Source organism: Nocardioides sp. Leaf374 (assembly GCF_916862475.1).
Taxonomy (GTDB): domain Bacteria; phylum Actinomycetota; class Actinomycetes; order Propionibacteriales; family Nocardioidaceae; genus Nocardioides; species Nocardioides kribbensis.
The window spans coordinates 1-41827 of record NZ_CAKASO010000038.1 but is presented as its reverse complement, the minus strand read 5'-3'; the positions used below and the strand labels follow the sequence as shown (position 1 = coordinate 41827).

At 74.6% G+C, this 41827-nt stretch carries 35 protein-coding genes; 7 read left to right on the top strand and 28 right to left on the bottom strand.

Annotated features, from left to right (window positions below):
- From LPA27_RS15440 to LPA27_RS15415, 6 genes are all read right to left on the bottom strand, one after another.
- Nucleotides 1–677: TetR/AcrR family transcriptional regulator (locus LPA27_RS15440; protein ID WP_228943007.1), on the bottom strand; the 677-nt coding region annotated here is incomplete at its 3' end.
- 147 nt (nucleotides 678–824) lie between these two features.
- A complete protein-coding gene (locus LPA27_RS15435; RefSeq protein ID WP_228943006.1) occupies nucleotides 825–3446 on the bottom strand; it encodes an ABC transporter permease in 2622 nt (873 codons plus the stop codon).
- Complete coding sequence (locus LPA27_RS15430; RefSeq protein ID WP_228943005.1) at nucleotides 3443–4165, bottom strand: ABC transporter ATP-binding protein; 723 nt, start codon at nucleotides 4163–4165, stop codon at nucleotides 3443–3445. Before LPA27_RS15430 ends, LPA27_RS15435 begins: the two co-directional genes overlap by 4 nt.
- Nucleotides 4162–4365 carry a hypothetical protein gene (locus LPA27_RS15425; protein WP_228943004.1) on the bottom strand — a complete coding sequence of 68 codons (204 nt, stop codon included), beginning with the start codon at nucleotides 4363–4365 and terminating at the stop codon, nucleotides 4162–4164. Before LPA27_RS15425 ends, LPA27_RS15430 begins: the two co-directional genes overlap by 4 nt.
- Nucleotides 4362–4979, bottom strand: coding sequence for a PadR family transcriptional regulator (locus LPA27_RS15420; RefSeq protein ID WP_228943003.1), 618 nt, complete (start codon nucleotides 4977–4979; stop codon nucleotides 4362–4364). The genes LPA27_RS15425 and LPA27_RS15420 overlap by 4 nt, the downstream gene beginning before the upstream one ends.
- Nucleotides 4980–5147: 168 nt before the next feature.
- On the bottom strand, nucleotides 5148–8198 hold the full coding sequence (locus LPA27_RS15415) for a S8 family serine peptidase (protein ID WP_228943002.1): 3051 nt from the start codon (nucleotides 8196–8198) through the stop codon (nucleotides 5148–5150).
- 541 nt (nucleotides 8199–8739) lie between these two features.
- Here LPA27_RS15415 and LPA27_RS15410 point away from each other — a divergent pair.
- Nucleotides 8740–9498: an SDR family oxidoreductase gene (locus LPA27_RS15410; protein ID WP_228943001.1), complete on the top strand. Its 759-nt coding sequence runs from the start codon at nucleotides 8740–8742 to the stop codon at nucleotides 9496–9498.
- Here the strand turns inward: LPA27_RS15410 and LPA27_RS15405 are convergent.
- The 9 genes from LPA27_RS15405 to LPA27_RS15365 form a co-directional block, all read right to left on the bottom strand.
- Complete coding sequence (locus LPA27_RS15405) at nucleotides 9482–9931, bottom strand: DoxX family membrane protein (RefSeq protein ID WP_228943000.1); 450 nt, start codon at nucleotides 9929–9931, stop codon at nucleotides 9482–9484. The two genes, LPA27_RS15410 and LPA27_RS15405, sit on opposite strands and share 17 nt — an antisense overlap.
- A gap of 33 nt (nucleotides 9932–9964) precedes the next feature.
- Nucleotides 9965–10696 carry a histidine phosphatase family protein gene (locus tag LPA27_RS15400; protein WP_228942999.1) on the bottom strand — a complete coding sequence of 244 codons (732 nt, stop codon included), beginning with the start codon at nucleotides 10694–10696 and terminating at the stop codon, nucleotides 9965–9967.
- Nucleotides 10696–11832, bottom strand: coding sequence for a phosphotransferase family protein (locus tag LPA27_RS15395; RefSeq protein ID WP_228942998.1), 1137 nt, complete (start codon nucleotides 11830–11832; stop codon nucleotides 10696–10698). Before LPA27_RS15395 ends, LPA27_RS15400 begins: the two co-directional genes overlap by 1 nt.
- Entirely contained in the window at nucleotides 11829–12620 is a 792-nt protein-coding gene (locus LPA27_RS15390; protein ID WP_228942997.1) for an SDR family NAD(P)-dependent oxidoreductase, read from the bottom strand. Before LPA27_RS15390 ends, LPA27_RS15395 begins: the two co-directional genes overlap by 4 nt.
- On the bottom strand, nucleotides 12617–13882 hold the full coding sequence (locus tag LPA27_RS15385) for an acyl-CoA dehydrogenase family protein (protein ID WP_228942996.1): 1266 nt from the start codon (nucleotides 13880–13882) through the stop codon (nucleotides 12617–12619). Before LPA27_RS15385 ends, LPA27_RS15390 begins: the two co-directional genes overlap by 4 nt.
- A 264-nt stretch (nucleotides 13883–14146) precedes the next feature.
- Nucleotides 14147–15751 carry a hypothetical protein gene (locus tag LPA27_RS15380; RefSeq protein ID WP_228942995.1) on the bottom strand — a complete coding sequence of 535 codons (1605 nt, stop codon included), beginning with the start codon at nucleotides 15749–15751 and terminating at the stop codon, nucleotides 14147–14149.
- A complete protein-coding gene (locus LPA27_RS15375) occupies nucleotides 15726–16463 on the bottom strand; it encodes an ABC transporter ATP-binding protein (RefSeq protein ID WP_228942994.1) in 738 nt (245 codons plus the stop codon). The genes LPA27_RS15380 and LPA27_RS15375 overlap by 26 nt, the downstream gene beginning before the upstream one ends.
- Nucleotides 16464–16664: 201 nt before the next feature.
- On the bottom strand, nucleotides 16665–18872 hold the full coding sequence (locus LPA27_RS15370; RefSeq protein WP_228942993.1) for a 3-hydroxyacyl-CoA dehydrogenase NAD-binding domain-containing protein: 2208 nt from the start codon (nucleotides 18870–18872) through the stop codon (nucleotides 16665–16667).
- 86 nt (nucleotides 18873–18958) lie between these two features.
- On the bottom strand, nucleotides 18959–20170 hold the full coding sequence (locus tag LPA27_RS15365) for an acetyl-CoA C-acetyltransferase (RefSeq protein ID WP_056905176.1): 1212 nt from the start codon (nucleotides 20168–20170) through the stop codon (nucleotides 18959–18961).
- A 240-nt stretch (nucleotides 20171–20410) separates the two neighbouring features.
- Here LPA27_RS15365 and LPA27_RS15360 point away from each other — a divergent pair, with 240 nt between their 5' ends.
- Both LPA27_RS15360 and LPA27_RS15355 read left to right on the top strand, forming a co-directional pair.
- Entirely contained in the window at nucleotides 20411–21151 is a 741-nt protein-coding gene (locus LPA27_RS15360) for a MerR family transcriptional regulator (protein ID WP_056905175.1), read from the top strand.
- Between the two features lie 103 nt (nucleotides 21152–21254).
- Nucleotides 21255–22148 (top strand): NAD(P)H-binding protein, encoded by an 894-nt coding sequence (locus tag LPA27_RS15355; protein ID WP_056865025.1) that lies wholly within the window; start codon nucleotides 21255–21257, stop codon nucleotides 22146–22148.
- 250 nt (nucleotides 22149–22398) lie between these two features.
- Here LPA27_RS15355 and LPA27_RS15350 read toward each other — a convergent pair whose 3' ends face one another.
- The 9 genes from LPA27_RS15350 to LPA27_RS15310 all read right to left on the bottom strand — a co-directional run bounded on the left by LPA27_RS15350 (nucleotide 22399) and on the right by LPA27_RS15310 (nucleotide 31899).
- A complete protein-coding gene (locus LPA27_RS15350) occupies nucleotides 22399–23028 on the bottom strand; it encodes a CPBP family intramembrane glutamic endopeptidase (protein ID WP_228942992.1) in 630 nt (209 codons plus the stop codon).
- A gap of 274 nt (nucleotides 23029–23302) precedes the next feature.
- On the bottom strand, nucleotides 23303–24721 hold the full coding sequence (locus tag LPA27_RS15345) for a DEAD/DEAH box helicase (protein WP_228942991.1): 1419 nt from the start codon (nucleotides 24719–24721) through the stop codon (nucleotides 23303–23305).
- A 238-nt stretch (nucleotides 24722–24959) separates the two neighbouring features.
- Nucleotides 24960–25154 carry a CsbD family protein gene (locus LPA27_RS15340; protein ID WP_056865028.1) on the bottom strand — a complete coding sequence of 65 codons (195 nt, stop codon included), beginning with the start codon at nucleotides 25152–25154 and terminating at the stop codon, nucleotides 24960–24962.
- A 183-nt stretch (nucleotides 25155–25337) separates the two neighbouring features.
- Nucleotides 25338–26846: a flavin-containing monooxygenase gene (locus tag LPA27_RS15335; RefSeq protein WP_228942990.1), complete on the bottom strand. Its 1509-nt coding sequence runs from the start codon at nucleotides 26844–26846 to the stop codon at nucleotides 25338–25340.
- A gap of 144 nt (nucleotides 26847–26990) precedes the next feature.
- A complete protein-coding gene (locus LPA27_RS15330) occupies nucleotides 26991–27740 on the bottom strand; it encodes a glutamine amidotransferase (RefSeq protein WP_193661795.1) in 750 nt (249 codons plus the stop codon).
- Nucleotides 27741–27800: 60 nt separating this feature from the next.
- Nucleotides 27801–28961, bottom strand: a complete 1161-nt coding sequence (locus LPA27_RS15325) for a CaiB/BaiF CoA-transferase family protein (protein WP_324251265.1) — start codon at nucleotides 28959–28961, stop codon at nucleotides 27801–27803.
- A gap of 366 nt (nucleotides 28962–29327) precedes the next feature.
- Nucleotides 29328–30056, bottom strand: coding sequence for an amino acid ABC transporter ATP-binding protein (locus tag LPA27_RS15320; protein WP_416383246.1), 729 nt, complete (start codon nucleotides 30054–30056; stop codon nucleotides 29328–29330).
- A gap of 65 nt (nucleotides 30057–30121) precedes the next feature.
- A complete protein-coding gene (locus LPA27_RS15315; RefSeq protein WP_056865031.1) occupies nucleotides 30122–31000 on the bottom strand; it encodes an amino acid ABC transporter permease in 879 nt (292 codons plus the stop codon).
- Nucleotides 30997–31899, bottom strand: coding sequence for a transporter substrate-binding domain-containing protein (locus LPA27_RS15310; protein WP_193661793.1), 903 nt, complete (start codon nucleotides 31897–31899; stop codon nucleotides 30997–30999). The genes LPA27_RS15315 and LPA27_RS15310 overlap by 4 nt, the downstream gene beginning before the upstream one ends.
- Before the next feature lie 150 nt (nucleotides 31900–32049).
- Here LPA27_RS15310 and LPA27_RS15305 point away from each other — a divergent pair, with 150 nt between their 5' ends.
- Nucleotides 32050–32604, top strand: coding sequence for a PadR family transcriptional regulator (locus LPA27_RS15305; RefSeq protein WP_228942988.1), 555 nt, complete (start codon nucleotides 32050–32052; stop codon nucleotides 32602–32604).
- A complete protein-coding gene (locus LPA27_RS15300) occupies nucleotides 32601–34655 on the top strand; it encodes an FAD-dependent oxidoreductase (protein WP_228942987.1) in 2055 nt (684 codons plus the stop codon). The genes LPA27_RS15305 and LPA27_RS15300 overlap by 4 nt, the downstream gene beginning before the upstream one ends.
- A 541-nt stretch (nucleotides 34656–35196) precedes the next feature.
- Here the strand turns inward: LPA27_RS15300 and LPA27_RS15295 are convergent.
- Complete coding sequence (locus tag LPA27_RS15295) at nucleotides 35197–35730, bottom strand: TetR/AcrR family transcriptional regulator (RefSeq protein WP_228942986.1); 534 nt, start codon at nucleotides 35728–35730, stop codon at nucleotides 35197–35199.
- A 347-nt stretch (nucleotides 35731–36077) separates the two neighbouring features.
- On the bottom strand, nucleotides 36078–36956 hold the full coding sequence (locus LPA27_RS15290) for an SDR family oxidoreductase (protein WP_228942985.1): 879 nt from the start codon (nucleotides 36954–36956) through the stop codon (nucleotides 36078–36080).
- A gap of 219 nt (nucleotides 36957–37175) precedes the next feature.
- Between LPA27_RS15290 and LPA27_RS15285 the strand changes: the two genes are divergently transcribed.
- Nucleotides 37176–38321 carry a MalY/PatB family protein gene (locus tag LPA27_RS15285; RefSeq protein ID WP_228942984.1) on the top strand — a complete coding sequence of 382 codons (1146 nt, stop codon included), beginning with the start codon at nucleotides 37176–37178 and terminating at the stop codon, nucleotides 38319–38321.
- A gap of 25 nt (nucleotides 38322–38346) precedes the next feature.
- Nucleotides 38347–39771 carry a UDP-glucose dehydrogenase family protein gene (locus LPA27_RS15280; RefSeq protein WP_267477220.1) on the top strand — a complete coding sequence of 475 codons (1425 nt, stop codon included), beginning with the start codon at nucleotides 38347–38349 and terminating at the stop codon, nucleotides 39769–39771.
- A gap of 24 nt (nucleotides 39772–39795) precedes the next feature.
- On the opposite strand, the gene LPA27_RS15275 is transcribed toward LPA27_RS15280, so the two are convergent.
- Nucleotides 39796–40725 carry a hypothetical protein gene (locus tag LPA27_RS15275; RefSeq protein ID WP_056865036.1) on the bottom strand — a complete coding sequence of 310 codons (930 nt, stop codon included), beginning with the start codon at nucleotides 40723–40725 and terminating at the stop codon, nucleotides 39796–39798.
- The coding region (locus LPA27_RS15270; RefSeq protein ID WP_324251264.1) for a hypothetical protein at nucleotides 40722–41827 on the bottom strand (1106 nt) is incomplete at its 5' end. The genes LPA27_RS15270 and LPA27_RS15275, both read right to left, overlap by 4 nt.

Below are 41827 nucleotides of genomic sequence, written 5' to 3'. Positions count from 1 at the left end.
GCTGGCACGCGGCTTCGTCGTCGACGGCGTGCTCGACCCGGGTGCCGTGCTCGAGGTGCTGGGCCGCGAGCGGGGGCCAGGGTGGCGTCGAGGGTCAGCGACCACTGGTCGAGGATGCGGGCGCGGCGGCGGGTGTCGTCGGTGATGGTGTCGGCGAGGCCGAGCCCGCGCACGAGGTCGAGGGTGGCCTGCACGAGCTCGCGGGTGCCGGGCTGCTCCTCGTCGGCGTCGAGCAGCTCGACGGTGAGGCGGTGGGCGTCGCGGCCCACCCGCTGCTCCAGCGGTGCGACGGCGGCGAGGAGGGTGGCGTCGGTGCGGGCCGCCACCCACAGCTCGAGGGCCGCGGTGAAGACCGGCGAGGTGAAGTGGTCGCCGAGCATGGCCAGCACGGCGCGGGTGCGGCGGCGCCCCGTGGGCAGGGCGGCCGCGGCCGCCGCGAGCTCGGCGCCGCGCACCTCGGTGAGGTGCTCGACGGCGGCGACCACGAGCGCGTTCTTGGAGGGGAAGTGGTGCAGCTGGGCGCCTCGGCTGACCCCGGCCCGCTCGGAGACCAGCGTGGTCGTGGTGCCGGCGAAGCCGCGCTCGACGAGCAGCTCGACCGTGGCCTCGAGCAGCCGCGCCCGCATGGCGCGGGTGCGCTCCTCCTGCGGCACGCGCGTCGAGGTGGTCTGGGTCACGCCACCACCCTGCCTGCGGACCCAACAAACAGTCAAGCCTGACTTTTTCTGCGGTCCACCCGTCTTGCTGACCGTTGCGACCACTACCCGACAGTCAGGACGGTCGGGTGGTGGTCGCAACGGTCGGTAACACGAGGGCGTGCGGCCTCAGTCGAGCCGCGCCACCAGGGGCAGCCGCGAGCGGGCGGTGAGGCCGACCACCGCGGCGGTGAGCAGCGGCAGGCCGAGCACGACGCCGGTGACCAAGAGCCACGGCACGTCGAGGTAGGTCGCCGGACCGCCGGTGGTCCCGCTGCTCCCGGGCCCGGTGAGCGGGTAGGTGATGGCGACGCCGGGGATCGCCCCCACCAGCGCTCCCAGCACCGCGCCCACCAGCCCCACCACGAGGGCGTACGCCGCGGCGATCGCGCGGCGGGTGCGCGGGCTGGCCCCCACCGCCGACAGCGTGGCCAGGTCGGGCCGGGCGTCGGAGAGGGCCAGGAACGTCGCCGTCAGGGTGCCGCCGAGCATGAGCACCGCTCCCAGCGCGGCCAGGATGAGCTGCACGACCACCGTCTCCTCGTCGGCGACGTAGCCGCGCTCGACGTCGAGGGAGGCCTGTCCGGGCAGGGCGGTCAGCGCCTCGCCGACGCTGCGCTCGGCGGCCTCGGTGATCGGGGCGTCGACGACGAGGCCCGTGACCCGGGTGCGACCACCGAGGCGGTCGGCCACGGCGGGTGCGACGACCGCGTCGACCGGGGAGTAGTCGCCGTCGACCTGGACGTAGGTGCCGGCCACCTCGAGCCGCTGGCGGTCCACGACCCGCCCGCGTCCGGAGTACTCGGCGGTCCTGAGGACCACCCGGGCGCCGTCGACGGCCTCCGAGGCGAAGGCCACGACCCCGCCGGAGGCGAGCACCCGCGAGGCGCGGTCGGCCTCGGTGGCGTCGATGCCCGGGAGGCCGGGCGGGAGGCGGTCGGCGACCAGGGTGGCACTGGCGAAGGGGCCGCCGACCGACACGAGGAGCGGGTCGCTGTCACCCGGCTGCGCGACCTCGAGCTGGCGGAAGCCGCGCCCCTCCACCGGCAGGACCAGCGCCTGCACCGTCGAGACGTCGTCCTCCGGGACGGTCCGGGCGACCGCGTCGCGGTAGGCCGGCCAGTCGACGCCGCCCCCGTAGGCGGTGACGAGCCCGTAGCCGTCGGCGAGGCTCGGCTGGTAGGTCTCCTGGTTCTGGTGCTCGTCGCTGCTCACCGCGATCCCGAGCGCGACCACCCCCGCGACGGTCGCGGCCACGGCCGCGACGGCCGGCACCGTGCGGGTGCGGTGGCGTGCGGCGTCGCGCGCCGCGAAGCGCAGCGGCAGGGGCAGCCGGCCCGCCAGGCGCGACACGGCGAGCACGACCACCGGCACGAGCAGGATCATGGCCAGCACCGAGACGATCGCCGAGGCGGCGATGGCGATCTCGCCGCCCCCGGAGGCGCCGTACGCCGCTCCCGCGACGCCGACCCCGAGCAGCACCAGGCCCAGCAGCGGGGAGCGCCGCGAGGCGCGGGTGTCGCCGCGACGCCCGGCCAGCACGGCCACGACGTCCTGGCGCGAGGCGATCCAGGCCGGCACCGCGGCGGCGAGCAGTGCGCTGAGGGTGCCGAAGGCCGCGATGCCCGCCAGGTGCAGCCAGGTGACGTCGAAGGGGCCGAAGCGGGTGGTGGAGAAGCCCTGGAGGACCGGGGTGAGCGCCACCGCCGCCAGCAGGCCGAGGCCGAGGCCGAGCACCGCGCCCAGGGATCCGAGCACCACGCCGGTGGCCAGCACGACCCGGCGCGCCTGCCCGGGCACGCCGCCGGCGGCGGCGATGAGGGCGAGGGTGCGCGACTGCCGGCGGGCGCCGACGGCGAAGGCCGGTCCGGCGAGCAGCACCACCTCGATGAGCACCATCACCACGACGAGCGCGAGCACGGTGACGGTGGCCTCGTCGATGCCCTCGTCGAAGCCCCGGATCTCGGGGGGCAGGGCCGACTCCGGCGGAGGGTCGGTGACGACGGCGCGCGACAGGACGGTGGCGCCAAGGGCGTTGAGGGCGCGCACCTGCTCCCAGGTGACCGCGGCTCCGCCGATGAGCAGCGTGCTGCCGGCGCCCTGCCCCTCGACGGCGGCCGGTCGCGCCCACGCCATGGGGAAGCCTCGGCCCTGGGCCGACTCCACGACCCCCACGACCTGGAGGCGGGTGCCGCCGGCGAGCTCGAGCTCCTCGCCCACGCCGGGGCCGCGCTCGGCGAGGTCGGCGTTGACGACGACCTCGCCGTCGGTGCGGGGCAGCCGGCCCGAGACGGGCTCCACCAGCCCGCGGGTGAGCGGGTCGAGCAGGTCGGTGCCGGTGAGCTCGACGTAGGTCTGCCCGTCGTCGGTCGCGGCCCGCGTGGACTCCGTCTCCAGCTCCACCGCCGGCAGGTCGCTCTCGCCGAGCACCCGCTCGACGTCGGCGAGCGTCGCCAGGCCGGGCTCGCGCCTCGGCCCCACGGCGCTCACGCCGGTGTCGGGGTCGGCGTCCTGCACCGCCTCGCGGGACCCCGGCGCCAGCGAGACCCGCGCCTCGGCGGTGCCGAGGCGCCGCTCGAGGCCCTCGACCCCGGAGACGCTCTGGGTGGAGTAGAGCGTGTCGGCCGCGGCCACCCCCATCACGGGCAGCGCGATCATGACGAGCACGAGCAGGCTGCGCCCCTTGGCCCGCCGGGCGTCGCGCCAGGCCAGGCGCAGCGGCAGCCGCCAGCCCGCGAGGGGCCCCCTCACCGGTGCGCGCCCTGGTCGAGCAGGGCGTCGACGGGCGTGGCGCCGGAGTCGTCGACGACGACGCCGTCGCGCAGGAAGACCACCCGGTCGGCCCAGGCGGCGTGGCGGGCCTCGTGGGTGACCATGACGCCGGCGGCGCCGGCGTCGCAGCGGGCGCGCAGCAGGCGCAGCACGTCCTCGCCCGACTCGGTGTCGAGGGCGCCGGTCGGCTCGTCGGCCAGGATCAGCCGCCGCTCGCCGACCACGGCGCGCGCGATGGCCACGCGCTGCTGCTGGCCTCCCGACATCAGGTCGGGGAAGCGGTCGGCGAGCTCGCCGATGCCGACCTCCTCCAGCGCGGTGCGCGCGGCCGCGCGGGCGGCGCGGGTGCGCACGCCGTCGAGCTCGAGCGGCAGGGCGACGTTCTCCACGGCGGTCAGGGCAGGGACGAGGTTGAAGTCCTGGAAGACGTAGCCGATCGAGGTGCGGCGCATGCGGGCGCGCGCCTTGGCCCCCATCGCCCCGAGGTCGGAGCCCTCGACGCGCACGGCGCCGTCGGTGGGGGTGTCGAGACCGCCGGAGAGGGTCAGCAGGGTCGACTTGCCGGAGCCCGAGGGCCCCATCACCGCGACCAGCTCACCGGCGTGGGCGGCGAAGGAGACCGCGCGCAGCGCGTGGACCTGCAGGTCGCCCTCGCCGTGCACGCGCGAGACGCGGTCGAGCTCGAGCACCGCGCTCATCGCACGGCCACCCGTCCACGGGCTCCGCGCGTGGCGCGTGGGCAGGCCGCCAGCCGGCGGGCGCTCTGCGCCAGCCACCGGTCCTCGGCACGGCGCAGCACCACGGCCTGCTCGGCCAGGAGCACGCCGGGCCGGGGCGCCGCGGGCGCGGCGGCGGTGGGGGCACCCGGTCGGGTCGACCGCGACGACGCGGCGCTCATCGCAGGGCCTCGCCCTCGACGCGGGCGTCGGCCGACCGGTCGGCGGCCGACGGCTCGGGGCGCTCGAGCGCGGCGCGGCGCAGCCGGGCCTCGCAGTGGTCGAGCCAGCGGATCTCGGCCTCGGAGGCGAAGACCAGGGAGTCGAGCACGAGGCTCCAGGCGAGGTCGACGCGCGGCGCCTCGCCCTGACGACCACCGGGGCCGGCCTGACCGGCCTGGCGCTTGAGGCGGGTGTAGTCCTGCAGCGCGCGCATCGTGGCGCTGCGCTGCTGCTGGATCACCGCGCCGACGTCGACGCCTGGCACGGTGACCGCGAGGGCGAGCTTGATGGCCAGCTCGTCGCGCGGGGGCTGGGTGCGCGCCACGGGGGTGGTGAACCACGCCGCCACCTCCTCGCGCCCCGCCGGGGTCAGGCGCCACCGCTCGTGGCCCTCCGCGTCGGCGCCGGCGGCCTCGACCAGTCCGTCGCGCTCCAGGCGCGTCAGCGTGGTGTAGACCTGCCCGACGTTGAGCGGCCAGGTCGACCCGGTGCGCTGCTCGAACTCCGTGCGGAGCTGGTTGCCGTACATCGGCTCCTGCTCCAGCAGCGCCAGCAGCGCCTGCTTGACCGACATGGGGACCTCCTCGTGGTGGGCGCACCCCGCGCCCTACTCGGTATGTATACCACGTATGCATACCGGGTATCCAGCACGCGGCGCACGCCCGGAAACACCCGACGGCCGCCCCGCAGGTGCGGGACGGCCGTCGGGTGGTGCTGGGTGCTGCTCAGCGGTGCGGGTGGATCACGGCGTGGCCGTGGTGACCTCCAGCAGCGTGGTGATGCCGGTGTCGCCGTAGAGCACGCGACCGAGGTAGCGGGCGTCGGCGTCCAGACCGGTCCAGGCCAGGGAGTACGTCGACTCCTCGCCCGCGGTGACCTCGAGCGGGTCCGGGGTCGCGGTGAGCGAGCCCTGGGCCGCGGTGCCGAGGTCGTAGACGTCCATCCGGAAGTCCATCGGCGAGCCCTGCGGGCCGGAGGCGAAGCCGTCCACGAAGACCGCGACGGCCGGGGAGTCCGGAGCCTCGATGGTCACCGACTCGTCGGCCGAGCCGGTCGCCGAGACGACCTGCGCGCCGACGGCGGCCGAGCACTCGGCGTTGGTCGGGATGACGGTCAGGTCGAGGTCGGCGAGGTCGTCGGCGGCGTCGACGTCGATGCGCAGCAGGGGGCTGCCCTCGGTGACGGGCACGCAGTAGGCCGCCGAGTCGTTGACGGCCACGGAGTCCTCGACCGAGTCGGCCTGGGCCAGACCCTGGGTGGTGAGGTCGATCGTGCCCGTCGTGCCGCTGGTCACGGTGACGTCGACGTCGCTGTCGGCGCCCTCGCCGGTGACGACGGCCGGGGCGTCGAGCGCGACCGGCTTGAGAGCGACCGGCATGCGGGCCGAGGTGGTGCCGGTGAGCTTGACGAAGCCCTTGGCCCAGCGGTTGAGCTCCACGCCGTCCTTGGCGGTGAAGGTGATCACGAGCTTGCGCTTGACGCCGGCCTTGCCCGCGCTGAAGGACTTCTTGCTGACCTTCGTGGTGAAGCCCGGCACGCTGGCCGAGACCTTCCAGGTGCCCTTGCCCTGCGTGGTGACGGTGCGGGTGAAGGTCGTGCTCTGGACCACCGCGTGGTCGGCCATCGAGGGGATGTTGACGGCCTTGGCCTCGACCGGCTTCACGCCGGTGTCGAAGCCCTGGTCGGCGATGAGGCCGTACCACTGCCGCGAGGTCGAGGTGACGAAGAGACCCGGGCGGAACATCGAGGCCGGGGTGACCTGGCCGGCGCCCTGGGCGAAGGCGTCGCGCGAGGCCTTGTCGCCCGCGGTGCGGGTGCTGGTGGCGGTGGTCATCATCGCCGACTGGACCATCTGGGGGGTCCAGGTCGGGTTCTCGGCCATCAGCAGCGCGCCGAGACCGGCGATGTGCGGCGCGGCCATCGACGTGCCGGAGTAGAGGTCGAAGTCGCGGTCGCTGTTCGACGGCGGGGCGACCGCGGCGAGCACGCTCTGGCCGGGGGCGGAGATGTCGGGCTTGAGGATGTCGCTCTCGTTGGCGTTGGCCGGGCCCCGCGAGGAGAAGCCGGAGACCTGGGGCAGCGCCGCCGAGGGCAGGTCGGTCTGGTTGCCGGGCAGCAGGGCCGCGGTCGGCGCGTCGGTGTCGAGGTAGGCCTCGATCGCCGGCAGGTCGGTGCTCTGCAGGTGCACGGTCGGCACGGGGTGCAGGTCGGCGTCGAGGCTGCTCTCGGCCGGGTTGACCAGGATCATGCCGACGCCGCCGGCGCGGGCGACCTCCGTCGACTTCTCGACGCGGCCGTAGGTGCCGCGCAGGCAGACCACGACGGCGCCGTCGACGGCGGCCTCGTCGAGGCTGTCGGGGGCGCACAGCCCGGCCTCGGCGGCGTCGCCGCCGGCGACTCCCGCCTCGGCCGCGTCGACCAGCGGGGTCTGCTCCGGGACGCCGGTGCCGTCGATCATGGCGCCGAGGTAGCGGGTGCCGTCACCGAGCTCGACGGTGCCGTCGAAGTTGCGGTACGTCGACGCCGCCACGGTGGTCAGCCAGGGGCTGTTGTGGGCGACGGTCGACTCGGTCGGGCCGCTGTTGCCGGCCGAGGCGGCGACGAAGACGCCCGCGTCGGCCGCACCGGCGAAGGCGATCTCGACCGGGTCGACGACGGTGTCGGTCGCGCCGGAGATCGAGAAGTTGATGACGTCGACGCCGTCGCGCACGGCGTCGTCGATCGCGGAGAGGATCGCGTCGGTGTAGCAGCCGCCGGTGTCGGGGTCGGTGTCCTCCCAGCAGACCTTGTAGGAGGCGATCGAGGCGCCGGGCACCATGCCGGTGACCTCGCCGAACTCGATGCCGTCGACGCTCACGTCGTCGACGACGTTGCCGGCCGCGGTGCTCGCGGTGTGGCTGCCGTGGCCGCCGCCGTCGCGCGGGGAGATGAACTCGCCCTCGGCGACCTCCTCGGGGGGCACGGTGTCGACGAAGGTGTCGGGGTAGTAGCGCGCGCCGATGATCTTGGTCGAGCAGTCGCTGAGGTCCCAGTCGTCGCCGGTGCCGGTCTCGCAGGCGCCGCGGAAGGTGCCGCCGTCGGCCTTCTTCATCGTGGTGTTGCCCAGCGGGTCCATCCGCGCGGCCCACGGGCCGGTCGGGGCGCCGCTGAGCTCCTCGCCGGAGAAGGAGGGGTTCTCGGGCCAGATGCCGGTGTCGAGGTCGCCGACGACGATGCCGGAGCCGGCGTTCGCCTGGGTGCCGTGCTTGGCCCAGACGCCGCTCTTGCCGTACATGCCGAGGGTCTGCGCGGTGTTCTGCGGGACCGCGTCGGGGGTGCGGGCCTCGACCGGCACCAGGGCGTAGACGTCCTTGGCCGCGGCCAGCGCGGTGGCCTGCTCGCCGGTGAGCTGGGCGGCGAAGCCGTTGGTGGCGGTGGTGTAGCTGCGCGTCACGGTGGCGTCGACCGCGGCCGCGACATGGCGCTGCTGCTTCTCCAGGAACGTGCGGTAGGCCGTCGCCGCGCCGGAGCGCGGGTCGAAGCTGCGGCCGGCGGCCGGCTTCGTGGGCGCGAGGCCCTGGATGCCGCCGGTGTAGGCCGCGGCGCTGGGCTGCTGCATGAGCACGATGTAGCGACCGGCCTCGTAGGCGTCCACGGCGGCCCGGTCGAGCTTCTTGATGCCGCCGGCGCTGTCGGCGGCCTGGGCGGGTGCGACGGTCGAGACCGTCGCCACCAGCCCTACCGCGATCGCGCTCGCGGACACGACGCCCAGTGCGCGCTGGCGCGCACTGCGACGGGCGTGAAGATTCGTCACGAAAACTCCCTCACTCCGAGACGACCACGTGCCGACACCCGATGTTCCGGCAAATGACGCGGCCAGAAGACACCTGAATCCATCCGACCGGGTGATGTCAACGGCCCCGGCACCATGGGTTCGAACCGTGTCTCATCCGAGACCTTGCGTGGCCCGGGTCACTCCGACGGCTCCGCGGGGCTGGTGGGGCGGTGCCGCGGGCCGCGGGTTTCGCCAGCCGGCCGGTGAAACCCGCACCTGTCGGCCCACGCGTCGGCCGACAGGTGCGGGTCCGGGCCGACAGGTGGGGCTGCCGTGGCTGGTGGGGACGCACGCTCGAGCCCAGCCCCGCGCGACGGCATGGCTGCCCGGCCCGGGCCGACGGGTTCCGGGGCGTCCGCGGGTTTCGCCAGCCGGCTGGCGAAACCCGCACCTGTCGGCCCACGCCTCGGCCGACAGGTGCGGGTCCGGGCCGACAGGTGGGGCGGAGGTGGCGAGTGGGGCTGCGGGTACGCCGGAGCCGGTGGCGGTCGGTGGGGGGTGCTGCGCCAGACTCGGGGCCATGCCGACCACCCTGATCACCGGCGCCTCCTCCGGGCTCGGCGCGGAGATGGCCCGCCAGCTCGCCGCCCGCGGGCACGACCTCGCCCTGTGCGCCCGGCGCACCGACCGCCTCGAGCAGCTGCGCGAGGAGGTGCTGGCCGCCCACCCCGGGCGGCGTGTCGAGCTGCGCACCCTCGACGTCACCGACCACGACGCCGTGCCGGCCGTGGTGGAGGACTTCCGCGCCACCTTCGGCCACCTCGACCGGGTGGTGGTCAACGCGGGGCTCGGCAAGGGCGCCGCGCTCGGCACCGGTCGCGCCGACGTCAACCGCGAGACCGCGATGACCAACTTCGTCGGCGCGCTGAGCCAGGTGGAGGCGGCCATGGCCGTCTTCCGCGCCCAGGAGGCCGGCCACCTGGTCGTGGTCTCCTCGATGTCGGCCATGCGGGCGCTGCCGAGGTCGATGACGACCTACGCCGCCACCAAGGTCGGCGCGGCGTACCTCGCCGAGGGAGTGCGCCACGAGCTGCACGGCACGCCGCTGGCCCGCACGGTCAAGGTCACCGTGCTCTACCCCGGCTACATCGCCTCGGAGATGAACGACCAGGTCGCCTCGTCGACCCCGCTCATGGCCTCGACCGAGAAGGGCGTGCGGGCGATGGTGGCCGCCATCGAGAAGCAGGTCGACTCCGCGTGCGTGCCGCCGCTGCCGTGGGCCCCGCTGTCGCTGGTGATGAAGCACGCGCCGCTCGGCGTGCTCAAGCGCCTGGTCTGACCGGGCCCTCCCCGGCACCCCGTCGGCGTCCGACGAGCTCGACCAGGATCCCCCAGCCGCCGGTGCACCACAGCGCCCAGGCGACCAGCGGCGGCTGGAAGAACAGCCGGGCCAGCCGCGCACCGTCGGTCTCGAGGCCGAAGGCGTCGGCGCCGGTGAGCCACTGGCTCACGTTGCCCGGGAAGACCGCGACGAGGAAGGTCGCGACGACCAGGCCGACCTGCGCGCGCCGCCGCCCGCGCGCCAGCAGCAGCGCCGCGCCGAGGACCAGCTCGACCACCCCGGAGACCAGCACCACCGCCTCGCGGGCCGGCAGCCACGGCGGCACCTGGGCGAGGAACGCCTCGACGTCGACGAGGTGGGCCACCCCGGCGACCAGGAGGAACGCCCCGAGCACGAGCCGCGCCGTGCGGCGTACCCACGCGGTCCTCACGGGTCGCCCGTCACGAGCCGGTCACCGGAGGCCTCACCGGTAGGTGAGCGAGTCGCCGGAGACGTGCGGGTGCTCGTTGAAGGTAAGCAGGCGCGGCCCGGTCGACCCGACCACCACGCGGGTCACCCCCGTGTTGACGCACACGGTGTTGAACCGGCTCCAGGCCCGGGCCAGCCGCGCCTCGTCGGTCTCCTCGGGGTCGACCAGCGCGGCGCAGGCCGCGGCGATCGCGCCGCCGGAGGTCACGACCAGCGTCGTGCCGCCGCTCCCGGTCGCCGCGGCGGCGGCGGTCAGCGCGCCGCGCACCCGGCCCAGGAACTCCCCCCACGACTCCGGGTACGCCGCCCCGTCGGCCCCCGGCTCGCCCGCGGTCCAGCGCCGCGTCGCCTCCATGAAGGCGGTCTGGAAGGCGCGTCGGTCCCTCCACGCGTCGTCGCCCAGCAGGTCGGGGTGGGCGCCCACGACGCCGAGGTGGTCGAACTCGTCCCAGCCGGCGTCGACCGTGACCCCGGGGGCCTCGGGTGTCCCGGGGGGCTCGGGGGTCCCGGTGTCACCGCTCCCCCGGCCGGCGCCGTCGACGAGCGCCTCGAGGGTCTCGCGGTGCCGGCGCATCGACCCGCGCACCAGCGCCGTGGGGCGCGCGCCGGCGGCGGCCAGCGAGGCCCCCAGCAGGCGGCCCTGCTCCCACCCCGTGGGCGAGAGGACGTCGTAGTCGTCGGCGCCGAAGCTGGCCTGGCCGTGCCGCACGAGCAGCAGCAGACCCATCAGGCCCCGGCCCCGGCCCCGGCCCCGGCCCCGGCCCCGGAGTCGGGCCCGGCCCCGGCGTCGGCCTCGCCGACCAGCCGGCGGCAGCGGGCCTCCAGGTAGGGGACGACCTGGCCCAGCACGGCGTACGACTCGTTGGTGGTCTGGCCGGTGGCGTAGCGGTACCAGATCTGCTGGGCGATCACCGCGAGGCGGAAGAGGCCGAAGACCTCGTAGAAGGTCCAGTCGCGCGCGCTGAGGGTGCGGCCGGTGCGCTCGCAGTAGCGGCGGGCCAGCTCCTCGCGGGTCCACATGCCCGGCGTGGTGGTGGGCTGGCGGCGGAAGAGCTGGAAGAGCTCGTCGTCGTCGGCCTGCACCCAGTAGGCCGAGGTGCAGCTGAGGTCCATCATCGGGCAGCCGACGGTGGCCAGCTCCCAGTCGAGCACACCGGCGACCTCGAGGTCGGGGCCGAGCACGAGGTTGTCGAAGCGGTAGTCGTTGTGGATCAGCACCCGCCCGGCGTCGGGGGGCTGGTGGGCGTCGAGCCAGCCGGTGACGTCGGACCAGTCGCCGGTCTCCTCGGTGCGCGCGTCGGCCAGGCGGCGGGTCCAGCCGGAGACCTGGCGGGCGACGTAGCCCTCGCCACGGCTGAGCGCGGCCAGCTCGGGCACGGCGTCGACGTCGACGGAGTGCAGGTCGACCAGCACGTCGAGCGCGCGGCGGCACAGCGCGTCGGCGGTCTCGGGAGCCACCGGGCGCAGCTGCTCGGGGAAGTCCTGGCGCAGGATCGTGCCCTCGAGGCGCTCCATGACGTAGAACTCCGAGCCGATGACCGACTCGTCGTCGCAGTGGCCGACCTGGGGCGCGATGTAGGGGAAGACCGGCGCGAGGGCGGCCTGGATCCGGTGCTCGCGACCCATGTCGTGGGCGCCCTTGGCCTTGCGGCCCACCGGGGGCCGCCGCAGGATCAGGTCGGGGCCCTCGGCCATGCGCAGCAGGTAGGTCAGGTTGGAGGCGCCGCCGCGGAACTGGCGCACCTCCGTGATCGGCCCGCGCCCCAGCCAGCGCTCGACGGCCGCGGTGTCGAAGGCGTCCTCCTCGCGCAGGGCCTTGGCGGGGTTGCCGTCCGGGGCGGGCGCGTCGGTGGGGGTGCTCACGGTGCGTTCCTCTCGAGCTTGGCCGCCTGGGCGCGCATGACCTGGTCGTAGCCGGCGCGGTCGTGCTGCTTGAGCGCCCACGCGTCGCGGGCGGGCTGGTCGGGCACGATCAGCTCGGCGCCGGCGTCGAGGCCCTCGAGCACGGCCGCGGCGATGTCGGCGGCGGTGATCGAGGAGCGCTCCACCAGCCGCGCCATCGTGGCGCCCAGCGCGGCGTCGGCGCCCTGCAGGGAGTCCATCAGGTTGGTGCGGAAGTACGACGGGCAGACCGCGTGGGCGCTGACCCCGTGGCCGGCCAGCTCGTGGCCGGTGGTCTCGGTGAGCGCCACCACCGCGGCCTTCACCGCGTTGTAGGACGCCATGCCGGCCGGGTGGACCAGGCCCGCCAGCGAGGCGACGTTGACGATCGCCCCCGACCCCTGCCGCTTGAGCAGCGGCACGAAGGCCCGGGTGCCGCGCACGGCGCCGAAGAGGTTGATCTCGAAGATCCAGTGCCACTCCTCGAGGGTGGCCACGTCGAGCCGGCCGCCACCGGCCACGCCGGCGTTGTTGACCAGCACGTCGAGCCCGCCCCAGCGCCGCCCGACCTCGGCCACCGCGGCGGCCCAGTCGTCGTCGGAGGTGATGTCGAGGGCCAGCCCGCCGTCAGGGGCGCGCAGGTCGGTGCGCAGCACCTCGTCGCCGCGGGCCTCGAAGGCCTCGCTGAGCGCCTCGCCGAGCCCCGAGGCGGCGCCGGTGACGAGCACGCGCAGCGGGGCGCCGGCCCGCTCGGCCGCGGGGGCGCTCACCGGCGCGCGCCGTACTGGGCGAGCTCGAGTCGGGCGACCACGCCGCGGTGCACCTCGTCGGGGCCGTCGGCCAGGCGCAGGGCGCGCGCCGAGGTCCAGGCCGCGGCGAGCGGGTGGTCGTCGGAGAGACCGCCGCCGCCGTGCAGCTGCATGGCCATGTCGATGACCTGCTGGGCCATGGTGGGCACGGCGACCTTGATCTGGGAGACCTCGGAGAGGGCGTTGAGCGGGCCACCGACGTCGAGCTTCCAGGCCGCGTCGAGCACCAGCAGGCGGGCGCTGTTGATGGCGATGCGGGCGTCGGCGATGCGCTCGCGGTTGCCGCCGAGGTTGGCCAGCGGCTTGCCGAAGGCCTCCCGCTCCAGGCCTCGCCGGCACGCCAGCTCCAGCGCCAGCTCGGCCAGGCCGATGAGGCGCATGCAGTGGTGCACGCGGCCGGGTCCCAGGCGGCCCTGGGCGATGCCGAAGGCCTCGCCGGGGCCGCTGAGGATGTTGCTCACCGGCACCCGCACGTCGGTGAAGGAGACCTCGCCGTGGCCGAGGGGCTCGTCCTGGAGGCCCATCGTGGAGAGCAGCCGCTCGATCCTGACGCCGGGGGTGTCGCGCGGCACCAGCACCATGGAGTGACGGTGGTGGCGGTCGGCGTCGGGGTCGGTGAGACCCATGAAGACGAAGATCCGGCAGTCGGGGTGTCCGACGCCGGTCGACCACCACTTGCGCCCGTTGATGACGACCTCGTCGCCGTCGACGACCGCCGTGGCGGCCATGTTGGTGGCGTCGGAGGAGGCCACGCCGGGCTCGGTCATGGTGAAGGCCGAGCGGATCCGGCCGTCGAGCAGCGGGTCGAGCCACTCGTCGCGCTGGGCCTGGGTGCCGTAGCGCAGCAGCACCTCCATGTTGCCGGTGTCGGGGGCGTTGCAGTTGAGCACCAGCGGCGCGATGGCGCTGCGGCCGGTGAGCTCGGCGATCGGGGCGTAGTCGACGTTGGTGAGGCCCTCGCCGCCGTCGGTGCCGAAGCGCGCGGCGTACTCCCCCGCGTGCTCCTGGGGCAGGAAGAGGTTCCACAGGCCCTGCGCGCGGGCCTTGGCCTTGAGCTCCTCGAGCACCGGCTGCGGCTCCCACGGGCTCGGCCCGCTGCGGTCGGCGCGGCGGCGGGCGAGCTCGGCGTGGTACTCCGCCTCGACCGGCGTCACCTCCTCGGCGATGAAGGCCGCCACCCGGGCGGTCAGGTCGGCCGCGCGCGGCGAGGGGGAGAAGTCCATGCCTCGCACCCTAGAGGCAGCCGGGTGACGGGCGTCTCACGGGCGCGCGGGCGGCTGCGGGTCGCCGGCGTGGTGGCGCCTCCCGGGGGGCGGGGCCGGCTCGCGGGGCTGCGCGGCGGGACGTCATGCGAGACGTGCAAGCGCATCCACACAGCGCATGACGTCCCCCGGCGCCGCCGAGCCCACCCCACCACGTCATACGAGACGTGCAAGCGCATCCACACAACGCATGACGTCCCCGGCGCCGCCGAGCAGCGCGCGGCGTCAGGCGGTGACGGTCAGCACGACGCGGGCGCGCTCGACGGGGTCGAGCCAGCGGCGGCGGGTGCGCAGCAGGCGCCACGACGACCACGCCAGGAACGGTACGGCGCACAGCACCGGCAGCGCCCACCCCTCGGCGCGGCTGAGCCCGGAGAAGACCAGGCCGGTCACGGTGGTGCTCACCGCGAGGCGGGTGGAGTAGCCGACCATGCCCAGCGGCGGGGCGGGGGTCGCGCGGGCCGAGCGCAGGTCGACCGCGTGGGGGTGGGCCAGCGACCAGCGCATCGCGGCCGCGACCACCTGCACGGTGACCACCGCCAGCGTGGCCGTGATCGCCGCGAGCTCGGCCGCGCTCGGCACCCCGGCGCGCACCGCGGCGATGGCGGTGGTCAGCAGCGAGGCCGCGAGCAGGAACTCCGCCAGCACCCACGCGCGGGCGTCGAAGACCGTGGCGGGGTCGACCGGCAGGCTCTCGCGCCAGCGACCGCCGCGGCCGTCGAGGCACCACGCGTTGACCCCGAAGAGCAGCGCGCCGCCGGAGGCGACCAGGCCGGGGAGCACCGTCATGGTGTCCCAGCGCAGCCCGCCCAGCAGGGCGACCAGGCCGGGGCCCACGGCGAGCACCAGCAGCCCGCGTCGCATCGGCACCGCGCGCCACACCGAGGCCCGGTCGGTGCGCACGAGCGCGGTGAGCGGCCAGCGGGCCAGCGGGCGGGCCTCGTGGTGCTCGGTCTCGCTGCCCTGCTCGTCGCGCGGGTGGCGGCGCGCCGCCAGGTGGGCCGGCACGGCGCCGAGGGCGACCGCGAGCAGGGTCGCCACGAGCAGGCCGGCCACGGTGAGGCCCCACCGCGGGCCGGGACCGCCCACGAGGCCGCCCAGCACGGGCACGGTCGGGCCGCGGTCGAGGGCCGGCACCAGCCGACCGGTGGCCTGCAGGGCCAGCCCCGCGGCGAGCACCCCGAGGCCGAGCAGGCGCACGGCCAGGACACCGCCGCGCAGGCGGCGCAGGCCCTCCAGGCTCCAGGCGACGACCTGCGCGAGCGCGGTGGCCAGGGCCAGCCACAGCAGCATGCCGACCTGCGCGGCGGCGAGGTCGGCGCCGCCGCCGGCCGGGCCCACGGCGTAGGCGGTGCTGCCCAGCAGCGTCCAGGCCTGCAGCAGCCAGGCGATGTTGAGGGGTGCGAGGACCAGCGCCCCGAGGTGGTCGGTGGTGGGGCTGACCGGGTGCACCGCGGCCGGGTCGCGCGCCAGCAGCTCACGCCCGCCCCCGGAGACGACCGCCGAGACCAGGGCCAGCAGCAGGAAGCCCGCCATCGCGGTGGGCAGCAGCAGGAGCACGTCGAGGCTGCGGCCCTCGCCCGAGCCCGCGCCGGGGGTCCACGCCGGCACGACCGCGGCCGCCGCGGTGAGCGCGACGAAGGTGGCGGCGAGGCCGACGAGCACCCCGCGGCTGCGCACGGTGCCGGCGCGGAAGGCGACCAGGTGGCCGGTGTCGACCACGGCGTGCCACGCGTCGGCGGGTGCGGCGCGCCAGCGGGCGGCGGCCCCGGGACGACGCGGCGGGCCGGAGCCGGGCCAGCGCTCAGTCGAGGAGGCCGCGGTAGGCACGCGCGCCGTCCTCCCCCACCATGTCGGCGGCCGGGAGGGTGGCGACCTGGGCACCGCCGCGCAGCACGGTCACGGTCGAGCAGGCCTCGATGGCCAGCTCGCGCAGGTGGGTGGAGACCAGGACGCAGGCGCCACGGGCGCGGGCGTCGGCGACGACCTCCAGGGTCGCCTCCACGCCGATCGGGTCGACGCCGTCGAAGGGCTCGTCGAGCAGCAGCACGTCGGGCTCGTGCAGCGCGGCCAGCACCACCGAGAGCCGGCGGCCCATGCCGTGGGAGAAGCCGGCCGTCACCCGGTGGGCGACGTCGCCGAGCTCGAAACGCTCGAGCAGGTCGCGGGCGCGCTGCTCCCAGCCCACCGGGCGGGTGCGCCACGTGCGGTCGAGGCGGCGCAGCCGCGCGGAGAGCTGCACGTGCTCCCACGGCGTCGCGCGGGGCACGAGCCCGCCCACGTCGGGGCAGTAGCCCACCGACTGCTTGACCCGCAGAGGCTCGCGCCGCACGTCGTGGCCCGCGACGCGGGCGGAGCCCGACGTGGGCGGCACGACGCCGGCGAGCACGCGCATCGTCGTCGACTTGCCCGCGCCGTTGCGGCCCAGGAGGGCGGTGGCCTGGCCGGCGTACGCCACCAGGTCGACGCCCGCGACCGCCTCCACCTCGCCGAAGCGCACGTGGAGGGCGCGCACGTCGACGGCGGGCCGGGGGGAGGTCACGCCACCATCCTGGCCGCGCGGGCGGTGCCCCAGGAGGCCTCCGCGGGCAAATGACCCGGACCGACCAGGGGGTCGGCCGTTCGGAGGACCCGCGGTCTCCGCCGATCGGTCAGGACGCACCGCGGCGGCGGACCCGTCGAGGGTCCGCCGCCGCGGTGTCGTGCCGGTCCGGTGGGCCCGGTAGCCCTGGCGGGCCGGGCGTCAGGCCGGGAAGGACTCGCCCTTCTCGGCCATGGAGCGCAGGTGGGCGGTGGGGGCGAAGCGGTCGCCGTAGCGCTCGGCCAGCTGGTCGGCGCGCTTGACGAAGGCGGCCAGGCCGATCTCGCCGTCGGCGGCCTGGTAGCCGGTCATGTACTGCGCGGCGCCACCGGTCATGGGCGGGAAGCCGATGCCCATGATCGAGCCGATGTTGGCGGCCGCGGCGGAGGTGATGACACCCTCCTCGAAGCACTTGGCCGTCTCGAGGGCCTCGGCGAAGAGCATCCGCTCCTTCATGTCCTCGAAGGGGATCTGCTCCTCCGCCACCGGGAACTCCTCGGCGAGGCCGGCCCAGAGGCCCTGGCGCTTGCCGTCGGCGTACTCGTAGAAGCCCTTGCCCTTGAGGCGCGAGGGCCGCTCGAGCTCGAGCATGCGCTGCACCACGGCGGTGCCGGGGTGGATGGCGTACGGCGTGCCGTCGCGCTCGGCGGCCTCGCGGGTGGCCTTCTCGATCTTGGCCATGAGCTCCATGTTGAGCTCGTCGGTCAGCTGCAGCGTGCCCACGGGGTAGCCCGCCTGCGTCGCGGCGCGCTCCAGGGAGATCGGGTGGGCGCCCTCGGCGAGCATGGCCAGGCCCTCGTTGACGAAGAAGCCGATGACGCGCGAGGTGTAGAAGCCGCGGCTGTCGTTGACCACGATCGGCGTCTTGCGGATCTGCTGGACGACGTCGTAGGCCTTGGCCAGCGCCTCGTCGGAGGTCTCGGCGCCGCGGATGATCTCGACCAGCGGCATCTTGTCGACGGGGCTGAAGAAGTGCAGGCCGATGAAGTCCTTCGGGCGGTCGACGCCCTCGGCGAGCTCGGTGATCGGCAGGGTCGAGGTGTTGGAGCACAGCAGCGCGTCGTCGTTGACGTAGGGCGCGACCTCGGCGAAGACCTTGGCCTTGAGCGAGGGGTCCTCGAAGACGGCCTCGATGACCAGGTCGCAGCCGGCCAGGGCGGCGGCGTCGCCGGTGGCGGTGATGCGACCGAGCAGCTCGGCCTTCTTCTCCTCGGTCGACTTGCCGCGCGAGATGGCCTTGTCGAGCAGGCCCTCGGAGTAGGCCTTGCCCTTGGCGGCGTTGTCGTCGGAGACGTCCTTGAGCACGACCTCCATGCCGGCGCGGGCGCAGGAGTAGGCGATGCCGGCACCCATCATGCCGGCGCCGAGCACGCCGACCTTGGTGGCCTTGAAGGGCTCGATGCCCTGCGGGCGCATGGAGCCGGACTTGATGGCCTGGAGGTCGAAGAAGAACGCCTGGATCATGTTCTTCGAGCCCTGCTCGGTGATGAGCTTGACCAGGTAGCGCGACTCGATGCGCGAGGCGGTGTCGAAGTCGCGCATGGCGCCCTCGACCGCGGCGGAGAGGATGGCGCGGGCGGCGGGGTAGACCGCGCCCTTGGTCTGCTTGCGCAGCAGTGCCGGGAAGGCGGGCAGGAAGCCGGCCAGGGCCGGGCCCTTGGGGTTGCCGCCGGGCATCTTGTAGCCAGGGGCGTCCCACGGGTTGGTGGTCGCCTCGGGGTGGGCCTTAATCCACGCCTTGGCCGCGGGCACGAGCTCCTCGCGGGTGGCGACCAGCTCGTCGACCAGGCCCTTCTCCTTGGCCTGGGCCGGCTTGAACTGCGTGCCGGTGAGCAGCACCTCCATCAGTCCCGCCTGGAGCCCGAGCAGCCGCACGATGCGGGTCACGCCGCCGCCGCCGGGCAGCAGGCCCAGCGACGACTCGGGCAGGCCGAGGGCGACCTTGTCGTCGTCGACGACGATGCGGTGGTTGGTGGCCAGGCAGATCTCGAAGCCGCCGCCGAGCGCGGCGCCGTTGATGGCCGAGACGACCGGCACGGGCAGCTTCTCCAGGCGGCGCAGCGGCTCCTTGACGCCCTCGGCCATCGCGAAGACGCTCGCGGCGTCGTCGGGGGTCGCGGTGACCATGCCCTTGAGGTCGCCGCCGGCGAAGAAGGTCTTCTTCGCGCTGGCGATGACGACGCCGGTGACGCTCGAGGCGTCGGCGGCCAGCTCGTCCTCGATGCGGTCCACGACGGCCTTCATCGAGGAGGTGTAGAGCGCGTTCATGGTGTTGGCCGACTGGTGGGGGTCGTCCAGGGTGAGGGTGACGATGCCGTCGGCGTCCTTGTCGTAGCGGACGGCGGTCTGCTCGGTGGTGGTGGTGCTCATGCGTGTGTGGGTCCTGTCTGGGTCTGTGACGGGCGTCGGCGCGTACGCCGGGAGGGGGCTGGTCGGTCCGCGCGGGTGCGCGGGGCTCAGACCAGCTCGACGATCGTGGCGATGCCCATGCCGCCGCCGACGCAGAGCGTGGCGAGGCCGCGGCGCTGGTCGCGGCGGGCGAGCTCGTCGATGAGGGTGCCGAGGATCATCGCGCCGGTGGCCCCGAGCGGGTGGCCCATGGCGATGGCGCCGCCGTTGACGTTGGTGATCTCGTCGGTGATGCCCATGTCGCGCATGAAGCGCATCGCGACGGCCGCGAAGGCCTCGTTGATCTCGAAGAGGTCGATGTCGCCGACCTCGAGGCCGGCCTTGGCGAGCGCCTTGCGGGCGGCCGGGGCGGGGCCGGTGAGCATGATCGTCGGGTCGGCGCCCGAGACGGCCATCGACACGATCCGGGCGCGCGGGGTCAGACCGAGGTCCGCGCCGACCTGCTCGGTGCCGATGGCCATGAGCGCGGCGCCGTCGACGATGCCCGAGGAGTTGCCGGCGTGGTGGACGTGGTCGATCTTCTCGACCCAGTGGTACTTCTCCAGCGCGACGTCGTCGAAGCCCGCGTCGCGACCCATCTGGGCGAAGCTGGGCCGGAGGCCGGCCAGGCCCTCGACCGAGGTGTCGGGGCGGATCAGCTCGTCGTGGTCGAGCACGGTGAGGCCGTTGATGTCCTTGACCGGCACGACCGAGTCGGTGAAGTAGCCGTTGGCCCACGCCTTGGCCGCGCGGTGGTTGGACTCGGCGGCGAAGGCGTCGACGTCCTCGCGGCTCCAGCCCTCGATGGTGGCGATGAGGTCGGCGCCGATGCCCTGGGGCACGAAGCCGGTGGCGAGCGCGGTGGCGGGGTCCTGGGCCCAGGCGCCGCCGTCGGAGCCCATCGGCGCGTTGCTCATCGACTCCACGCCACCGGCGAGGATGAGGTCCTCCATGCCGCCGCGGATGCGACCGGCGGCCTGGTTGACGGCCTCGAGGCCCGAGGCGCAGAAGCGGTTGAGCTGCACGCCGGCGACCGTGTCGGGGTAGCCCGCCTTGAGCGCGGCGGTCTTGGCGATGTCGCCGCCCTGCTCGCCGACGGGGGTGACCACGCCGAGCACGACGTCGTCGACGCGGTGGGGGTCGAGACCGGGGTTGCGCACCGTGAGCTCGTCGAGCAGCCCGACCACGAGGTCGACCGGCTTCACCTCGTGCAGCGATCCGGCGGCCTTGCCCTTGCCGCGCGGTGTGCGGATGTGGTCGTACACGAATGCTTCTGCCATGACCGTCCTCGGTGCTCGATGTCTGTGCGTCGATTGTGACACTATTGCTGTCACTGTCGTCAAGGGATCGCGGCACCGCCCGTGCCCCCGTGCGTGTGTCGGCCACCACACCGGCAGGATGTCCTGCCTGACCGGCAGGTCGCCGCCCCCCGCGTCAGCAGGCGGGCGGGCGCCACGGCAGCATCACGGCAAGCAGCACGGCAGGCAGCGCGGCAAGCAGCAGCAGAAGGGAGGACGAGGATGGACGAGAACGGCGCCGGGGCCACCAAGGACCTGATGACCCTCGACGAGCTGACCCAGCGCGCCGGGATCAGCGTGCGCAACGTGCGCTTCTACACCACCAAGGGCCTCGTGCCGCCCCCGATCCGTCGCGGCCGCTCCGGCTACTACACCCCCGACCACGTCGCGCGCCTCGAGCTGGTCGCCGAGCTGCAGAGCCACGGCTTCACGCTCTCGGCCATCGAGCGCTACGTCGCAGCGATCCCCGCCGACGCCACCCCCGAGGACATCGCGCTGCACCGCACGATGCTGGCGCCGTGGCAGGCCGACGTGCCCGAGGAGATGAGCGTCGCCGAGCTCGCCACCCGCGCGGGGCGCGAGCTGGGCGAGGACGACCTCTCGACGCTGGCCGCCCTCGGCATCGCCGTGCCGACGCGCCGCGGGCGCTACGCCGTGGCGCTCACCCAGCTGCCGGTGGGGCTGAGCCTGCTCGACCTCGGCTTCCCCACCGAGGCCGCGGTCGCCTCGGCCCAGGTCTACGCCGCCCACGGCCGTCAGCTGGCCGAGGAGCTCAACCAGGTCTTCCGCACGATGGTGTGGCCCGCCTACAAGGAGGCCGGCGCCTCCCCCGAGACCATCCGCGAGGTCGTCGAGCGGCTCAAGCCGCTCTCGATCGCCGGGCTGGTCTCGGCCTACGAGTCGGCCATGGACCAGGCCAAGCGCGACCGGATCGCCGAGCGCGCCCGGCGCGGCACCGACTGACCCTGTCCCCGGCCGGCCAGGCGTCCGGGTGGTTTCTCACCCCTCGGGCCCGAGCCCCCCGCTCCTGGGCGGCGGGCCAGGTCGCACCCCCTACGCTGGCCCCATGAGTCTCACCGTCCTCGTCACCGGCGCCACCGGCTTCATCGGGAAGCGGCTGGTGCCTGCGATGGTCGAGGCCGGTCACCACGTCAAGGCCATGACCCGCCACCCCGACACCTACGAGGGCCAGGGCGAGGCGGTCTACGGCGACGTCTTCGACCCGGGCACGCTGGCCGAGCCGCTCACCGACGTCGACGTCGCCATTTACCTGGTGCACTCCCTCGACGACAACGACTTCGAGCGTAAGGACGCCGAGGCCGCCACCGCCTTCGGGCTGGCCGCGGCCGCCAACGGCGTCACCCAGATCGTCTACATGGGCGGGCTCGGCAAGGACGACGACGACCTCTCCCCCCACCTGCGCTCGCGCCGCGAGGTCGAGCAGCTGCTCGGCACCTCCGGGGTGCCCGTCACGGTGCTGCGCGCGGCGATCGTCGTCGGCGCCGGCGGCGTGTCGTGGGAGATGACGCGTGGGCTGGTCAAGAACCTGCCCGCGATGGTCGTGCCGCGCTGGGCCGCCACCCGAACCCAGCCGATCGCGATCGACGACGTCATCCGCTACATCGTGGGCGTCACCGGCAAGGAGGAGGCCTACGACCGGGTCTTCGAGGTCGGCGGCGCCGACCAGCTGAGCTACGTCGGCATGATGCGCGGCGCGGCCAAGGAGATCCTGGGCCGCGACATCCCCATCATCCAGCTGCCCGTGGGCACGCCGGTGCTGTCGTCGTGGTGGATCCGCCTGGTCACCGGCGTCGACACCACCACCGCGGCCAACCTCATCGACTCGATGGGCAACGAGGTCCTGCAGACCGACTACTCCATCCGCGACGTCGTGCCTGGCGAGCCGCTGAGCTACGCCGAGGCCGTGCGCCGCGCCGTGGCCGAGGACGACCAGACCTGAGCCGGGTCCGATGCGGGCGCCCGGCCGTGCGTCATGCGGACCGTGGATGCGCCTCCTCGCGGCGCATGACGTCCGCAGCACCACGCGGAGGCGTCATGCGAATCGTGGATGCGGCGCCACGCGACGCATGACATCCGCAGCACCCCTCGGAGGCGTCATGCGGACCGTGGATGCGCCTCCACGCGACGCATGACGTCAGCGCGCGCCACCGCGGGAGGCCCCGAGGACGGGTCCGCGGCGCGCAGGACGATCAGAGGAAGATCAGCGGCAGCAGGAAGAGCATCGAGATCGACCACGTCAGGTGGGTCAGGATCGGGGCGAGGATGCCGCCCGAGGCGCGACGCTGCAGGCCGACCACCACACCGAGGAGCACGGCGGCGAAGGTGAGCATGACGTTGCCGGTGGCCAGCGTGGCCACGGTGTAGGCCACCGTGGTGACCGGCACGGGGTAGCGCGGGGTGGCGGCGTAGGCGCCGCCGCGGAAGAACAGCTCCTCGGCGACGCCGTTGACGGCCGTCACGAAGAGCAGCAGCGGCCAGGGGCCCTCGACGGTGTAGTCGAGCACCGACTGGATCTGGCGCACCAGGGGGTCGAAGAGCGGGATCTCGCGGATCAGCAGCGCGCCGAGCACGAAGACCCCGACCATCGCCGCGCCCAGCAGGATCGGCGAGAGCACCGGGCGGCGCAGCCGCTCGGCGTGCCCGATGCGCCCGAGGTGGAGCGGGCCGGAGGTGAAGGCGCCGAGGATCCACACCGAGGCCAGGACGAGCGTCGAGACGTAGAACCAGCCCGAGCCCGGCTCGATGCGCAGCGAGAAGCCGAGCACGGCGGCGCCGATCACCACGAAGACACCCGTGACGATCTGGCGCCGCCTCAGCACGGCGGGGTCGTCCCGGTGGTCGCGAGGCACGACGTCCCACAGGGACCGTCTGACGAACTCACGCACCGGGCTCACTCCTCCCACCTTACGTCGCCTGCGTTCAGCCCCGGCGTCCGCTGAAGGACGCGGCGCTGTGGCTCGAGCCACCCTGCCCCGACCCACCGGTACGCCGGGCAGCGCCCGACCGCCCGCCGGGCCCGCCGGCGGGCTTGGCCGCACCGGAGCCCTGGCCGCGCCCGCGACCCTGGCCGCCCTGGCCGCCGCCCTGCGAGGACTAGCCGGAGCCGCCCGAGGAGGTGCCGCCGCCGCTGCGACGACGGCGGGTGCCGCCGCCCGCGCCGCCGGCGCCGCGGCCGCCGGAGCGACCCGAGCCGCCACCGCTGCCGCCGGAGCCGCGCGGGGCGGGCTCGGGGGTGCTGACGCCGAGGCCGCCGGGCACGAGGACGCGCTCACCGGGGGCCAGCGTGGTGAGGATCGGGTGGGAGATCGTGTCGACCTTGGTGATGGTCGGCTTGATGCCGGCCGCGCGGGTCAGGTCGCGCACGTCGCGCACCTGCTCGGCGGTCATCAGGGTGATCACGGTGCCGGCCGCGCCCGCGCGCGCCGTGCGGCCCGAGCGGTGCAGGTAGGCCTTGTGCTCGGCCGGCGGGTCGGCGTGGACCACGAGGGCCACGTCGTCGACGTGGATGCCGCGGGCCGCGATGTCGGTGGCGACCAGCGTGCTGGCCTGGCCGGCGTGGAAGGCGTCCATGTTGCGCACGCGCGCGTTCTGCGACAGGTTGCCGTGCAGCTCGACGGCGGGCACGCCGTTCTTGTTGAGCTGGCGGGCCAGGGCCTTGGCGCCGTGCTTGGTGCGGGTGAAGACCACGGTGCGACCGGGCGCGCTGGCCAGGTCGACCAGCACCGGCACGCGCTGCTCGCGCGAGAGGTGCAGCACGTGGTGGTCCATCTTCGCCACCGGCGACTGCGCGGAGTCGGCGGAGTGGGTGACGGGGTTGCGCAGGAAGCGCTTGACCAGCACGTCGATGGCGTTGTCGAGGGTGGCCGAGAAGAGCAGGCGCTGGCTCTCGACGGGGGTCTTCTCCAGGATCCGGCGCACGCCGGGCAGGAAGCCGAGGTCGGCCATGTGGTCGGCCTCGTCGAGCACGGTGACCTCGATGGAGCCGAGCTGGCAGTGGCCCTGGGAGATGAGGTCCTCGAGGCGGCCGGGGCAGGCCAGCACGATGTCGGTGCCGCGGCGCAGCCCGGCGACCTGGGGGTTCTGGCCCACGCCGCCGAAGACGGTCTGGGTGGTGAGGCCGGCGGCCTTGGCCAGCGGCTTGAGGGCCTCGTGGATCTGGTTGACCAGCTCGCGGGTCGGGGCCAGCACGAGCGCGCGGGGGCGCTTGGCCGTCGCGGGCAGCGACGACTCGACGAGGCGGGCCACCAGCGGCAGCAGGAACGCGAAGGTCTTGCCGGAGCCGGTGCGGCCGCGGCCGAGCACGTCGCGCCCCGCCAGCGAGTCGGGCAGCGTCGCGGCCTGGATCGGGGTGGGGGAGGTGATGCCGTCTCGGGCGAGGATCGCCACGAGGTCGGCGGGCACGCCGAGGGCGGCGAAGCTCGGGGAGCCCGCGCCGGCGGTGCCGGAGGAACGGGTGGAGGAAGCGTTGGACGAAGCGTTGGACGATGCGTTGGACACGAAGAAGTCACTCACTGTGGGCGTGTCTCGCCAATGATTGGCTGCACGACTGGCCCGTGACGGGCGAGAGGAGCGGGTGCCTCCGACGGAGGCGGCGCGCGGACCGGGTGGTGCGGGTCCGGCGGAGCCCGAGGCAAGACGGAACGGGCTGCCCCCCAGTCTAGGGGTGCAGCCCGTCGATCGAGATTCGACGCGGTGTGCGTCTGGTCTCAGCCGTCCCTCCCGGCCGCGGTGCGCGGCGGGAGGGGAGGTCTCACTTGGTGAGGCCGTCCTTGATGTCCTTGGCGGCGTCCTTGAGCTTCTCGACGCCCTGCTTGACGCCGGCCGAGGCCTGGTCGCCCTTGCCCTCGGCCTCGAGCTGCTCGTCGCCGGTCGCGCGGCCGGTGGTCTCCTTGGCCTTGCCGCCGAGCTCCTCGGACTTGTTGCTGATCTTGTCGCCGATGCCCATCACGTGCTCCGTTCGTCGGGGCGCTCCCCTCGGGCGAGGGGTGCGTGCTGCGATCTGTTCTTCGATCCAGTGCACCACCGTGCACCGAGTCGGGCCTCACCCCTGGGGTGAGCGCGGGGTGCGCCCCGCGTGACACCGGGGCGCCCGTGGCGTACGGGGCGGGCTCGACCGGTCCCGGGCGGTTCAGGAGAAGGCCAGGGCCTCGTCGTCGATGCGGTCGCGGCGGATGGTGCGCACGTCCTGGAGGTAGTTCTGCCGCAGCATCCACGGCGCGCGGTCGCCCTGCTTGGGCAGGTCGTCGAGGGCGCGCTGGATGTAGCCGGAGGCGAGGTCCATGAAGGGTCGCTCCCCCACCGACTCGTCGCGCACGGGCACCACGGCGCGCAGGCCGTGCTCGTCGAGGTGGGAGAGCAGGCGCACGACGTACTCCCCCACCAGGTCGGCCTTGAGGGTCCACGAGGCGTTGGTGTAGCCGATCGTGTAGGCGAAGTTGGGCACGCCGCTGAGCATGAGGCCCTTGTAGGACATCGCCTGGGAGACGTCGATCCGCTCCCCGTCGAGGCTGAGCTCGAGGCCGCCGAAGGCGAGCAGCTTCAGGCCCGTGGCGGTGACGATGATGTCGGCGTCGAGGTGCTCCCCGGAGGTCAGCGCGATGCCGGTCTCGTCGAAGGTCTCGATGGTGTCGGTGACCACCGAGGCCTGACCGTCGCGCAGGGCCTTGAAGAGGTCGCCGTCGGGCACGACGCACAGGCGCTGGTCCCACGGGTCGTAGGACGGCTGGAAGTGCTCGTCGAAGGAGACGCCCTCGGGCAGCTGGGGCTCGGTGAAGCGGCGGATGACGGCCTTGGCCTGCCGCGGGAAGCGGCGGGCGAGCTGGTAGCTGGCCACCAGGCGCAGCACGTTCTTCCACCGCACGACCGGGTAGGTCACCGCGGCCGGCAGGGGCAGCTTGTCGAACAGCCGCGACCAGGGGTCCTCGCCGGGCTGCGGGAGGATGTAGGTGGGCGTGCGCTGGAGCATGGTGATGTGCTCGGTCGTGCCGGCCATCGAGGGCAGCAGCGTGATCGCGGTGGCGCCCGAGCCGATGACGACGACTCTCTTGCCGGCGTAGTCGAGGTCCTCGGGCCAGTGCTGGGGGTGCACCACCTGGCCCCGGAAGCGCTCGCGGCCGGGGAAGACCGGGGTGTGGCCCTCCTCGTAGTCGTAGTAGCCCGTGGCGCCCCACAGGAAGCCACAGGTCATGGTGAGCGGCTCGCCGTCGCGCTCGATGCGCACCGTCCAGCGCGCGGCCGCGGAGTCCCAGTCGGCGCCGAGGACCTTGTGGTGGTAGCGGACGAGGCGGTCGACGCCCTGCTCGCGGGCGACCGTGCGCACGTAGTCGAGGATCAGGCCGCCGTCGGCCAGCGCGGTGTGGCTGGGCCAGGGCCGCCAGCGGTAGCCGAAGGTGAACATGTCGGAGTCCGAGCGCACGCCGGGGTAGCGGAAGAGGTCCCACGTGCCGCCGCTGGCCCCGCGGCTCTCCAGCACCGCCACGCTGCGACCGGGGTGGCCCGCGCGCAGCTGGCAGGCCGCGCCGATGCCCGAGAGGCCGGCGCCGACGATGAGGACGTCGACGTGCTCGACCCCGCCGGGGGGCGTGGCGGAGGTGGACTCGCGGGTGCCGGTCGCAGGGGCGCTGGTCTCGCTGCTCATGGGCCGACGGTAGCCCGGTCCGCGGCTTGTTGACAGATGTTCAGCAAGAGGTCTGCCTCACGGTCCGTACGCCGGGACGCTGCGGCCGGGCGGGTTTCGGGCGGGGCCGGGGCGGGCCGGGGTCGCGGGCCGGCCGGGGCGGGGTCAGTCGCGGGCGAAGAGCTCGACGAAGCGGGTGAGCAGCCGCTGCGGCTCGGTGACAACGGCGGCACGGGCCCGGGCCTGCAGCGTGGCGGCGCCGCCGGGCTCGAAGTAGCCGTGCTCGGCGTAGACCTCGATGCGGGTGCAGATGCCCTCGACGTCGAGCTCGGGGTGGAACTGCGTGGCCCAGACCCGCTCGCCCAGCCGGAAGGCCTGCACCGGGCAGGTGGCCGACGAGGCGAGCAGCACCGCCCCCTCGGGCAGGCGGGCCACCGCCTCCTTGTGGCCCAGGAAGGCCTGGAAGCGGTCGGGCAGGCCCCCGAAGAGCGCGTCGGCGCGTCCGGCCTCGGTGAGGGTGATGGTCTGCGCCCCGATCGGCTCGGGGTGGGAGCGGTCGACCAGTCCGCCGCGCAGCACGCCGAGGGTGCCGATGCCGTAGCAGGCGCCGAGGAAGGGGTGGTCGGCCGCGACGACCCGCTCGGCGAGGTCGGCCAGCTCGGCCTCGGCCCGGCGCTGCGCGGTGCTCTTGGCCTCGACGGGGTCGCTGACGTTGTAGGGCCCGCCGCCGAGCACGATGCCCGACCAGGCGTCGAGGTCGACCGGCCCGCCGAGCGCGTCGAGGAGCGACTCGCGCTCCAGGCGCACGCGGCGCAGCTCGCGCTCGGCCAGGCCGGTGCAGCGCAGGACCGCGTCGTACTCACCGTCGGCGGCGAGGTCCTCCGCGCGGGTGCCGAGGAAGAGGAACGGCTTCACGGGGCCAGTGTGCCGGGCGCCGGGCGAGGGGGTGGCACCGGCGGGCGTGCGACCCCCGGGTCAGTCGGCCTGCACCGCGACGCCGCGCGCGAGCAGGCCGTCGACGTCGGCGACGCCCCACGCGGCGAGGGCGTCGCGGGTGTGGCGGCCGGCCTTGTCGGGCGGCGGGGTGGAGAGCGTGGCCCCGGTGCGGGAGAAGCGGGGCGCGGGGGCCGGCTGGAGGCGGCCCTCGTGCTCGACGAGGGTGCCGCGGGCGGCGAGGTGGGGGTGGTCCTTGGCCTCGGTGACCGGGATGATCCCGGCGACGCAGGCGTCGGTGCCCTCGAAGAGCTCGACCCAGTCGGCCTGGGTGCGGCTGCGGAAGGTGTCGGCGAAGAGGGCGCGCATCTCGTCGTAGCGCTCCAGCTCGTGCTGGCCGGGGCAGGTCTCCTTGACGCCGAGCAGGGTGACGAGGGCGTCGAAGAACTGCGGCTCGAGGGCGCCGACGCTCATGTGGCGGCCGTCGGAGGTCTCGTAGACGTCGTAGAAGGGGGCGCCGCCGTCGAGGAGGTTGGCCGCGCGCTCCTCGCGGAAGATGCCCGCGCCGACGAAGGCGGTGGTCATGGCGTTGACGTGGGCGGTGCCGTCGACGATCGCGCCGTCGACGACCTGGCCCCGGCCGCTCGCCTTCGCCTCGAGGAGCGCGGCGAGGATGCCGATCACGAGGTACGTCGAGCCGCCGCCGAAGTCGCCGACCAGGTTGGTCGGGAAGTGCGGCCGCGACGGGTCCTGGCCGAGACCGAAGAGGGCGCCGGTGATGGCGATGTAGTTCATGTCGTGCCCGGCGGCGTGGGCCAGCGGGCCGGTCTGGCCCCAGCCGGTCATGCGCGCGTAGACCAGGCGCGGGTTGCGGGCGTGGCAGTCGTCGGGGCCGAGACCGAGGCGCTCGGTGACGCCGGGGCGCATGCCCTCGACCAGCACGTCGGCGCTCGCCACGAGGTCGAGCACGGTCTGCACCGCCTCGGGGCTCTTCAGGTCGAGCGCGACGCTGGGCCGGCCGCGGTTGAGCAGGTCGTGACTCCCGCCGCTGAGCACCTGGCCCCCCGGGCGCTCGACCCGGATCACGTCGGCGCCCAGGTCGGCCAGGATCATGCAGGCGTGCGGGCCCGGCCCGATCCCCGCGATCTCCACGACCTTCACGCCCTGCAGTGGTCCCGTGCCCTGACCCAGCTCGTAGCTCATGCGCGCATCATGCCCCAGATGCTGACAGAAGTGGTGTCACGGTCGGGTGGTGGGCGGGGCGCGGTCGGGATCGGGCGGGGACCGGGCTGCGGGTGGGTCCGTCCAGCGCGATTGCGCGGTTCGCGCAGGCCGGGGCCGCCGAGGGCTGCGGCAGCCGCGCACACCGCACGACGCGCCCAGCCCGGCTGAGCGTGGGGTCGTCCAGCGCGATTGCGCGGTTCGAGCAGGCCGGGGCCGCCCGCGAACGCACCAGCCACGCACACCGCGCCGTCCCCAGCCCGCCGCCGGCGCAAGTGCGCGATCGATGCGCTCCAGCCGCGCCATGGCGCGATCGGGGCTGCGGCGGCGGAGCGGGGAGCCTCCGGGTCAGCCGGGCAGGACGCGCCGCAGGAACTGGCGGGTGCGCTCCTCGCGGGGGTCGGCGAAGATCTCGGCGGGCGGGCCCTGCTCGAGGATGCGGCCCTCGTGGAGGAAGCAGACCGAGGTGGCGACCTCGCGGGCGAAGGCCATCTCGTGGGTGGCCAGCACCATGGTGGTGCCGGCCTCGGCCAGGTCGCGCACGATGGCGAGCACGTCGCCGACCAGCTCGGGGTCGAGCGCCGCGGTGATCTCGTCGAGCAGCAGCAGCGTCGGCTGCGTGCACAGCGCGCGCACGAGCGCGGCGCGCTGTTGCTGGCCGCCGGAGAGCTTGTCGGGGTGCTTGCCGGCGTGCTCGGAGAGCCCGAACTGCGCGAGCAGGTCGCGGGCGCGGGCCTCCGCCTCGGCCTGGCCGAGGCCGTGCACGCGGCGCGGGGCGAGGGTGCAGTTGTCGAGCACGGTGAGGTGGGGGAAGAGGTTGTAGGCCTGGAAGACCATGCCCATGCGCCGGCGCACCTCGCGCGGGTCGACGCGGGGGTCGGAGACCTCGCGGCCCTCGAAGACGATCGAGCCGTCGTCGACGTCCTCGAGCAGGTTGAGGCAGCGCAGCAGCGTCGACTTGCCCGACCCCGAGGAGCCGATCAGGCAGATGACGTTGTGGGGCTGCACGCGCAGCGACACGTCGGCCAGCACGACGCGCTCGCCGTAGGACTTGCGCAGGCCGGTCGCCTCGAGCAGCGGCTCGACGCCGCCGCGCGCCGTCCCGCCCACCGGGCCGGTCACAGGGCCGGTCACAGGGCCGGTCACAGGGCACCGGTCCGCTCGCGACGGGCGTAGCGGCGACCGAGGGCGTCGGTGAGCCGGGCCAGCGGGATGGTGAGGGCGACGAAGAAGAGGGCCACGACGACGTAGGGGGTGTAGTTGAAGTTGTAGTTGGTGTAGTCGCGGGCCACGAAGACCGCCTCGAAGACACCGATCGTGGAGGCCAGGGCGGTGTCCTTCTGCAGCGAGACGAAGTCGTTGAGCAGCGGCGGCACGACGCGGCGCACGGCCTGCGGCACGACGACGAAGCGCATGGTCTGGGTGCGCGAGAGCGCCAGCGCCTCGGCCGAGGCGATCTGGCTGGGGTGGATCGACTCGATGCCCGAGCGGAAGACCTCGGCGACGTAGGCGCTGTAGGAGATGACCAGGGCCGTGGTGGCCCAGAAGAACGGGCTGGTCGGCAGGCCCTGCAGCTGCAGGCCCGGCATGCCGAAGCCCATCAGCAGCACGAGCAGCAGCGTGGGGATCCCGCGCACCACGTCGGTGTAGGCCACCGCGAGCAGTCGCAGCGGCGCCAGCACCGGTGCGCGGGCGCCGCGCGCCAGCGCGATGAGCAGCCCGAGCACCAGGATGATCGGCTCGGCGATCATGAACATCGCGACGTTGATGAGGAAGGCGTCGGCGATGTCGGGCAGCGAGGCGCGGGCGTGGAAGCCGTTGAAGAACGACTCGCGCACCCGCTCCCAGCCCGGCGAGGTCACCAGCAGCAGGCCCAGGCCGGCGAAGAAGACGACCAGCGCCGTGGTCGCGACGCCGATCGAGCGGCGCCGCAGGGCACGGCGTACGGCGCGCCGCTCGAGCTCGCGCTCGCTCGGGGTCCAGGTGGCGCCGCCCGCGGGAGCGCCGGTCGGGGACGTCACTGGAGCTGGGGGACGTCCACGACGTCGGAGAGCCAGCGCTGCTCGAGGTCGGCCAGGGTGCCGTCGTCGTCCATCTGGGCCAGCGCGGCGTCGACGCAGGGCACGAGGTCGCTGCCCTTCTCGAAGAGCATCCCGAACTCCTCCTGCTCGCCGGTCTCGGGCTGGAACTGCCCCACGAGCACGCTGTCGGGGATCTCGACGGCGGAGATGTAGAAGGCGGTGGGCAGGTCGGCGAGCACGGCGTCGACCTGGTCGTTCTGCAGGGCCTGCTTGGCGGCGTTGGTGTCCTCGAAGACCACGGCGTCGGCCTCGGGCTGGATGACGTCGCGGATCGCGGTGAGCGAGGTGGTGCCGGTCTGCGCGCCGAGCCGCAGACCCTGCAGGTCCTCCAGGCTGGTGGCCTCGGCGCCTGCGGTGCCCTCGAGGGCGATGACGGCCTGGGCGGCGGAGTAGTAGCCGGAGGAGAAGTCGACGACCTCGGCGCGGGCCGGGGTGATCGAGATCTGGTTGATGTCGAGGTCGAAGTCCTTGGGGCCCGGCTTGTAGCTGGAGTTGAAGGGCACCGTCTGCCAGGTGACCTCGTCGGCGCCGAAGCCCAGGCGGTCGGCGACCTCGTAGGCCACCGCCGACTCGAAGCCCTCGCCGTTGGTCGGGTCGTTGTCGGTGAACCACGGGTCGTAGGCCGGGGAGTCGGTGCCGACGGTCAGCGTGCCGTCGGAGACCAGGGTCGCGCCCGCGGCGCACTCGGCCGGGTCGAGGTCGGCGGCCGGCGTGGCCTGCGCCGAGGAGGTGTCGTCGCCGGACCCGCCCGCGCTGCCGGACTCCTCGACCGGGGCGCAGGAGACGGCGAGCAGCACGAGGGGCAGGGACACGAGGGAGGCCGTCCGGCGCAGCAGCATGGACGAATCGTAGGTCGCGCCGGGCCGGTCGCGGTCACGACGGGTCCGCGCCGGGACGCCGGTCACGTCCCAGGGACGCGCCGGGGGTCCTCCGAGGGATGACGAGCCCCCCTCTTGCAACTCGTTGCATAGGTACGTCACCATGACCGCATGGCCCTCGAGCATGCCCTTCTCGTCGCGCTGCGCGAGCAGCCCGCGGCCGGACTCGAGCTCGCCGGGCGCTTCAGCCGCTCGATCGGCTTCTTCTGGTCGGCCACCCACCAGCAGATCTACCGCGTGCTGGCCCGCATGGAGGCCGACGGCTGGGTGGAGGCCACCCCCGTGCCGCAGGCCGGGCGACCCGACAAGAAGGAGTACGCCGTCACCGCGGCCGGGCGCGAGACGCTCGCCGCGTGGCTGGCCACCCCCGTCGGCGCCGAGCCCATGCGCTCGGAGCTGGCCGTCAAGCTGCGCGGCGCCTCCTTCGGCGAGCGCGAGGCCGTGCTCGACGTCGTGCGCGCCGACCTGGCCGACCACCACCTGCGCCTGGACCACTACCGCCAGCTGATGAAGCGCGACTACCCCGAGCCCGGCCGGCTCACCGGCCTGGCCCTCGACCAGTACCTCGTGCTGCGCGGCGGCGTGCGGCTCGAGGAGTTCTGGACCCAGTGGCTCGAGGAGTACCTCGACGCCCACACCCGCCCCACCACGGAGGACGACCGATGACCGCCCAGACCCCGCAGCCCGAGCAGCCCGAGCAGCCCCGGCACCCGCTGCTGCTCTCCCCGCTCACCCTCGGCGCGGGCGCCGACGCGCTCACGCTGCGCAACCGGATCGTCATGGGCTCCATGCACACCGGCCTGGAGGACAGCGCGCGGGACCTGCCGGCGCTCGCGGCGTACTTCCGGGAGCGTGCGCGCGGCGGCACCGGCCTCATCGTCACCGGCGGCTACGCCCCCAACCGGCGCGGCTGGCTCAAGCCCTTCGCCTCCGAGCTGACCTCGCGGCGTCAGGCCCGCAGCCACCACCAGGTCACCGACGCGGTGCACGAGGAGGGCGGGGCGATCGCGCTGCAGGTGCTGCACGCGGGCCGCTACGGCTACCACCCCTTCAGCGCCTCCGCCTCGAGGCGCAAGTCGCCGATCACGCCCTTCACGCCCTCGGCGATGTCGACGCGCACCGTCGACCGCACCGCCTCCGACTTCGCCGACGCCGTCGGCCTGGCCCGCGAGGCGGGCTACGACGCCGTCGAGATCATGGGCTCCGAGGGCTACCTCATCAACCAGTTCCTCGCCGCGCGCACCAACGACCGCACCGACGCGTGGGGCGGCTCGGCGAGCAAGCGGATGCGCTTCCCGGTCGAGGTGGTGCGCCGCGCCCGCGAGGTCGTCGGCGACGACTTCCCCATCGTCTACCGGATCTCGCTGCTCGACCTGGTCGAGGACGGCCAGACCTGGGAGGAGACCGTCGAGCTGGCCCACCTGCTCGAGCAGGCCGGCGTCACCGTGCTCAACACCGGCATCGGCTGGCACGAGGCCCGCGTGCCCACGATCATCACGCAGGTGCCGCGCGGGGCGTGGCGCTCGATGACCGCCCGGCTCAAGGCGGCCGTGTCGGTGCCGGTCTGCGCCTCCAACCGGATCAACACCCCCGACCTGGCCGAGGCCGTGCTCGCCGCCGGCGAGGCCGACCTCGTCTCGATGGCCCGCCCGCTGCTGGCCGACCCCGAGTTCGCGCTCAAGACCGCCCAGGGCCGCGCCGACGAGATCAACACCTGCATCGCCTGCAACCAGGCCTGCCTCGACCACGCCTTCGGGAACCAGAAGGCCTCCTGCCTGGTCAACCCCCGCGCCGGGCGCGAGACCACCCTGGTGCTCACCCCCACCCGCCGCCGCGCCGGCGTCGCCGTCGTCGGCGCCGGCCCCGCCGGGCTGGCCACCGCCGTCTCCGCCGCCGAGCGCGGGCTGGCCGTCACCCTCTTCGAGGCCGGCCCCGAGCTGGGCGGACAGTTCCGCCTGGCCATGGCCGTGCCCGGCAAGGAGGACTTCGCCGAGACGCTGCGCTACTACCGCCGCCGCCTCGACGTGCTCGGCGTCGACGTGCGCCTCTCCACCCGCGCCGGGGTCGCCGACCTCGCCGGCTTCGACGAGGTCGTCGTCGCCACCGGCGTCACCCCGCGCGTGCCCGACCTCGAGGGCGTCGAGCACCCCAGCGTCGTGTCGTACGCCGACGTGCTCGCCGGTCGCGTCGTGCCCGGGCGCCGCGTCGCCGTCGTCGGCGCCGGCGGGATCGGTGTCGACGTGAGCGTCTGGCTCACCCACGACCCCAGCGAGGACCTCGACGACTGGCTGGCCCACTGGGGCGTCGGCGACCCCTCCCTGCACCGCGGCGGACTCACCGAGCGCAAGCCCCGCGAGCCGCAGCGCGAGGTCACCCTGCTGCAGCGCAAGACCACGATGATCGGCAAGGACCTCGGCAAGACCTCCGGCTGGGCCCACCGCGCCGTGCTCAAGCAGTCAGGGGTCACCCAGGTCGCCGGCGCCACCTACCACCGCGTCGACGACGCCGGCCTGCACTACTCCGTCGACGGCGTCGAGACCGTGCTCCCCGTCGACCACGTCGTGCTCTGCGCCGGCCAGGAGTCGGTGCGCGACCTCTACGACGACCTCGTCGCCGCCGGCGTCACCGCCCACCTCGTCGGCGGCGCCGACGTCGCCGCCGAGCTCGACGCCAAGCGCGCCATCGAGCAGGGGACCCGGGTGGCGGCGGGGCTCTGAGGCCGCTGCGGGTTTCACCAGCCGGCTGGTGAAACCCGCACTGGTCGGCCCGTGCGCGGGCCGACCAGTGCGGGTCCGGGCCGACAGCTGGGACGCAGGTGGCTGGTGGGACTCCGGCTCCCGCCCTCGCGCGGTCTCGCGCGGCGGGGCCGGCGTGCGGGAAGTGGCGGCGAACGACACGTCCACCGGCCTCGGGCTCGTCGTATGCCGCCACTCCAGCCCTCGGCACCGGTACGGCGCGGCGGGTTCACCGGTCGGCTGGTGAAACCCGCACCTGTCGGCCCAGACCCGCACGGGCCGACGGACCCGAGGGCTGCCGAGCAACACCGACGCGGGCCCGCGCGATCACCCGCCGCGGCGCTGAGGCCGGCGGCCGGGAAGTGGCGGCGAACGACAGGTCCACCGGCCTCGGGCTCGTCGTATGCCGCCACTTCAGCGCGGTCCCGGCGCGCCCCCGGTACGGCGCGGCGGGTTTCGCCGGTCGGCTGGTGAAACCCGCACCTGTCGGCCCAGACCCGCACGGGCCAACGGGGTCGCGGGGTCAGCCGAGCAGGGCCGCGCGGGCGTGGGTGGACCAGAGGCCCACGTGGGGGTCGGTGGCGGCGGGCCGGTGGTCGAAGGCGTAGGTGAGCGCGACGCCGCGCATGCTGGTGTTGAGCAGCTCCCGCGTCGCGGCGTACGACGGGAGCGCCACGAGGTCGGCGCCGAGCATGCGGTCGGTCGCGGCGCGCACCTGCTCGCCGACCGCGCGCTCGGCGGGGCGCAGCGCCTGCGCGAGGGCGGGGGTGTGACGTGCGGCGAGCCAGAGCTCGGTCGCGGCCCAGAAGTAGTCCTCGCGGTAGGTCGACCACAGCACCACGACGGCGGCGTCGATGCGCTCCCCGGGGTCGGCCGGCCACGTGGTCCGGGCGCCGAGGGCGGCGATGCGGGCCGTGGCGAGGTGGGCGACGGCGGCGACGAGCAGGTCGTCGCGGGACGGGTACTGGTGCAGCAGCCGCCCCCGCGACACCCCGGCCAGCTGCTGGATGCGCAGCGTCGAGGCTCCGGCGTAGCCGTGCTCGACCAGCGCCCGCACGGCCGCGTCGAGGACCTGCTGGCGGGTGACCAGGCTCGGACGGCGGGTGGCGCGCCCGACCGCCGATCCGCCAGCGCCGCCAGCGCCGCCAGCGCCAGCAGCTCCAGCCGCTCCAGGCGCTCCAGGCGCTCCAGCCGCGCCACGGAGACCGACCGCGTCCCCCTCGGAGCTCCCGCTGCCCCCGCGGGGACCCGCGCCGCCGCCGCTGCTGCCGGCCCCGCGGGGGGCCCCGGCGCGCCCGGACGAGCCCTCGCCGGTCCCGGTGCTCCTCGCGCTTGCGGCGCCGCTCCGGCGGGGACCCTCGCCGTCGCTCCGGCGGGGCCCCTCGATGCCGTCGCCGGCCACGCTCAGTCCAGCGGGTCGAGGAACAGGTCGGCCTCGAGGGGGCCGTCGCCGGGGCCGGCGCGGTAGCCCGAGAGGTCGGTGACGCCCTCCTCGGCGAGCACCTCGTCGTCGATGTAGAAGTGACCGGTGCAGGCGCGCGGGTCGCGGGCGAGGATCGCGTGGGCGGCGTCGGCGACGATCTCGGGGGTGCGCGAGCGGGCGACGGCCTCGTCGCCGCCGAGCAGGTTGCGCACGGCGGCGGTGGCGATCATGGTGCGCGGCCACAGCGAGTTGGCGGCGATGCCGCGGTCCTTGAGCTCCTCGGCGAGGCCGAGGGTCACCAGGCTCATCGAGTACTTCGCCATCGTGTAGGCGAGGTACTTCCCCGCCCACCGCGGGTCGAGGTCGAGCGGCGGCGAGAGCGTCAGCACGTGGGCGTGCTCGGAGCGCTCGAGCCACGGCAGCGCGGTCTTCGACAGCAGGAACGTGCCGCGGGCGTTGATGGCCATCATCAGGTCGTACTTCTTCATCGCGATGTCGCTGGTCGACGACAGGTCGAGCGCGGAGGCGTTGTTGACCACGACGTCGATGCCGCCGAAGCGCTCGACGGCCTGGTCGACGGCCGACCGCACGTCCTCCTCCTTGCGTACGTCGCCGACCACCGCGAGGGCCTGCCCGCCGGCGGCCTCGATCTCGGCCGCTGCGGTGTGCACCGTGCCCTCCAGGCGCGGGTCGGGCTCGGCGGTCTTGGCCAGCATCACCACGTTGGCGCCGTCGCGGGCCGCGCGCAGCGCGATGGCCAGGCCGATGCCGCGGCTGCCGCCCGACATCAGCAGGGTGCGGCCGGCGAGCGGGGCGGCTCCTGCGGCGGCGGGGGACGCGGGGGTGGGGTCTGCGGGCACGGGGAGTCTCCTCGGGTCGGTGTCGGGCCACGGTAGGAGGCGAGGGCCATGACGGTCAACGCTGACTGTTATCGAGGGCGGCGTCCGCAGCACGCGAGGGGGGTCCACCGGACGCGCGCCCCGCCCCGCCCTCACCGCCCCCACCACCCGCTCCGCCCGCACCGCCCGCACCGGCGCCGCCGGCGGCAGACCGCCGGGCCCGGACGCTAGCGTCGGGGCATGATCCGCGACCTCACCGACGCCGAGGCGCGCGCAGCGCTGGTCAACAAGTGGGCCGTGCCCGACGACGTGCTGCCGGCCTGGGTGGCCGAGATGGACTACGCGGTGGCGCCGGCCATCACCCGCGCGCTGCACGAGGCGGTGGAGCGCGGCGTGACCGGCTACCCCGCGCTCGAGCACGACGGCGGCGCGCTCGGTGCGTCGTACGCCGGGTTCGCGCGGCGCCGCCACGGGTGGGAGGTCGACCCCGGGCTGGTGCTGCCGACCGTCGACGTCAGCGCCGGGGTGCGGCTGGTGCTCGACGCGCTGAGCGACCCCGGCCCCGTGGTGCTGCCGCTGCCGGCCTACGCACCCCAGCTGGACCTGCCCGGGGTGACCGGACGCGAGCGGTGGGACCTGCCGGTGACCCCCGACGGCGACGCCTACACGCTCGACCTCGACCACCTCGAGCGGCTGCTGGAGCGCGGGGCGCGCACCCTGCTGCTGACCCAGCCGCACAACCCCTGCGGCCACGTGCCCACCCGTGCGGAGCTGGAGGCCGTGCGCGACCTGGTGGTGCGCCACGGTGCGCGGGTGGTCAGCGACGAGATCCACGCGCCGCTGGTGCTGCCCGGCGCCGAGCACGTGCCGTACCTCTCGCTGGAGGGCACCGCCGACCACGCCGTGGCCCTGGTGGCGGCGAGCAAGGCCTTCAACACCGCGGGGCTGAAGTGTGCGCAGGTGGTGAGCGGCGACGCCGCCACCCACGCCCGGCTCACGGCGGTGCCGATGGTGCGCAACGACTCCTGGTCCTCCCTCGGCGTCGTGGCCTCCGTGGCGGCCTACACCGAGGGCGACGCGTGGCTCGACGCGCTGCTGGTGCGCCTCGACGAGCAGCGCACCCTGCTGGCCGACCTGCTGGCCGAGCACCTGCCGACGGCGCGGATGCGGCCGCTGGAGGCGACGTACCTCGCCTGGCTCGACCTGCGGTCCTGCGGCCACGACGACCCGGCCGCGGTGGCGCTGGAGCGTGGGCGGGTGCGGCTGGCGCCCGGCCACGACTACCACCCCGGGCTGGCCGGTCACGCCCGGCTCAACGTCGCGACCAGCGCCACCCGGCTGTCGGAGATCGTTCGTCGCCTGGCCGTGGCGCTGTCACCTCGTTGATCCGCGGGGGCGTCTGACTGGGGCCATGACCCTCCCGGCGACGCCCGCGACCGACCGGCCGACGGGCCGGCCCTCCCCCGCCACCGGCACCGGCACCGGCACCGGCACCGTCGAGCTGCCGCCCGAGTCGCGCCAGCGCCTCGTGGTGATCGGCTGCGGGTACCTCGGCGCCACCCACGCCGCCTGCATGGCTGAGCTGGGCCACGAGGTGCTCGGCGTCGAGGTCGACCCCGCGCGGCTGTCCTCACTGCAGGCCGGGCGGGTGCCCTTCCACGAGCCGGGCCTGGCCGAGCTGCTGGCGCGCCACGTGGCCTCGGGGCGGCTGCGGTTCACCGACTCCTACGCCGAGGCCGGGGCCTTCGGCGACGTGCACTTCGTCTGCGTCGGCACCCCGCAGCGCGGCGACAGCCTCGGCGCCGACACCTCCCACGTGGAGGCCGCGGTGGCGTCGCTGGCCCCCCACCTCGCCCGGCCCGCCCTGGTCGTCGGCAAGTCCACGGTGCCGGTCGGCACGGCCGCCTCGCTGGCCGCCACCCTGGCCGCGCTCTGCCCGGCCCCCGACGACGTGGACCTGGCCTGGAGCCCGGAGTTCCTGCGCGAGGGCTTCGCGATCGCCGACACCCTGCGCCCCGACCGGGTCGTGGTCGGCGTCGCCTCCGAGCGGGCCGAGAAGCTGCTGCGCGAGCTCTACGCCCCGCAGGTCGACGCCGGCTGCCCGCTCGTGGTCACTGACCCCGCGACCGCCGAGCTGGTCAAGGTCGCCGCCAACGCGTTCCTGGCCACCAAAATCTCCTTCGTCAACGCCGTCAGCGAGGTCTGCGAGGCCGCCGGCGCCGACGTCGTCGACCTCGCCGAGGCCCTCGGCCACGACGCCCGCATCGGCCACCGCTTCCTGCGCGCCGGGATCGGCTTCGGGGGCGGCTGCCTGCCGAAGGACATCCGCGCCTTCGTCCACCGCGCCGGCGAGCTCGGGGTCGAGGACACCATGTCCTTCCTGCGCCAGGTCGACGCCATCAACCAGCGCCAGCGCCAGCGCGTCGTGCAGCTGTCCACCGCCCTGCTCGGCGGCAGCGTCAGCCGCACCCGGATCGCGGTGTGGGGCGCGGCCTTCAAGCCCGACAGCGACGACGTGCGCGACTCACCGGCCCTCTCGATCGCCGGCAGGCTGCACCTGCGCGGCGCGACCGTCACCGTGCACGACCCCGCCGCGGGCGGCACGGCGCGCGCGGCGTACCCGACGCTGACCTACGCCGACTCCCCGCTCGAGGCCTGCCGCGACGCCGACCTGCTGCTGCACCTGACGGAGTGGAGCGACTACCGCGAGGTCGACGTGGCCGAGGTGGGCCGGGTCGTGCGGCGCAAGCAGCTGCTTGACGGGCGCAACGCACTCGACGCCGCGCTGTGGCGCGAGCACGGGTTCACCGTGCGGGGGATGGGCCGCCGGCCCTGAGCGGCGGCGGCCGGACCCCTCGGCTCAGACGTTGAAGCGGCCGCGGCGCCGCACGAGCGGGCGGGGGGCCTGGGGGAGCCAGGTGCGGGTCACGTGGTCGATCACGTGCACGCCGGGGGGCGCCTCGATGCGATGCAGGCCGAGCAGCTCCTCGCCGCGGCCCTCGCTCAGGGCGGTGAAGACCTCCCACTCGCGCCGCTTGCGGGGGGCGCGGGAGGAGTCGAAGTCGGTGGTCGAGGTCCAGTGGGTGAACTCGTCGCGGTCGAGCCACTTCAGCTCCACGACCATCCCCTCGGGGGCGATGATGCGGTCGGAGTCGTCGGGGAACTCGCGCACCTCCCACTCGAAGGCCTTCACGAACGTGAACTCCGGGCCCATCGGGTAGACCCACGGCTCCAGGAAGCGGTAGCCCAGGTCGAGCCAGGCCACCGAGTCGCTCTCGACGGTGAGCGGGTGGCGCGGCAGGGCGACCACGGCCCCCGACTCCTCCAGCTGCCACGACAGGTCGGCGAGCAGGGCGACGCCCTCGCGGGTGAGCACCATGTCGCCGTCCCACTTCATCGAGTAGGACGTGCGGACCTGGGAGAGCGACCAGTTGTAGAAGTGGGTCAGCGAGTGCACCGAGTCGGGCGGGGTGGCGAGGTGCTCGGTGCCGGCCCGGGCGACCTGGAAGGGGTAGTCGAGCACGGTGAGCCGCTCACCGGCGCCGAGCTCGTCGGCGATGCGGCGGGCCTCCTCGGCGGTGCCGTCGTCGGAGAGGTTGTCGACGACGATGACGTGCTGCACCGCCTCGAGCATCCCGGGCAGCACCCACGGCAGGTTGTGGGCCTCGTTGCGCATCCGGAAGACGCAGGTCAGCCCGGGGGTGAGCCGGCCCTGGCGCCACGGCCAGCGCACGTCGTAGGTCGGGTCGCCCTCCAGGCAGGGGATGTCGGCGCCGCGCACCGGGCTCATCGCGACCTGCCCGCGGCCTTGCGCAGGCCCCGGCGCACCGAGGGCGGCACCAGGGCGCGGATCTTGTGGGGCACCTTCTCGGCGCGCCCGCCGCCGGCGGCGCTCGAGGTCTGCGGCGGCGCGACCTTGGCCAGGGCCTCGCGGCGCGCGGCGAGCGCGGCCGACTCGGCGATGGCGGCCGACTCGTCGTAGAGCTCGGCGTAGGCGGCGCGCAGCTCGTCGAGCCGCTCGTGGGTCGCGGCGACGTCGCCGTCGTCGTCGGCGAGCCGGTCGAGGGCCAGCCACGACTCCTGGGCGATCTCGCGCAGGCGCCGCGGCACCTCGACGTCGTCCCAGGTCAGCTGCACGCGGCGCAGGTTGGGGTCGATGAACTGGTGCACCGCCCGGATGTCGTTGGCCGAGGCCGACTTCACCGCGTCGAGGTCGAAGCGCTGCCCGACGCCGAAGACCGGCACCGTCCAGTCCTGGAGCAGGTCGCCGTAGCGCACGAAGGCGCGCACCGAGCCGCGGGTGGAGCGCTCGGTGTGGAGCATCATGTTGACCCAGGCGGCGGTGCGGCTGATCTCGCCGAACTTCGAGGAGTAGTACTTCTGCTTGCTCCCCACGACCTCGGTCGGCGGGCGGAGCATGGTGACGTACGCCGGCGTCGCGTCGCAGCGCAGCGCGGCCGCGCGCCACAGGCCGAGGAACCACGCCATGCGCGGGTCCTTCACGACCAGCTCGGGACCGCCCTCGACGAACTGCTCCTCCAGCCAGGTGTGCAGCCGGGTGCGCAGCGGGCCGAAGGTGGCCAGCTTGCCCGACTCGAACCACGCCGAGGGCCGGCCGTCGGAGACCTGCACGTTGCAGCGCTTGAGCAGCTCGTCGTGGAAGTCGACGACCCACTGCGGCTCGCCGAAGCCCTTGGGGTTGGTCTCGTCGGCCACGACCTCGGGCTGGGGCACGTGCATGCCGAGCGCCTGGAGGGTGCCGGCCATGGTGCTCGTGCCGCTGCGGCCCGAGCCGACCACGAAGACGATCCGGCGGGGCACGGGCGGCGCGTCGGCCAGCGGGTCGGCCAGCGGGTCGGCCGTCGCCCCGTCCGGCGCGGCGGCCGTCGCGG

Excerpts from the sequence above, each read along its gene's own strand:
- LPA27_RS15425 (WP_228943004.1), bottom strand. The coding sequence starts at position 4,365 with ATGAGCGCCGCGTCGTCGCGGTCGACCCGACCGGGTGCCCCCACCGCC.
- LPA27_RS15355 (WP_056865025.1), top strand. The coding sequence starts at position 21,255 with ATGAGTCTCACCGTCCTCGTCACCGGCGCCACCGGCTTCATCGGGAAG.
- LPA27_RS15310 (WP_193661793.1), bottom strand. The coding sequence starts at position 31,899 with ATGCTGCTGCGCCGGACGGCCTCCCTCGTGTCCCTGCCCCTCGTGCTG.
- LPA27_RS15285 (WP_228942984.1), top strand. The coding sequence starts at position 37,176 with ATGATCCGCGACCTCACCGACGCCGAGGCGCGCGCAGCGCTGGTCAAC.
- LPA27_RS15300 (WP_228942987.1), top strand. The coding sequence starts at position 32,601 with ATGACCGCCCAGACCCCGCAGCCCGAGCAGCCCGAGCAGCCCCGGCAC.
- LPA27_RS15370 (WP_228942993.1), bottom strand. The coding sequence starts at position 18,872 with ATGAGCACCACCACCACCGAGCAGACCGCCGTCCGCTACGACAAGGAC.
- LPA27_RS15430 (WP_228943005.1), bottom strand. The coding sequence starts at position 4,165 with ATGAGCGCGGTGCTCGAGCTCGACCGCGTCTCGCGCGTGCACGGCGAG.
- LPA27_RS15365 (WP_056905176.1), bottom strand. The coding sequence starts at position 20,170 with ATGGCAGAAGCATTCGTGTACGACCACATCCGCACACCGCGCGGCAAG.
- LPA27_RS15400 (WP_228942999.1), bottom strand. The coding sequence starts at position 10,696 with ATGGGTCTGCTGCTGCTCGTGCGGCACGGCCAGGCCAGCTTCGGCGCC.
- LPA27_RS15275 (WP_056865036.1), bottom strand. The coding sequence starts at position 40,725 with ATGAGCCCGGTGCGCGGCGCCGACATCCCCTGCCTGGAGGGCGACCCG.
- LPA27_RS15280 (WP_267477220.1), top strand. The coding sequence starts at position 38,347 with ATGACCCTCCCGGCGACGCCCGCGACCGACCGGCCGACGGGCCGGCCC.
- LPA27_RS15335 (WP_228942990.1), bottom strand. The coding sequence starts at position 26,846 with ATGAGCAGCGAGACCAGCGCCCCTGCGACCGGCACCCGCGAGTCCACC.
- LPA27_RS15410 (WP_228943001.1), top strand. The coding sequence starts at position 8,740 with ATGCCGACCACCCTGATCACCGGCGCCTCCTCCGGGCTCGGCGCGGAG.
- LPA27_RS15340 (WP_056865028.1), bottom strand. The coding sequence starts at position 25,154 with ATGGGCATCGGCGACAAGATCAGCAACAAGTCCGAGGAGCTCGGCGGC.
- LPA27_RS15305 (WP_228942988.1), top strand. The coding sequence starts at position 32,050 with ATGGCCCTCGAGCATGCCCTTCTCGTCGCGCTGCGCGAGCAGCCCGCG.
- LPA27_RS15360 (WP_056905175.1), top strand. The coding sequence starts at position 20,411 with ATGGACGAGAACGGCGCCGGGGCCACCAAGGACCTGATGACCCTCGAC.
- LPA27_RS15385 (WP_228942996.1), bottom strand. The coding sequence starts at position 13,882 with ATGGACTTCTCCCCCTCGCCGCGCGCGGCCGACCTGACCGCCCGGGTG.
- LPA27_RS15325 (WP_324251265.1), bottom strand. The coding sequence starts at position 28,961 with ATGAGCTACGAGCTGGGTCAGGGCACGGGACCACTGCAGGGCGTGAAG.
- LPA27_RS15420 (WP_228943003.1), bottom strand. The coding sequence starts at position 4,979 with ATGTCGGTCAAGCAGGCGCTGCTGGCGCTGCTGGAGCAGGAGCCGATG.